Source organism: Enterobacter sp. MGH 16, assembly GCF_000493175.1.
GTDB lineage: Bacteria > Pseudomonadota > Gammaproteobacteria > Enterobacterales > Enterobacteriaceae > Enterobacter > Enterobacter roggenkampii.
On the sequence record NZ_KI535695.1, the window covers coordinates 4326856 to 4383926 of the forward strand.

At 56.2% G+C, this 57071-nt stretch carries 55 protein-coding genes and 1 tRNA gene (1 of these 56 running past the window's edge); 38 read left to right on the plus strand and 18 right to left on the minus strand.

Annotated features, from left to right (window positions below; translation table 11 throughout):
* The first annotated feature begins 5 nt into the window (after positions 1 to 5).
* Positions 6 to 81: transfer RNA gene (locus L362_RS02700), tRNA-Gly, on the plus strand.
* Positions 82 to 351: 270 nt separating this feature from the next.
* Here the strand turns inward: L362_RS02700 and queG are convergent.
* Complete coding sequence (gene queG, locus L362_RS02695; protein ID WP_023345299.1) at positions 352 to 1491, minus strand: tRNA epoxyqueuosine(34) reductase QueG; 1140 nt, start codon at positions 1489 to 1491, stop codon at positions 352 to 354.
* Here queG and nnr point away from each other — a divergent pair.
* The 14 genes from nnr to rlmB all read left to right on the plus strand — a co-directional run bounded on the left by nnr (position 1490) and on the right by rlmB (position 17264).
* Positions 1490 to 3013, plus strand: a complete 1524-nt coding sequence (gene nnr / locus L362_RS02690; RefSeq protein ID WP_032637935.1) for a bifunctional ADP-dependent NAD(P)H-hydrate dehydratase/NAD(P)H-hydrate epimerase — start codon at positions 1490 to 1492, stop codon at positions 3011 to 3013. The two genes, queG and nnr, sit on opposite strands and share 2 nt — an antisense overlap.
* Positions 3006 to 3467 (plus strand): tRNA (adenosine(37)-N6)-threonylcarbamoyltransferase complex ATPase subunit type 1 TsaE, encoded by a 462-nt coding sequence (gene tsaE, locus L362_RS02685; RefSeq protein ID WP_013095283.1) that lies wholly within the window; start codon positions 3006 to 3008, stop codon positions 3465 to 3467. The genes nnr and tsaE overlap by 8 nt, the downstream gene beginning before the upstream one ends.
* Positions 3468 to 3483: 16 nt before the next feature.
* Positions 3484 to 4824 carry an N-acetylmuramoyl-L-alanine amidase AmiB gene (gene amiB / locus L362_RS02680; RefSeq protein ID WP_021240715.1) on the plus strand — a complete coding sequence of 447 codons (1341 nt, stop codon included), beginning with the start codon at positions 3484 to 3486 and terminating at the stop codon, positions 4822 to 4824.
* Positions 4825 to 4833: 9 nt separating this feature from the next.
* Positions 4834 to 6678, plus strand: coding sequence for a DNA mismatch repair endonuclease MutL (gene mutL, locus L362_RS02675; protein ID WP_023345301.1), 1845 nt, complete (start codon positions 4834 to 4836; stop codon positions 6676 to 6678).
* Positions 6671 to 7621, plus strand: coding sequence for a tRNA (adenosine(37)-N6)-dimethylallyltransferase MiaA (gene miaA, locus L362_RS02670; protein WP_008502920.1), 951 nt, complete (start codon positions 6671 to 6673; stop codon positions 7619 to 7621). The genes mutL and miaA overlap by 8 nt, the downstream gene beginning before the upstream one ends.
* Before the next feature lie 85 nt (positions 7622 to 7706).
* Positions 7707 to 8018 carry an RNA chaperone Hfq gene (gene hfq / locus L362_RS02665; protein WP_008502919.1) on the plus strand — a complete coding sequence of 104 codons (312 nt, stop codon included), beginning with the start codon at positions 7707 to 7709 and terminating at the stop codon, positions 8016 to 8018.
* Between the two features lie 74 nt (positions 8019 to 8092).
* Positions 8093 to 9373 (plus strand): ribosome rescue GTPase HflX, encoded by a 1281-nt coding sequence (gene hflX, locus L362_RS02660; RefSeq protein ID WP_008502918.1) that lies wholly within the window; start codon positions 8093 to 8095, stop codon positions 9371 to 9373.
* Positions 9374 to 9429: 56 nt separating this feature from the next.
* Entirely contained in the window at positions 9430 to 10689 is a 1260-nt protein-coding gene (gene hflK, locus L362_RS02655) for an FtsH protease activity modulator HflK (protein ID WP_008502917.1), read from the plus strand.
* Positions 10690 to 10691: 2 nt separating this feature from the next.
* Positions 10692 to 11696, plus strand: coding sequence for a protease modulator HflC (gene hflC / locus L362_RS02650; RefSeq protein WP_008502916.1), 1005 nt, complete (start codon positions 10692 to 10694; stop codon positions 11694 to 11696).
* 71 nt (positions 11697 to 11767) lie between these two features.
* Positions 11768 to 11965, plus strand: a complete 198-nt coding sequence (locus tag L362_RS02645) for a DUF2065 domain-containing protein (protein WP_003855996.1) — start codon at positions 11768 to 11770, stop codon at positions 11963 to 11965.
* Between the two features lie 104 nt (positions 11966 to 12069).
* A complete protein-coding gene (locus L362_RS02640) occupies positions 12070 to 13368 on the plus strand; it encodes an adenylosuccinate synthase (RefSeq protein WP_006178975.1) in 1299 nt (432 codons plus the stop codon).
* A gap of 192 nt (positions 13369 to 13560) precedes the next feature.
* Entirely contained in the window at positions 13561 to 13986 is a 426-nt protein-coding gene (gene nsrR / locus L362_RS02635; protein ID WP_023293453.1) for a nitric oxide-sensing transcriptional repressor NsrR, read from the plus strand.
* 38 nt (positions 13987 to 14024) lie between these two features.
* On the plus strand, positions 14025 to 16466 hold the full coding sequence (gene rnr / locus L362_RS02630; protein ID WP_008502912.1) for a ribonuclease R: 2442 nt from the start codon (positions 14025 to 14027) through the stop codon (positions 16464 to 16466).
* 66 nt (positions 16467 to 16532) lie between these two features.
* Positions 16533 to 17264, plus strand: a complete 732-nt coding sequence (rlmB, locus tag L362_RS02625; RefSeq protein ID WP_023345302.1) for a 23S rRNA (guanosine(2251)-2'-O)-methyltransferase RlmB — start codon at positions 16533 to 16535, stop codon at positions 17262 to 17264.
* Between the two features lie 82 nt (positions 17265 to 17346).
* Here rlmB and L362_RS02620 read toward each other — a convergent pair whose 3' ends face one another.
* Positions 17347 to 18621, minus strand: coding sequence for an MFS transporter (locus tag L362_RS02620; RefSeq protein ID WP_023326551.1), 1275 nt, complete (start codon positions 18619 to 18621; stop codon positions 17347 to 17349).
* Between the two features lie 194 nt (positions 18622 to 18815).
* Between L362_RS02620 and L362_RS02615 the strand changes: the two genes are divergently transcribed.
* A complete protein-coding gene (locus tag L362_RS02615) occupies positions 18816 to 20438 on the plus strand; it encodes an isovaleryl-CoA dehydrogenase (RefSeq protein ID WP_023326552.1) in 1623 nt (540 codons plus the stop codon).
* On the opposite strand, the gene L362_RS02610 is transcribed toward L362_RS02615, so the two are convergent.
* The 3 genes from L362_RS02610 to bsmA form a co-directional block, all read right to left on the minus strand.
* A complete protein-coding gene (locus tag L362_RS02610; protein ID WP_023326553.1) occupies positions 20435 to 22366 on the minus strand; it encodes a methyl-accepting chemotaxis protein in 1932 nt (643 codons plus the stop codon). The two genes, L362_RS02615 and L362_RS02610, sit on opposite strands and share 4 nt — an antisense overlap.
* Positions 22367 to 22538: 172 nt before the next feature.
* Positions 22539 to 22826: a DUF1471 family protease activator YjfN gene (gene yjfN / locus L362_RS02605; protein ID WP_021240708.1), complete on the minus strand. Its 288-nt coding sequence runs from the start codon at positions 22824 to 22826 to the stop codon at positions 22539 to 22541.
* A 136-nt stretch (positions 22827 to 22962) separates the two neighbouring features.
* The gene (bsmA, locus tag L362_RS02600) at positions 22963 to 23292 is read right to left on the minus strand and encodes a biofilm peroxide resistance protein BsmA (RefSeq protein ID WP_023616161.1); all 330 of its coding nucleotides are present in this window, start codon (positions 23290 to 23292) and stop codon (positions 22963 to 22965) included.
* Positions 23293 to 23429: 137 nt separating this feature from the next.
* On the opposite strand from bsmA, the gene yjfP reads away from it, so the two are divergent.
* A complete protein-coding gene (yjfP, locus tag L362_RS02595) occupies positions 23430 to 24152 on the plus strand; it encodes an esterase (RefSeq protein WP_023345303.1) in 723 nt (240 codons plus the stop codon).
* Here yjfP and ulaR read toward each other — a convergent pair.
* Positions 24149 to 24904 carry an HTH-type transcriptional regulator UlaR gene (ulaR, locus tag L362_RS02590; protein ID WP_008502904.1) on the minus strand — a complete coding sequence of 252 codons (756 nt, stop codon included), beginning with the start codon at positions 24902 to 24904 and terminating at the stop codon, positions 24149 to 24151. The genes yjfP and ulaR overlap by 4 nt on opposite strands.
* Positions 24905 to 25013: 109 nt before the next feature.
* Positions 25014 to 26078, minus strand: a complete 1065-nt coding sequence (ulaG, locus tag L362_RS02585) for an L-ascorbate 6-phosphate lactonase (protein WP_006810379.1) — start codon at positions 26076 to 26078, stop codon at positions 25014 to 25016.
* A gap of 359 nt (positions 26079 to 26437) precedes the next feature.
* Here ulaG and ulaA point away from each other — a divergent pair, with 359 nt between their 5' ends.
* The 6 genes from ulaA to L362_RS02555 are packed head-to-tail and all read left to right on the plus strand — an operon-like array spanning position 26438 to position 30845.
* A complete protein-coding gene (gene ulaA / locus L362_RS02580; protein WP_021240705.1) occupies positions 26438 to 27838 on the plus strand; it encodes a PTS ascorbate transporter subunit IIC in 1401 nt (466 codons plus the stop codon).
* Between the two features lie 12 nt (positions 27839 to 27850).
* The gene (ulaB, locus tag L362_RS02575) at positions 27851 to 28156 is read left to right on the plus strand and encodes a PTS ascorbate transporter subunit IIB (protein ID WP_003856022.1); all 306 of its coding nucleotides are present in this window, start codon (positions 27851 to 27853) and stop codon (positions 28154 to 28156) included.
* A 9-nt stretch (positions 28157 to 28165) separates the two neighbouring features.
* Positions 28166 to 28633: a PTS ascorbate transporter subunit IIA gene (gene ulaC, locus L362_RS02570; protein WP_003856024.1), complete on the plus strand. Its 468-nt coding sequence runs from the start codon at positions 28166 to 28168 to the stop codon at positions 28631 to 28633.
* Positions 28634 to 28645: 12 nt separating this feature from the next.
* Positions 28646 to 29296: a 3-keto-L-gulonate-6-phosphate decarboxylase UlaD gene (gene ulaD, locus L362_RS02565; protein ID WP_023345304.1), complete on the plus strand. Its 651-nt coding sequence runs from the start codon at positions 28646 to 28648 to the stop codon at positions 29294 to 29296.
* Positions 29297 to 29305: 9 nt separating this feature from the next.
* Positions 29306 to 30166 (plus strand): L-ribulose-5-phosphate 3-epimerase, encoded by an 861-nt coding sequence (locus L362_RS02560; RefSeq protein ID WP_008502900.1) that lies wholly within the window; start codon positions 29306 to 29308, stop codon positions 30164 to 30166.
* Positions 30159 to 30845: an L-ribulose-5-phosphate 4-epimerase gene (locus L362_RS02555; RefSeq protein ID WP_008502899.1), complete on the plus strand. Its 687-nt coding sequence runs from the start codon at positions 30159 to 30161 to the stop codon at positions 30843 to 30845. Before L362_RS02560 ends, L362_RS02555 begins: the two co-directional genes overlap by 8 nt.
* Positions 30846 to 30985: 140 nt before the next feature.
* On the opposite strand, the gene yjfY is transcribed toward L362_RS02555, so the two are convergent.
* Positions 30986 to 31261 (minus strand): DUF1471 family protein YjfY, encoded by a 276-nt coding sequence (yjfY, locus tag L362_RS02550; protein ID WP_008502898.1) that lies wholly within the window; start codon positions 31259 to 31261, stop codon positions 30986 to 30988.
* Positions 31262 to 31602: 341 nt separating this feature from the next.
* Between yjfY and rpsF the strand changes: the two genes are divergently transcribed.
* Genes rpsF through rplI form a run of 4 tightly spaced genes read left to right on the plus strand, consistent with a single transcriptional unit; the run spans position 31603 to position 33042 of the window.
* A complete protein-coding gene (rpsF, locus tag L362_RS02545) occupies positions 31603 to 31998 on the plus strand; it encodes a 30S ribosomal protein S6 (RefSeq protein WP_008502896.1) in 396 nt (131 codons plus the stop codon).
* 6 nt (positions 31999 to 32004) lie between these two features.
* Positions 32005 to 32319: a primosomal replication protein N gene (gene priB / locus L362_RS02540; protein ID WP_008502895.1), complete on the plus strand. Its 315-nt coding sequence runs from the start codon at positions 32005 to 32007 to the stop codon at positions 32317 to 32319.
* Between the two features lie 4 nt (positions 32320 to 32323).
* Entirely contained in the window at positions 32324 to 32551 is a 228-nt protein-coding gene (rpsR, locus tag L362_RS02535; RefSeq protein WP_000135199.1) for a 30S ribosomal protein S18, read from the plus strand.
* Positions 32552 to 32592: 41 nt separating this feature from the next.
* Entirely contained in the window at positions 32593 to 33042 is a 450-nt protein-coding gene (rplI, locus tag L362_RS02530; protein WP_008502894.1) for a 50S ribosomal protein L9, read from the plus strand.
* A gap of 68 nt (positions 33043 to 33110) precedes the next feature.
* Here the strand turns inward: rplI and L362_RS02525 are convergent, their stop codons facing one another.
* Positions 33111 to 33755 carry an OapA family protein gene (locus tag L362_RS02525; RefSeq protein ID WP_008502893.1) on the minus strand — a complete coding sequence of 215 codons (645 nt, stop codon included), beginning with the start codon at positions 33753 to 33755 and terminating at the stop codon, positions 33111 to 33113.
* Positions 33756 to 33988: 233 nt separating this feature from the next.
* Between L362_RS02525 and fklB the strand changes: the two genes are divergently transcribed.
* Together fklB and cycA are read left to right on the plus strand one after the other, a co-directional pair.
* On the plus strand, positions 33989 to 34609 hold the full coding sequence (gene fklB / locus L362_RS02520; protein ID WP_008502892.1) for an FKBP-type peptidyl-prolyl cis-trans isomerase: 621 nt from the start codon (positions 33989 to 33991) through the stop codon (positions 34607 to 34609).
* 312 nt (positions 34610 to 34921) lie between these two features.
* On the plus strand, positions 34922 to 36331 hold the full coding sequence (gene cycA, locus L362_RS02515) for a D-serine/D-alanine/glycine transporter (RefSeq protein ID WP_008502891.1): 1410 nt from the start codon (positions 34922 to 34924) through the stop codon (positions 36329 to 36331).
* Between the two features lie 86 nt (positions 36332 to 36417).
* On the opposite strand, the gene ytfE is transcribed toward cycA, so the two are convergent.
* Entirely contained in the window at positions 36418 to 37080 is a 663-nt protein-coding gene (ytfE, locus tag L362_RS02510) for an iron-sulfur cluster repair protein YtfE (RefSeq protein ID WP_023345305.1), read from the minus strand.
* Between the two features lie 244 nt (positions 37081 to 37324).
* Between ytfE and L362_RS02505 the strand changes: the two genes are divergently transcribed.
* Entirely contained in the window at positions 37325 to 38974 is a 1650-nt protein-coding gene (locus L362_RS02505; protein WP_008502889.1) for a methyl-accepting chemotaxis protein, read from the plus strand.
* Positions 38975 to 39061: 87 nt separating this feature from the next.
* On the opposite strand, the gene L362_RS02500 is transcribed toward L362_RS02505, so the two are convergent.
* The 3 genes from L362_RS02500 to L362_RS02490 form a co-directional block, all read right to left on the minus strand.
* The gene (locus L362_RS02500) at positions 39062 to 40027 is read right to left on the minus strand and encodes a DMT family transporter (protein WP_023345306.1); all 966 of its coding nucleotides are present in this window, start codon (positions 40025 to 40027) and stop codon (positions 39062 to 39064) included.
* A gap of 75 nt (positions 40028 to 40102) precedes the next feature.
* Complete coding sequence (locus L362_RS02495; protein WP_023345307.1) at positions 40103 to 40927, minus strand: AraC family transcriptional regulator; 825 nt, start codon at positions 40925 to 40927, stop codon at positions 40103 to 40105.
* An 81-nt stretch (positions 40928 to 41008) separates the two neighbouring features.
* On the minus strand, positions 41009 to 41857 hold the full coding sequence (locus L362_RS02490) for an SDR family oxidoreductase (protein ID WP_023345308.1): 849 nt from the start codon (positions 41855 to 41857) through the stop codon (positions 41009 to 41011).
* A gap of 84 nt (positions 41858 to 41941) precedes the next feature.
* Here L362_RS02490 and L362_RS02485 point away from each other — a divergent pair, with 84 nt between their 5' ends.
* The gene (locus tag L362_RS02485; protein WP_008502885.1) at positions 41942 to 42328 is read left to right on the plus strand and encodes a winged helix-turn-helix transcriptional regulator; all 387 of its coding nucleotides are present in this window, start codon (positions 41942 to 41944) and stop codon (positions 42326 to 42328) included.
* Between the two features lie 91 nt (positions 42329 to 42419).
* Here L362_RS02485 and L362_RS02480 read toward each other — a convergent pair whose 3' ends face one another.
* The gene (locus L362_RS02480; RefSeq protein ID WP_023345309.1) at positions 42420 to 44363 is read right to left on the minus strand and encodes a bifunctional 2',3'-cyclic-nucleotide 2'-phosphodiesterase/3'-nucleotidase; all 1944 of its coding nucleotides are present in this window, start codon (positions 44361 to 44363) and stop codon (positions 42420 to 42422) included.
* A gap of 190 nt (positions 44364 to 44553) precedes the next feature.
* Here L362_RS02480 and cysQ point away from each other — a divergent pair, with 190 nt between their 5' ends.
* Entirely contained in the window at positions 44554 to 45294 is a 741-nt protein-coding gene (cysQ, locus tag L362_RS02475) for a 3'(2'),5'-bisphosphate nucleotidase CysQ (protein WP_023345310.1), read from the plus strand.
* On the opposite strand, the gene L362_RS02470 is transcribed toward cysQ, so the two are convergent.
* Positions 45288 to 45845 (minus strand): YtfJ family protein, encoded by a 558-nt coding sequence (locus L362_RS02470; protein ID WP_008501431.1) that lies wholly within the window; start codon positions 45843 to 45845, stop codon positions 45288 to 45290. The genes cysQ and L362_RS02470 overlap by 7 nt on opposite strands.
* Before the next feature lie 324 nt (positions 45846 to 46169).
* On the opposite strand from L362_RS02470, the gene L362_RS02465 reads away from it, so the two are divergent.
* Entirely contained in the window at positions 46170 to 46376 is a 207-nt protein-coding gene (locus tag L362_RS02465; protein WP_008501430.1) for a DUF1107 domain-containing protein, read from the plus strand.
* Positions 46377 to 46447: 71 nt separating this feature from the next.
* Here L362_RS02465 and L362_RS02460 read toward each other — a convergent pair whose 3' ends face one another.
* Together L362_RS02460 and msrA are read right to left on the minus strand one after the other, a co-directional pair.
* Positions 46448 to 47785 carry a polyamine export protein PaeA gene (locus L362_RS02460; RefSeq protein WP_008501429.1) on the minus strand — a complete coding sequence of 446 codons (1338 nt, stop codon included), beginning with the start codon at positions 47783 to 47785 and terminating at the stop codon, positions 46448 to 46450.
* A 211-nt stretch (positions 47786 to 47996) separates the two neighbouring features.
* Positions 47997 to 48638, minus strand: coding sequence for a peptide-methionine (S)-S-oxide reductase MsrA (msrA, locus tag L362_RS02455; RefSeq protein WP_008501428.1), 642 nt, complete (start codon positions 48636 to 48638; stop codon positions 47997 to 47999).
* A 224-nt stretch (positions 48639 to 48862) separates the two neighbouring features.
* Here msrA and tamA point away from each other — a divergent pair, with 224 nt between their 5' ends.
* The 3 genes from tamA to L362_RS02440 are packed head-to-tail and all read left to right on the plus strand — an operon-like array spanning position 48863 to position 54716.
* Positions 48863 to 50596, plus strand: a complete 1734-nt coding sequence (tamA, locus tag L362_RS02450) for an autotransporter assembly complex protein TamA (protein ID WP_008501426.1) — start codon at positions 48863 to 48865, stop codon at positions 50594 to 50596.
* Positions 50593 to 54369, plus strand: coding sequence for an autotransporter assembly complex protein TamB (tamB, locus tag L362_RS02445; protein WP_023345311.1), 3777 nt, complete (start codon positions 50593 to 50595; stop codon positions 54367 to 54369). Before tamA ends, tamB begins: the two co-directional genes overlap by 4 nt.
* A 2-nt stretch (positions 54370 to 54371) precedes the next feature.
* Positions 54372 to 54716: a gamma-glutamylcyclotransferase family protein gene (locus L362_RS02440; protein WP_008501424.1), complete on the plus strand. Its 345-nt coding sequence runs from the start codon at positions 54372 to 54374 to the stop codon at positions 54714 to 54716.
* 54 nt (positions 54717 to 54770) lie between these two features.
* Here the strand turns inward: L362_RS02440 and ppa are convergent, their stop codons facing one another.
* Positions 54771 to 55301: an inorganic diphosphatase gene (ppa, locus tag L362_RS02435; RefSeq protein WP_008501423.1), complete on the minus strand. Its 531-nt coding sequence runs from the start codon at positions 55299 to 55301 to the stop codon at positions 54771 to 54773.
* A gap of 309 nt (positions 55302 to 55610) precedes the next feature.
* Between ppa and ytfQ the strand changes: the two genes are divergently transcribed.
* Together ytfQ and ytfR are read left to right on the plus strand one after the other, a co-directional pair.
* On the plus strand, positions 55611 to 56567 hold the full coding sequence (ytfQ, locus tag L362_RS02430; RefSeq protein WP_021240696.1) for a galactofuranose ABC transporter substrate-binding protein YtfQ: 957 nt from the start codon (positions 55611 to 55613) through the stop codon (positions 56565 to 56567).
* A 105-nt stretch (positions 56568 to 56672) separates the two neighbouring features.
* A protein-coding gene (gene ytfR / locus L362_RS02425) for a galactofuranose ABC transporter, ATP-binding protein YtfR (RefSeq protein ID WP_008501421.1) crosses the window boundary here: on the plus strand, positions 56673 to 57071 show its beginning. Its footprint extends 1104 nt past the window's final position; only the first 399 of its 1503 coding nucleotides appear in the window; it begins with the start codon at positions 56673 to 56675; its stop codon lies beyond the right edge, outside the window.

Here is a 57071-nt window from a genome sequence, read left to right on the forward strand (position 1 = left end):
CCCAAGCGGGAATAGCTCAGTTGGTAGAGCACGACCTTGCCAAGGTCGGGGTCGCGAGTTCGAGTCTCGTTTCCCGCTCCAAATTCTTCTTCATCTCTAAAATATCCACAGCGAAAAGAATCGCTGGGGACGTTTTCTGTTTTCTCTGAAATACTCTTGTGAACAGAGTTATCCACAGAAACTGCGCTTAACCGAAACAGGGTTAAAACTTAGCAGGGTGAATAATATCTTCATAAGATACTGTATTTAATTAATAAAATTTGATTTCAAAATGTTATTGAGATCACTTGAACTCTTCTCCAGCCCTGATGGCGCTTGAGTTTGTAATTTTATTCACAGGCTGTGAATAGTTCAGGCATCCCGCGGAAGCCCTTTTTCAATCACCCTCACCAGACGCTGTTTCTTCGGTAGCTGCACCTCGACCACGCAGGCATTACGTTTCTCAACTTGCTGCGCAATCGCCCATTCTATGTGTTCATCAAGAAGTGGGTGCTCACCTCTACGGCTTTCAAGCGCCCGAATATTCGCTTCATCCCACGGGGCATTCCCCAGCGCGACGGCCACATTTCGCAGCCAGCGCAGATGGCCGATACGGCGGATGGCCGAACCCTCCGTCACTTTCAGGAACCAGGCTTCGGTCCAGGCGAACAGTTCAGCGAGCGGCGGGGCATGGAGCGCCTTGCGCGGGCTGAAATCCTCTTCGTCGGTGAGCTGTGAATAGCGGTTCCACGGGCAGATGAGCTGGCAATCGTCGCAGCCGTAGATGCGGTTGCCGATAAGCGGTCGGAACTCCTCCGGAATGGCGCCTTCCAGTTCGATCGTGAGGTAGGAGATACAGCGGCGCGCATCAACGGTGTAAGGCTCAACGATGGCGCCGGTGGGGCAGATGGTCATACAGGCCACGCAGCGGCCACAGCCTTCCTCTACCGGGCCGTCTACCGGCAGCGGTAAATCAATCAGCAGTTCACCGAGGAAGAAGAACGATCCGGCGTCGCGGCTAAGAATAAGTGAGTGCTTACCTGTCCAGCCAAGCCCGGCTTTTTCGGCGATCGGACGCTCAAGAATAGGCGCGGAATCGACAAAGGGTCTAAAATTCAGCGAAACACAGTGCTGCTGAATAGTTTCCCCGAGTTTTTTTAAACGGTTACGCAGAAGCTTATGGTAATCACGACCGAGGGCGTACCGGCTAACGTAACCCAGCGAGGGGTCTTTGAGCGTGCGCGCAAAGGCCGCGTTGGCGGGCAGGTAGTTCATGCGCACGCTGATGACGCGTAATGTGCCCGGCAAAAGCTCGTGTGGACGGGCGCGCATCATGCCATGACGTGCCATCCACTCCATTTCGCCGTGGTATTGTTTGTCCAGCCAGGCCTGCAGTTTGGGCTCGCTGGCGGAGAGGTCGGTATCGGTAATGCCTACCTTCTGGAAGCCAAGCTCAGCACCCCACTGTTTGATTTTTTGCGCTAATTCATTGAGATCGAGGGGCTGTGACATGACGGACCATACGGTGAAGAAAAACCCCGCAAGTATACCACATTCCATCTGGCATGCGGATGACCTCCGGCGCGCCGAAAAAGAGGCTGCAGACAGCCTCGGGATTACCCTGTATGAACTGATGCTCCGCGCGGGTGAGGCAGCGTTTGACGTTGCCCGTAGCGCCTGGCCGCAGGCCGCCCACTGGCTGATTCTATGCGGGCACGGCAACAACGGCGGTGACGGCTACGTCGTCGCCCGTCTCGCGGTGGCTGCGGGTATCCGCGTGACCTTGCTGGCTCTCGAAAGTGATAAACCGCTGCCGGAAGAGGCCAGCGCGGCGCGGGAGGCATGGCTGAACGCCGGCGGTGTGATTCATGCGCCTGATATCGTCTGGCCAGAGGATGTTGATCTGATTGTTGACGGGCTGCTGGGCACCGGGCTGCGCAGCGCGCCGCGCGAAAACGTTGCCGCACTCATTGAACGCGCTAACAGACATTCCGCGCCGGTAGTCGCCCTGGATATTCCCTCTGGCCTGATTGCACAAACCGGCGCGACGCCGGGGGCGGTGATTCAGGCGGCACATACGGTAACCTTTATCGCCCTGACGCCAGGATTACTGACCGGCAAAGCGCGGGATGTCGTTGGCGTGTTGCACCACAGTGCGCTGGGGCTGGAGAGCTGGCTGGCCGGGCAGGAAACGCACCTCATGCGTTATGATGCGTCGCAGCTTGCAGCGTGGCTCCCGCCGCGACGACCAACGTCACATAAGGGCGATCACGGCAGGCTGGTGATTGTGGGCGGTGACCACGGTACGGCGGGTGCGATTCGCATGACTGGTGAAGCGGCTCTGCGCAGCGGCGCCGGATTAGTGCGCGTGCTCACTCGCATTGAGAATATTGCGCCGATCGTCACGGCCCGACCGGAGCTGATGGTCCATGAGCTTACGCTCCAGACGCTGGAGGAAAGCCTCGAATGGGCGGATGTGGTGGTGATCGGTCCCGGGCTTGGGCAGCAGGCGTGGGGTAAACAGGCCCTGCAAAAGGTCGAGAATTTTCGCAAACCGATGCTGTGGGATGCCGACGCGCTTAACCTTCTGGCAATAAACCCGGATAAGCGTCACAATCGCATTCTGACGCCACACCCCGGCGAAGCCGCGCGGCTGCTTAACTGCAGCGTGGCAGAAATTGAAAGCGATCGCTTACTTTCTGCTCAGCGTCTGGTAAAACGTTACGGAGGTGTTGCCGTTTTAAAAGGGGCAGGAACCGTTGTTGCCAGTGACGAGACGCAGGGCGTTATTGATGCCGGAAATGCGGGCATGGCGAGCGGCGGCATGGGCGATGTGCTTTCCGGTATTATTGGCGCATTGCTTGGACAGAAACTTCCCCTTTATGATGCAGCCTGTGCGGGCTGCGTGGCCCACGGCGTTGCGGCAGATAAACTGGCTGCGCGTTACGGTACGCGCGGTATGCTGGCCACCGATCTCTTTTGCACGCTGCGGCGTGTAGTTAACCCGGATGTGATTGACGTAGAAAATGACTAATCGAGCGATTCCTTTACCTGATGAACAAGCCACTTTAGAACTCGGCAAGCGCGTGGCGCAGGCCTGTCAGGGGGCAACCGTCATTTATCTGTATGGTGATTTAGGGGCGGGTAAAACCACCTTCAGCCGGGGTTTTTTGCAGGCGTTAGGGCATAACGGGAATGTGAAAAGCCCAACCTACACGCTGGTAGAACCGTACACCCTTGAAAATCTCATGGTGTACCACTTCGATTTATACCGCCTTGCGGATCCTGAGGAGCTGGAATTTATGGGGATCCGTGATTATTTTGCCAACGACGCCATTTGCCTGGTGGAGTGGCCGCAACAAGGTGCGGGTGTGCTGCCTGACCCGGATGTCGAAATTCACTTAGATTACCAGGCTCAAGGGCGTGAGGCACGCATCAGTGCTGTTTCCTCATCAGGCAGTTCCTTACTGGCGCGTCTGGCCGGTTAAGCGTAGGGATGACGGGATGATAAATCGCGTTAAAGGTTGGTTGTTGGCTGCCACCGTGCTGCTGTGCGCGCAGGCCGGGGCGGCAAATCTTTCAGATATTCAGGTCTCGAACGGCGAAAGCCAGGCTCGAATCACGTTCAGCTTTATGGGCGATCCTGAGTATGCGTTTTCACAGCCAGACAGCCACAGCGTGGCGCTGGATATCAAACAGACAGGCGTGATCCAGGGATTACCGCTGCAGTTCAGCGGCAACAACCTGGTGAAAAGTATCCGTTCGGGTACGCCGCAGGATAGCCAGTCGTTACGCCTGGTGGTCGATCTGACCGAAAAGGGCAAAACGAAGGCGGTGAAGCAGCAAAACGGGGCGAACTATACGGTGGTCTTTACCATCAATGCCGATGTCCCGCCGCCGCCTCCACCGCCGCCTGTCGTTGCCAAACGCGTGGAAGAACCGGTGTATACGCCGCGTCCTGCTGAACCCGCGCGTAATCCGTTTAAATCGCAGAACGATCGCATCACTGCGGCAACCAGCAGCAATACGGTGACCCGTCCGGCGGTGAGTACGCGCCGTGCTGCGACCAGCGGTGACAAAGTGATTATCGCCATTGATGCCGGTCACGGTGGACAGGACCCGGGTGCGATTGGCCCGGGTGGGACGCAAGAGAAAAATGTCACCATCGCCATTGCCCGTAAATTGCGTGCACTGCTCAACGACGACCCTACGTTCAAAGGCGTGTTGACCCGCGACGGGGATTACTTCATTTCGGTAATGGGGCGTTCGGACGTCGCGCGCAAGCAGAATGCGAACTTCCTGGTCTCCATCCACGCGGATGCTGCGCCTAACCGTAACGCGACCGGTGCCTCGGTATGGGTACTCTCGAACCGTCGCGCCAACAGCGAAATGGCCAACTGGCTGGAAGAGCATGAGAAGCAGTCTGAACTGCTAGGCGGTGCGGGCGATGTGCTGGCAAACAGCCAGTCAGACCCGTATCTCAGCCAGGCGGTGCTGGATTTACAATTCGGTCATTCTCAGCGCGTCGGGTATGATGTGGCCACTAACGTATTGAACCAGTTGCAAAGCATTGGTGTGCTGCATAAGCGTCGTCCTGAACATGCCAGCCTCGGCGTTCTGCGCTCGCCAGATATCCCGTCCATCCTTGTAGAGACGGGCTTTATCAGTAACAACGGTGAAGAGCGTCTGCTGGGAAGCGACAGCTATCAGCAGCAAATTGCCGAAGCGATTTATAACGGTCTGCGTAAATACTTTGATGCCCATCCGCTGCAGTCTGCGCCACAGAGCGGCGCTGCCCAGACGGCCAGCGCAGCGCTACCGGGTGAGATGACCGCGACCAACTAAGGAGAATTCATGCCGATTCAGGTTCTGCCGCCGCAGCTTGCGAACCAAATCGCCGCCGGTGAGGTGGTGGAACGCCCTGCGTCGGTCGTGAAGGAGCTGGTGGAAAACAGCCTCGATGCGGGCGCGACCCGCATCGATATTGATATCGAGCGCGGTGGCGCGAAGCTTATCCGCATTCGCGACAACGGCTGCGGCATAAAAAAAGAGGAGCTGGCGCTGGCGCTGGCGCGTCACGCCACCAGTAAAATAGCTTCTCTGGATGACCTGGAAGCGATTATTAGCCTTGGCTTTCGTGGTGAGGCGCTGGCGAGCATCAGCTCGGTTTCGCGCTTAACGCTGACCTCCCGTACCGCCGAACAGCAGGAAGCCTGGCAGGCTTACGCCGAAGGGCGCGATATGGATGTGACGGTCAAACCCGCGGCGCACCCTGTCGGCACGACGCTTGAAGTATTAGATCTCTTCTACAACACTCCCGCCCGACGCAAGTTCATGCGTACCGAGAAGACCGAATTCGGACACATCGACGAGATCATCCGCCGTATCGCGCTGGCGCGTTTCGATGTCACCATCAACCTCAGCCACAACGGCAAGGTGATGCGCCAGTATCGCGCGGTGGCGGAAGGTGGGCAGAAAGAGCGTCGCCTGGGCGCCATTTGCGGGACCCCGTTTCTGGAACAGGCGCTGGCCATTGAGTGGCAGCACGGCGATCTGGCGCTGCGCGGCTGGGTAGCCGATCCGAACGCGAGCAGCGCTGCGTTTGCGGAGATCCAGTATTGCTACGTCAACGGCCGCATGATGCGCGACCGTCTCATCAATCACGCCATTCGCCAGGCCTGCGAAGACAAGCTCGGGGCCGAACAGCAGCCTGCTTTCGTGCTTTATCTGGAAATCGACCCGCATCAGGTGGATGTGAACGTCCATCCTGCCAAGCATGAAGTGCGGTTCCACCAGTCGCGACTGGTGCATGATTTTATCTATCAGGGCGTGCTGAGCGTGCTGCAGCAGCAGGGTGAAACGCCGTTGCCGCTGGAACACGCAGAACCTGCGCCACGCCCAATTCCTGAAAACCGTGTCGCTGCGGGCCGCAACCATTTTGCGGAGCCCGCCGTTGCGCGTGAACCGGAAGCGCCGCGCTTTTCCTCCGCAGGGGCCGCGCCGCGTCCAACGGGCGCCAACTACCCGAATGCCCAGCCTGGCTATCAAAAGCAGCAGGGCGCGTTGTACCGCAAACTGCTGGAGACGCCAGCCGTAGAGCGTAAAGAATCTATTCCGGCACCTAAGCCTTCTCTGGACGGCCATAGCCAGAGTTTTGGCCGGGTGCTGACGATTATCGCGCCGGATATGGCACTGCTGGAACGTGACGGCAAATTGATGCTTCTGGCTCTGCCGGTTGCCGAACGCTGGCTTAAACAGGTGCAGCTCACGCCGGGCGAAAATGCCGCCTGTGCGCAGCCGCTGTTAATTCCGGTTCGCCTGAAAATATCCCCTGATGAAACAAGGATATTGCAGCGTGCCGAAGCACAGCTGGCGCAAATGGGTATTGAAATTGTGCTCGAACCACAACATGTGACAATTCGTGCAGTGCCTTTACCCTTACGCCAACAAAATTTACAAAACTTGATTCCTGAACTGATAGGCTACCTGGCGCAGCAAACATCGTTTGATGCCGCTAACACCGCGCAGTGGATCGCCCGCCATCTGGCCAGCGAACACGCGCCGTGGAGCATGGCACAGGCCATCAGCGTGCTGGCGGAGGTTGAACGCCTCTGTCCGCATCTGGTGAAAGCGCCGCCGGGTGGGTTATTACAACCTGTTGATTTAAAAACGGCGATGAACGCCCTGAAACATGATTGACGTAAGTAAGGCGAGCCTGCCTAAGGCAATTTTTTTAATGGGCCCAACGGCCTCCGGCAAAACGGCGCTCGCCATTGAGTTGCGTAAAGTTTTGCCGGTAGAGTTGATTAGCGTCGACTCCGCCCTCATCTACCGAGGGATGGACATCGGCACGGCGAAGCCTGACGCAGAAGAACTGCGCGCGGCACCGCACCGTTTGCTGGATATCCTCGACCCGGCTCAGGCTTACTCCGCAGCGGATTTTCGCCGGGATGCCTTAGCCGAGATGGCCGAGATAACGGCGGCGGGGCGTATACCGCTGTTGGTTGGCGGAACCATGCTCTACTTCAAGGCGCTGCTGGAGGGGTTATCACCTCTGCCATCCGCGGACCCGGAAGTAAGAGCGAAAATTGAGCAGCAGGCGGCAGAGCAGGGGTGGGACGTTTTGCATCAGCAACTGGCGGAGATTGACCCGGTTGCCGCAGCGCGGATCCATCCAAATGATCCGCAAAGGCTTTCCCGGGCACTGGAAGTTTTTTTCATTTCGGGTAAAACTTTAACGGAACTGACGCAAACGTCAGGAGACGCTCTGCCGTATCAGGTGCATCAGTTCGCCATCGCCCCGGCGAGCCGTGAACTGCTCCATCAGCGAATTGAGCAGCGTTTTCATCAGATGTTAGCTTCAGATTTTGAAGCAGAAGTGCGGGCGCTATTTGCCCGTGGAGATTTGCATACGGACATGCCTTCCATTCGTTGTGTGGGATACCGCCAGATGTGGTCGTACCTTGAAGGTGAGATTTCATACGATGAAATGGTTTATCGAGGTGTTTGCGCCACGAGACAGTTAGCGAAGCGCCAGATCACCTGGTTGCGCGGTTGGGAAGGGGTTCACTGGTTAGACAGTGAAAAACCACAACAGGCGTTAAGCGACGTGATTGAGGTTGTTGGTGATATCGCTCACTGAATGTGTACAATTGAGGCGTATCGTGCGCAATTTTTCAGAATCGCAAGGTTCTAAGTACAAAACAAGCATATAAGGAAAAGATAGAATGGCTAAGGGGCAATCTTTACAAGATCCGTTCCTGAACGCATTGCGTCGGGAACGTGTTCCAGTTTCTATTTATTTGGTGAATGGTATTAAGCTGCAAGGTCAGATTGAGTCTTTCGATCAGTTCGTGATTCTGTTGAAAAACACGGTCAGTCAGATGGTCTATAAGCACGCTATTTCTACTGTTGTTCCGTCCCGTCCGGTATCTCATCACAGCAATAACGCTGGCGGCGGCACAGGTAGTAACTACCATCATGGCAGCAACGCGCAGGGTTCTTCAACGCCAGCGCAGGACAGCGACGAGACCGAATAAGGTTTCGCACTGTTATCCACACGGGGAGCCAGGGATCCTGCGTTCCCCGCTGATCTTTTTAGAGAGGTTTACGCTTGTTTGACCGTTATGATGCCGGTGAGCAGGCGGTGCTGGTACACATCTATTTTTCGCAAGACAAAGATATGGAAGACCTCCAGGAGTTTGAATCTCTGGTCTCTTCCGCCGGTGTCGAAGCAATGCAGGTGATTACCGGTAGCCGTAAAGCGCCGCACCCAAAGTATTTTGTTGGTGAAGGTAAAGCAGTCGAAATTGCGGATGCCGTAAAAGCAACCGGCGCGTCAGTCGTGTTGTTTGATCATGCGCTGTCTCCAGCCCAGGAGCGCAACCTGGAAGCTCTCTGCGAATGCCGTGTTATCGATCGCACGGGATTGATTTTAGACATTTTTGCTCAGCGTGCACGTACCCACGAAGGGAAACTGCAGGTTGAGCTGGCGCAGCTGCGTCATCTGGCAACGCGTCTGGTGCGTGGCTGGACCCACCTTGAAAGACAAAAAGGCGGGATTGGTTTGCGCGGCCCGGGTGAAACCCAGCTCGAAACCGACCGTCGTTTGCTGCGTGGCCGAATTACCCAGATCCTCTCACGTCTGGAAAGGGTTGAGAAACAGCGTGAGCAGGGGCGTCGGGCACGAACCAAAGCCGACATCCCGACGGTGTCGCTGGTGGGGTATACCAACGCCGGTAAATCCACCCTGTTTAACCAGATAACCGAGGCCCAGGTTTATGCCGCAGACCAGCTGTTTGCGACCCTGGACCCGACGCTGCGCCGTATTGACGTTGCAGACGTCGGTGAAACGGTGCTGGCGGATACCGTAGGGTTTATCCGTCACCTGCCGCATGACCTGGTGGCGGCGTTCAAGGCCACCTTGCAGGAGACGCGACAGGCGACCCTGCTGCTGCACGTGATTGATGCGGCAGACGTGCGCGTGCAGGAGAACATCGACGCGGTGAACGTGGTGCTCGAAGAGATCGACGCCCACGAAATCCCAACGCTGTTGGTGATGAACAAGATCGATATGCTGGACGATTTCGAACCGCGTATCGACAGAGATGAAGAGAACAAACCGATTCGGGTCTGGCTTTCTGCCCAGACCGGTCTTGGTGTGCCACTGCTTTTCCAGGCTTTGACAGAACGTCTTTCCGGTGAGGTAGCTCAGCACACGCTGCGACTGCCGCCACAGGAAGGCAGGCTGCGCAGCCGGTTTTATCAGCTTCAGGCGATAGAAAAAGAGTGGATGGAGGATGACGGCAGCGTGGGGATGCAGGTGCGTATGCCGATCGTTGACTGGCGTCGCCTCTGTAAACAAGAACCTGCGCTGGTCGACTATATCGTCTGATCAGAAAGGGGATGCCTGAATAATTCGCCCTTGCATAACAAATATGGAGCATATACATGGCGTGGAATCAGCCCGGTAATAACGGACAGGACCGCGACCCGTGGGGAAGCAGCAATAATCAAGGCGGCAACTCTGGGGGAAATGGCAACAAAGGTGGTCGCGAGCAGGGGCCGCCGGATCTGGATGATATCTTCCGCAAGCTGAGCAAGAAGCTTGGTGGTCTTGGCGGAGGTAAAGGTTCTGGCTCAGGTGGAAATTCCACCCAGGGGCCGCGCCCGCAAATGGGTGGCCGCGTAGTCGGTATTGTTGCCGCTGCAGTGGTAATCATCTGGGCTGCTACCGGGTTCTACACCATTAAAGAAGCGGAACGCGGTGTCGTTACGCGTTTTGGTAAGTTCAGCCATCTGGTTGAGCCGGGCCTGAACTGGAAACCGACCTTCATTGACGACGTGACCGCGGTCAACGTGGAATCGGTCCGTGAACTGGCGGCGTCTGGTGTGATGCTGACGTCTGATGAAAACGTGGTGCGCGTTGAGATGAACGTGCAGTACCGCGTGACCGATCCTGAGCGTTATCTGTTTAGCGTGACCAGCGCTGATGACAGCCTGCGTCAGGCGACCGACAGCGCCCTGCGCGGGGTGATCGGTAAATACACCATGGACCGTATCCTGACCGAAGGTCGTACCGTTATCCGTAGCGATACCCAGCGTGAGCTGGAAGAGACCATTCGTCCATACAACATGGGGATTACCCTGCTGGACGTCAACTTCCAGGCTGCACGTCCGCCGGAAGAGGTGAAAGCGGCCTTTGACGATGCGATTGCTGCACGTGAAAACGAACAGCAGTACATCCGTGAAGCAGAAGCCTACACCAACGAAGTTCAGCCGCGTGCTAACGGTCAGGCGCAGCGTATTCTGGAAGAAGCGCGTGCGTATAAGACGCAGACCATCCTGGAAGCACAGGGTGAGGTCGCTCGCTTCGCGAAGATCCTGCCGGAATATAAAGCGGCGCCGGAAATTACCCGTGAGCGTCTCTATATTGAGACCATGGAAAAAGTGCTGAGCCACACCCGCAAAGTGTTGGTTAACGACAGTAAAGGCGGAAACCTGATGGTGCTGCCGCTGGATCAGATGCTGAAAGGCGGTTCTGCACCGGCAGCAAAAGACAACAGCGGTGCGAACAACCTGCTGCGTCTGCCACCTGCGTCATCCGGTAGCACAAGCGCAACAACCACGTCTTCTTCGAGCGATGGTGACATTATGGACCAACGCCGTGCTAACGCGCAGCGTAACGACTACCAGCGTCAGGGGGAATAAGGATGCGTAAGTCAGTTATTGCGATCATCGTCATCGTACTGGTCGTGCTTTATACCTCGATCTTTGTGGTGAAAGAGGGCGAGCGTGGGATCAAGTTCCAGTTCAGCAGCGTCGTGCGTGATGGCGACAAACGCCCGGTGATCTACGAACCGGGTCTGCACTTCAAGGTGCCGTTCATTCAGTCAGTGAAAACGCTTGATGCGCGTATCCAGACCATGGATAACCAGGCCGACCGTTTCGTGACTAAAGAGAAGAAAGACCTGATCGTTGATTCCTATATCAAATGGCGCATCAGCGATTTCAGCCGTTACTTCCTGGCAACGGGCGGCGGTGACGTTTCTCAGGCAGAAGTGCTGCTGAAACGTAAGTTCTCTGACCGTCTGCGTTCTGAGATTGGTCGTCTGGATGTGAAAGACATCGTGACCGACTCCCGTGGCCGTCTGACCCTGGAAGTTCGCGATGCGCTGAACTCCGGCACAGCGGGCACGGAAGATGAAGTTTCAACGCCGGCAGCAGATGATGCGATTGCCAAAGCGGCTGAGCGCGTTCAGGCTGAAACCAACGGTAAAGTGCCGGTGATCAACCCGAACAGTATGGCTGCGCTGGGTATTGAAGTGGTAGACGTGCGTATCAAGCAGATCAACCTGCCGGTGGAAGTGTCCGAGGCGATTTACAACCGTATGCGCGCCGAGCGTGAAGCGGTCGCCCGTCGTCACCGTTCACAGGGCCAGGAAGAGGCGGAGAAGCTTCGTGCTGCTGCGGACTACGAAGTGGCCAAAACGCTGGCGGAATCTGAGCGTCAGGGCCGTATCCTGCGCGGTGAAGGTGATGCCGAGGCGGCGAAGCTGTTTGCCGATGCCTTCAGTCAGGATCCTGACTTCTATGCCTTTATCCGTAGCCTGCGTGCTTACGAGAATAGCTTCCAGAGCAACCAGGATGTGATGGTGCTCAGCCCGGACAGCGATTTCTTCCGTTATATGAAGACGCCGACTAACGCAACGCGATAAACTCAGACTCGTTTGAGTATTCAAACCACCGCTCCCCACGGAGCGGTGGTTTTCTTTTATAAGGAACAAAAATGAATTCAACGATCTGGCTCGCGCTGGCCCTGGTTCTGGTGCTGGAAGGTCTGGGACCGATGCTCTATCCACGCGCCTGGCGTCGAATGATCGCCACCATGAGCCAACTGCCGGATAATATTTTACGTCGTTTTGGCGGCGGTCTTGTGGTTGCGGGCATCGTGATCTACTACATGTTGAGGAAAACGATTGGCTGATCAAAAAGTGGTCGGATTTGGGATATTCTGAGGTCAAAAAGTGCTGTATATCTGAAAAAGCGATGGTAGAATCCATTTTTAAGCAAACGGTGATTTTGAAAAAAATGGGTAACAACGTCGTCGTACTGGGCACCCAATGGGGTGACGAAGGTAAAGGGAAGATTGTTGATCTTCTGACTGAACGGGCTAAATATGTTGTGCGCTACCAGGGCGGTCACAACGCAGGCCATACTCTCGTAATCAACGGTGAAAAAACCGTCCTCCATCTTATTCCATCAGGCATTCTTCGCGAAAACGTCACCAGCATCATCGGTAACGGCGTTGTGCTGTCTCCAGCGGCGCTGATGAAAGAGATGAAAGGTCTGGAAGACCGTGGTATCCCGGTTCGCGAGCGCCTGCTGCTCTCCGAAGCCTGCCCGCTGATCCTGGACTATCACGTGGCGCTGGACGTTGCGCGTGAAAAAGCGCGTGGCGCGAAAGCGATCGGCACCACCGGTCGTGGTATCGGCCCGGCTTACGAGGATAAAGTTGCACGTCGCGGTCTGCGCGTGGGTGACCTCTTCGACAAAGCAACCTTCGCTGAAAAACTGAAAGAAGTGATGGAATATCACAACTTCCAGCTGGTGAACTTCTACAAAGCTGACGCTGTTGACTACCAGAAAGTGCTGGATGACGTCATGGCGATTGCAGACATTCTGACCGGTATGGTTGTTGATGTGTCCGATCTGCTGGACCAGGCGCGCAAGCGTGGCGATTTCGTCATGTTCGAAGGTGCGCAGGGTACGCTGCTGGACATCGACCACGGTACCTATCCGTACGTAACCTCTTCCAACACCACCGCGGGTGGCGTGGCGACCGGCTCTGGCCTGGGTCCACGTTATGTGGATTACGTTCTGGGCATCATCAAAGCGTACTCCACTCGCGTGGGTGCAGGTCCATTCCCGACCGAACTGTTTGATGAAACCGGCGAGTTCCTGTGCAAGCAGGGTAACGAGTTTGGCGCGACCACCGGTCGTCGTCGTCGTACCGGCTGGCTGGATGCTGTTGCCGTGCGTCGTGCAGTGCAGATCAACTCCCTGTCTGGCTTCTGCCTGACCAAGCTGGACGTACTGGACGGCCTGAAAGAAGTGAAAATCTGCGTAGGCTACCGTATGCCTGATGGCCGCGAAGTGACCACCACGCCGCTGGCTGCTGACGACTGGGAAGGCATTGAGCCAATCTACGAAACCATGCCGGGCTGGTCTGAGACCACTTTCGGTGTGAAAGAGCGTAGCGGCCTGCCGCAGGCGGCGCTGGATTACATCAAGCGTATTGAAGAACTGACCGAAGTGCCGATCGATATTATTTCTACCGGCCCGGATCGTACTGAAACGATGATCCTGCGCGACCCGTTCGACGCATAATCTTCGTGACTGCTGGCCTGCGGGTCTCCCCGCAGGCCGGATAAGCGTAGCGCCATCCGGCGACCGCTCCTGGATCTCCGCTTTTTCGCCCCGTCTGTCAAATAAATTAGCCGCTAACTATCTGGCTGGTTTATCATCATTAATGAATATCTCTGCGGTTTGTCCGCGATTTCCCTTTTTCCTGAGGTTGATGTGCAGTTAACAAGTTTCACCGATTACGGCTTACGCGCGCTGATCTACATGGCGTCGTTACCCGATGGGAAAATGACCAGTATCTCTGAAGTCACAGAGGTCTACGGCGTATCCCGTAATCATATGGTCAAAATAATCAATCAACTTAGTCGTGCCGGATACGTTGCTGCCGTCCGCGGGAAGAATGGTGGGATCCGTCTCGGTAAACCGGCACAGAGTATTCGTGTTGGCGATGTGGTACGTGAACTGGAGCCGCTGTCTCTGGTGAACTGCAGCAGCGAGTTCTGCCACATCACGCCCGCTTGCCGCCTGAAAAAGGCGCTTTCTAAGGCCGTGCAAAGTTTTCTCAAGGAGCTGGATAACTACACGCTGGCCGATTTGGTTGAAGAGAATCAACCGCTTTATAAATTATTGCTGGTGGAATGAAGAAAATTTCCACCGGAGCTGACAACGGAGGAACCGACATGTCACACGATCCTTTCCAGGAACGCGAAGCCGAAAAATACGCGAATCCTATCCCCAGCCGCGAGTTCATCATTGAACACTTAACAAAACGCGAAAAACCCGCCAATCGTGAAGAACTTGCTGTTGAATTAAACATTGAAGGTGAAGAGCAAATTGAAGCCCTTCGCCGCCGCCTGCGCGCGATGGAGCGTGACGGGCAGCTGGTCTTTACCCGCCGCCAGTGCTACGCGCTGCCAGAACGCCTCGATCTGCTGAAAGGGACCGTCATTGGTCACCGCGATGGCTTCGGCTTCCTGCGCGTGGAAGGCCGTAAAGACGATCTGTATCTCTCATCTGAACAGATGAAAATGTGCATCCACGGCGACCAAATTCTGGCGCAGCCGCTGGGCGCTGACCGTAAAGGTCGCCGAGAAGCGCGTGTCGTGCGCGTCCTGGTGCCAAAAACCAGCCAGATTGTTGGCCGCTACTTTACCGACGCGGGCGTGGGCTTCGTGGTGCCGGACGACAGCCGTCTGAGCTTCGACATTCTGATCCCACCTGAAGAGGTGATGGGCGCCCGCATGGGCTTTGTGGTGGTGGTGGAACTCACCCAGCGCCCAACCCGTCGCACCAAAGCGGTAGGTAAAATCGTCGAAGTGCTGGGCGATAATATGGGCACCGGCATGGCCGTTGATATGGCGCTGCGCACCCACGAAATTCCATACATCTGGCCGAAAGCGGTTGAAGAGCAGATCGAAAGCCTGCGTGAAGAAGTGCCGGAAGAATCCAAAGTGGGCCGCGTGGATCTCCGCTCCCTGCCGCTGGTTACGATCGACGGTGAAGACGCCCGTGACTTCGATGATGCCGTCTACTGCGAGAAAAAACGCGGCGGCGGCTGGCGTCTGTGGGTAGCGATTGCAGACGTAAGCTACTACGTTCGTCCGCATACCCCGCTGGATAACGAAGCGCGCAGCCGTGGTACTTCGGTCTACTTCCCGTCGCAGGTCGTGCCGATGCTGCCGGAAGTGCTGTCTAACGGCCTGTGTTCCCTGAACCCGCAGGTTGACCGCCTCTGTATGGTTTGCGAGATGACCATCTCCAACAAAGGGCGCTTAACTGGCTATAAATTCTACGAAGCGGTGATGAGCTCGCACGCGCGTCTGACCTACACCAAGGTCTGGCATATGCTGCAGGGCGACCAGGATCTGCGCGAACAGTACGCGCCGCTGGTCAAACACATCGAAGAGCTGCATAACCTCTACAAAACGCTGGATCAGGCGCGCGAAGAGCGCGGCGGGATCTCCTTTGAGAGCGAAGAGGCGAAGTTTATCTTCAACGCCGAGCGCCGCATTGAGCGTATCGAACAGACTCAGCGTAACGATGCGCACAAGCTGATTGAAGAGTGTATGATCCTGGCGAACATCTCGGCGGCACGCTTCGTTGAGAAAGCCAAAGAGCCTGCGCTGTTCCGTATTCACGATAAACCGTCGACGGAAGCCATCACCGCGTTCCGCTCCGTGCTGGCTGAACTGGGCCTGGAGCTGCCGGGCGGCAATAAGCCAGAGCCGCGCGATTACGCCGAGCTGCTGGAATCCATTAGCGATCGTCCTGATGCAGAAATGCTGCAGACAATGCTGCTGCGCTCGATGAAGCAGGCGATTTACGATCCGGAAAACCGCGGTCACTTCGGCCTGGCGTTGCAGTCTTACGCCCACTTTACGTCGCCGATCCGTCGTTATCCTGACCTCTCTCTGCACCGTGCGATCAAGTATCTGCTGGCGCAGGAGCAGGGCCATAAAGGGAACACCACCGAAACCGGTGGCTATCACTATTCGATGGAAGAGATGCTGCAGCTGGGTCAGCACTGCTCCATGACCGAACGCCGTGCCGATGAAGCTACCCGCGACGTGGCGGACTGGCTGAAATGTGACTTTATGCTGGACCAGGTCGGTAACGTCTTCAAAGGCGTGATTGCCAGCGTGACCGGCTTTGGCTTCTTCGTTCGTCTGGACGAGCTGTTTATCGACGGTCTGGTGCACGTCTCCAGCCTGGATAACGATTACTACCGCTTCGACCAGGTCGGCCAGCGTCTGATCGGCGAATCTGGCGGCCAGACCTACCGCCTGGGTGACCGTGTGGAAGTAAAGGTTGAGGCCGTGAATATGGACGACCGTAAAATCGACTTCAGCCTGATCTCCAGCGAGCGCGCGCCGCGTAACGTCGGTAAAACCGAGCGCGAAAGAGCGAAAAAAGGCGGAAACGGCAAAACGAGCGGCAAGCGCCGTCAGGCCGGTAAGAAGGTGAACTTCGAGCCGGACAGCGCGTTCCGCGGCGAGAAGAAGCAGAAGCCGAAGGCGGCGAAGAAAGAAGCCCGTGCCGCGAAGAAACCTTCCGCGAAGACACAGAAAATAGCGGCCGCCACCAAAGCGAAGCGCGCGGCTAAGAAAAAGCAGGCGGAGTAAATTCTCCCCTCACCCTGACCCTCTCCCCAACCGGGAGAGGGGAAATACTTATTACGAGAACCATCAATGAGTGAAATGATTTACGGCATCCACGCGGTGCAGGCCCTTCTCGAGCGCGCACCGGAGCGTTTTCAGGAAGTGTTTATTCTGAAAGGGCGTGAAGACAAACGTCTGATGCCGCTGATCCACGCCCTGGAAGCGCAGGGCGTGGTGATCCAGCTGGCTAACCGCCAGTTCCTGGATGAAAAAAGTGACGGGGCGGTGCACCAGGGCATTATTGCCCGCGTGAAGCCGGGCCGTCAGTATCAGGAAAACGATCTGCCGGATCTGATCGCTGAGCTCGAGAATCCGTTCTTCCTGATCCTCGATGGCGTTACCGATCCGCACAACCTCGGCGCGTGTCTGCGCAGCGCGGATGCGGCGGGCGTGCATGCGGTGATCGTGCCGAAAGATCGCTCCGCGCAGCTGAACGCGACGGCGAAGAAAGTGGCCTGCGGCGCGGCGGAAAACGTTCCGCTGATCCGCGTGACCAACCTGGCGCGCACCATGCGTATGCTGCAGGAAGAGAACATCTGGATCGTCGGTACTGCTGGTGAAGCGGATCATACCCTGTATCAGAGCAAAATGACCGGCCGTCTGGCGCTGGTGATGGGGGCGGAAGGTGAAGGTATGCGTCGCCTGACGCGCGAGCACTGCGACGAGCTGATCAGCATCCCGATGGCGGGCAGCGTGTCCTCCCTGAACGTGTCTGTTGCGACGGGCATCTGCCTGTTTGAAGCGGTGCGTCAGCGCAACTGATTTTCGCCCGGTGGCGCTTCGCTTACCGGGCCTACGGTTTTGTAGGCCGGGTAAGGCGAAGCCGCCACCCGGCAAAACAACCTCACTCCTCTAACGACCGCAAATGGTCATCCTTCCTCAGCGTCATCAGCGCGAAAATACTCACTACTGCCGTCGCCATCACGTAGTACGCCGGAATATCCAGATTGCCCGTCTGCTTAATCAGCCCGGTTATGATTAACCCTGCGCATCCCGAGAAAATCGCGTTCGATAACGAGTAGGCCAGCCCCAGCCCCGTATAGCGCACGCGGGTCGGGAACATCTCAGAGAGCATCGCCGGGCCCGGCCCCGCCAGCATGCCCACCAGACCGCCCGCAATCAATACCACTATCGCTTTCACCGCCAGCGTGCTGGACTCCGCCTGCAGAAGTTTCAGCAGCGGCAGGGCGAGGATCAGCAGCAGCGCGGTGGCGATAATCATCACCGTGCGACGCCCGATCCGGTCGCTCAGGATCCCCGACGGAATGATCGTCAGCGCAAACCCAACGTTCGAAATCACTGCGATCAACAGCGCCTGATTAAACCCGGTGTGCAGCGCCGACTGCAGATAGGTCGGCATAATCACCAGGTAGGTGTACCCCGCCGCAGACCAGACCATCACGCGGCCAATCCCCATCACGATGGCCCGGAGCGTGGCGGCAATGTCCGCCTGAGCGACGGCCGGTTTGTCCTGCTGCTGCACAAAGCTGGGTGTCTCCTCCATGCTGACGCGAAGCCACAGCGCAACAGCGCCCATGGGCAGCGCCAGGAAGAAAGGAATGCGCCAGCCCCAGTCGTGCAGGGCTTCAGGCGTGAGGAGTGCGGAGAGCAGCGCCACGATGCCGGCGCCCGCTAACAGCCCCAGCGCCACGGTAAAGGACTGCCAGGCACCATAGAGCCCGCGCTTGCCTCGCGGGGCGAACTCCGTCATCAGCGAGACTGCACCGCCGTACTCGCCGCCCGCGAACAGCCCCTGCAGGATCCGAAGCAGCGTAACGATCAGCGGTGCGGCAATCCCGATGCTGGCGTAGACCGGCACAATGCCGATGGCGGCGGTAGCCAGCGTCATCAGCACCAGCACAATAATAAGCGTCGGCTTACGGCCAATTCGGTCACCGATGCGGCCAAACACCACCGCACCCAGCGGACGGAAGAAGAAGGCGATGGCAAATGAGGCGTAGGTGAGGATCAGGCTGGTAAGCCCCGCTTCCCCTTCAAGCTGAAAGAAGTTCTTCGCAATGACGGTCGCCAGAAAACCGTAGACCGCAAACTCATACCACTCGATAAAGTTACCAATGGAGCCGGCAATTAATGCTCGCTTGTGCGCATCCGGTTGCATAACTTTCCTCACTGAAAGGGGGTGAGAATAAATTATTCAACAAAAGCGAAGTCATGAAATAGTTTATTCTTATGTTCTGTGAGCTATTTCACGAATGATATCAGCGGGATCGTGAACGTGTGACTCCCCTCCCATGCAGCGTGTGCGCGGTCTGTCCATACTTATCGTCATTGCCACTGAAGGAGGGAGACAGTATGCACTGGCAGACTCATACCGTTTTCAATCAACCTGCACCACTCTCTAACAGCAACCTTTTTCTCTCGGACTGCGCGCTGCGTGACGCAGTCTCGCGTGAGGGTGCCGAGTGGGATATCGAACTGCTCGCCAGCATCGGGCAGCAGTTAGGTACCGCAGAGTCGCTGGAGCTGGGCAGGCTGGCGAACGTGAATCCGCCGGAGTTGCTTCGCTATGACGCCACCGGAGAGCGACTGGATGACGTTCGCTTTCACCCGGCATGGCACCTGCTTATGCAGGGGCTGTGTGCCAATCGGGTACATAACCTGGCATGGGAAGAGGAGGCGCGTAAAGGGGCGTTTGTCGCCCGGGCCGCACGCTTTGTGCTTCATGCTCAGGTTGAGGCAGGCACGCTTTGTCCCGTCACCATGACGTTTGCCGCGACACCGCTCCTGCAGCAGGCGCTCCCTAAACTATTTCACGACTGGCTGACGCCGCTGCTCAGCGATCGCTACGATCCTCATCTGGCGCCTGGCGCGCAAAAACGCGGCCTGCTGATCGGTATGGGGATGACGGAAAAACAGGGCGGCTCGGACGTGCTGAGCAACACCACCAAAGCGGAAAAATGCAGCGACGGCAGCTACCGGCTGGTGGGCCATAAATGGTTTTTCTCCGTCCCGCAAAGCGATGCGCATCTGGTGCTGGCACAGGCGAAGGGCGGGTTGTCCTGCTTTTTTGTGCCGCGCTTTTTACCTGACGGACAGCGCAACGCCGTCCGGCTGGAGCGCCTTAAGGACAAGCTCGGGAACCGCTCCAACGCCAGCAGCGAGGTAGAGTTTCTTGATGCCTCCGGCTGGCTGCTGGGGGAAGAGGGCGAAGGGGTACGGCAGATCCTCAAAATGGGCGGCCTGACGCGCTTTGACTGCGCGCTGGGCAGCCACGGACTCATGCGTCGGGCGCTGTCCGTGGCGCTGTACCACGCGCATCAGCGTCAGACCTTCGGCAAAAATCTTATCGATCAGCCGCTCATGCGTGAGGTGTTAAGCCGGATGGCGCTGGTGCTGGAGGGGCAAACGGCGCTGCTGTTCCGCCTGGCCCGGGCGTGGGATAAACGCGCGGATCCCCAGGAAGCGGCATGGGCGCGGCTGTTTACCCCGGCCGCGAAATTTAGCGTGTGCAAAGCGGGCATCCCGTTTGTGGCGGAAGCGATGGAGGTGCTGGGCGGAGTCGGGTACTGCGAGGAGAGCGAACTTCCCCGCCTGTATCGCGAGATGCCGGTGAACAGCATCTGGGAAGGGGCCGGCAATATCATGTGCCTGGACGTGCTGCGCGTGCTGGCGAAGCAGCCGGGTATTCACGATCTGCTTGCCGATGAGTTTGCACAGGTAAAAGGGCAGGACAGACACTTCGACCGCAGCTGGCGACAGCTTCAGCAAAAACTGCGTAAACCGCAGGAGGCGCAGGGGCGGGAAATTGCGCAGCAGCTTTTCCTGCTGGGTGCCGGAAGCGAAATGCTGCGGCACGCATCGCCCCCGGTGGCGCAGGCGTGGTGCCGCATGATGCTGGATACCCGTGGCGGTACGCTGATGAGCGAGCAGGTGCAAAATGACCTGCTGCTGCGTGCGACGGGCAGAGTCGGTTAGTCTTTTAGCTGGAACAGACTCACCAGTTGAGCCAGATGTGACCCCTTCTCGCGCAGCGTTTGAGCGGTTTGTTCGCTGCGTGATATACGATCCGCATTAATATGCGACGCTTCGCCAATGTGGGTCATGGCGAGATTCACCTGGCCAATCCCTGCGGACTGCTCGCGTGAGGCATGGTTAATCTCGGTGACCAGCTGGCTGATGTTATCGATATGAATGATGATGTCATCCATCGCCAGGCGCGTCTGTTCAGACAGCGCATGGCCTTCGCTCACTTTCCTGAGCGTATCGCCAATCAGCTGTTCAATCTCCTTCACCGCGTTGGCGCTGCGTCCGGCCAGGGCGCGAACTTCCTGCGCAACCACCGCAAACCCTTTCCCATGCTCGCCCGCGCGGGCCGCTTCCACTGCCGCATTCAGCGCCAGGATATTGGTCTGGAAAGCGATGGACTCAATCACGCGCGTGATGTCTTCGATGCGTTTTGACGCCTCGCGAATGTCGTCCATGGTCGACACGGCATGAGTGACCGTCTCACCGCCCTGATGGACCGCGAGGGAGGTTTCACCCACCAGCTGCTGCGTTTGCTCCATGTTGGCGGCATTTTGCTGTACGGTGGCGGCCAGCTGCTCCATGCTGGCGGAGGTCTCTTCCACGCTGCTGGCCTGCTTGTTGATCTGCTCAGAAATCTCGCCGGTATCGGACGCCAGCGCGTTAGTGCCCAAATGGATCTCGCCTGCGGCCTCGCGAACCTGCAGAACAATTTTTTGCAGGCCGCCGCCGATGCCGTTAATGGCGTCGATCAGCTGGCCGACCTCGTCCTGACGCGTCACGGGCAGGCTGGAACGGAGATCCCCTGCAGCATATTGCCGGGCAAGATGGATCACATTGCTCAGCGGCCGGGTCAGCACACGGCGAATAAGGACCACGAACAGACCAGCAAACAGGATAGATAAGACCACGCCGGCCAGCAGGAAGCGATCGCGCATGGCGTTAACGCTTGAGAGCAGCACCGATTTATCCACTTCGCCCACGATAGTCCAGTTCCAGCCTGGCAACGGGGTATAGGCCATTTTAAGCGTGCGGCCGTCGTCGCTTACGCGTTCCAGGGTGCCGGGCTTGTCACCCAGAAGCTGCTGCTGCGTCGCGTCGTCCCACTTCGGCAACTGCCCCTCTTCACCGGCATGGAACAGGTATTGCCCGCGCGTTTTGCCGTTGCTGCGATCCAGCACGAAGAAGTGACCGCTCTCGCCCAGGCGGCGGGTGAGGATTTTCTCGCGCATGACGTTCCAGGAGTGCGTAATGTCCACGCCAACAAAGACGATCGCAATGACCTGTCCTTCGGCGTTTTTAACCGGCTGATACTGGGTGATATAGCGTTTGCCAAACAGCAGCGCCAGTCCGCGGTAGACTTCCCCTCTGTTGACGGCGGCAAAGGCCGGGCTGGCGGTATCCAGCACGGTGCCCATCGCCCGCTCGCCATTCTCTTTGCGCAGGGAGGTGGCTACGCGAACAAAGTCATTACCGCTGCGTACAAACAGCGTCGAAATGGCTCCCGTACGGTTCAGGAACTCGTCAGACAGGGTGTTGTTTTGATGCAGTCCGGTGTCACCGCCTTTCAGAAGCGGGACGCTGAGTCCGTTAATCGTCTGAGCCTGGGAAGTATCAATATTCAGTGGCTGCGGTAAAAAGGTGGTAAACAGCCGGGTATAACTCTCAACCTCTTCACTCAGGCTGGTGTTAAACATCTGCACCATGTCGACCATGCCGGTGGACTGATTGTGCAGGTCTTCTACCGCAAGGGCTTCAAGCTGCTGGCTGGCTTTTTGACTGAGCAGAAAAGTGAAAAGCAGAAACAGCGTGGCGACACTGACGCCCGTAAGCAGCGACAGCTTCGCCCCCAGGCCTGCACGGCGAAAAACGTTGATCATAAATTGCTCATCATTGAATAGGTGTGGTTCTTCAACGGCAGAGCGGAGATTACGTTTACTGAATTAATGTAACAAAATGTTATTTTGTTGTTATTGATTGGTTTTTCATAAGATAAAAAATTTGCAAAAGCGAAAAGCCACTAAAAATAAGTGGCTTTTATCAGGAGGGAGTTTACACGTAGAGAATGGCCTGTACCCGCCAGTGGTCGATATGGTTATCTTCCTGCATCTGGATGATGCGATACCAGGAAGCACCCTGCTCATCGGCCTTTAATGCCACGACGCGTTCAACGTCTTGCGGGCTCCCCGAGATATTATTCACGGAGATCTGGCCAATTTCATTCAGGCCAGTTACACAGTCAGCACTGGCGAATTCTGCTGACTGCGCGGTGGTGCTCACCAGGCCTGCGGAGAGCAACAGAGAGGTCAAAGCAAGAGTTCGTTTCATCGTCAGCTCCATTTCACATATTTCCGGTATCCGCCGGGCAATCCTTCGCGAATAAACTCCCATCCCTTGTCGCTGGCATGGAGTTTATTGTGGACAGGAAAATGTCTATGGACGCAAAGCAGTGTAAATGTCGTTCAAAGGTAAACCATTATTTTCGGTACAAAATGGCCTGTGAATACCACTGCCCCGTTATGATGGTTTCGTCGATCATAATAATGACGTAATAATCTGCTTTGGCGGCGACGGCTTGTGCCTTTATTGCCTCTTCTGCGTCATCCGGCGAACCGCGAACCAGCGCGGAGACGGTGCCCATTCGCTGTAATCCTTCCGTCTGATTACGACGAATCTCCTGCGGATGATCGGCAACCGGGGGAGCGGGTTGCGGTGTTCCCTGCAGTGCGCTACAGCCGCTGAGCAGAAACACCAGCAATAAAGCAGCAAACCTGTGCATAACCATATCTCGTTTCCTGATAGCCATAGTGTAGTTGTCTGTGAATTTAGTTTTGGGGGAATGTTCCCGAAGTGTTAGCTGGGACGTAATTTTCGAATGAAAATAGCCTGAAACCGTAATCCAGTTCTCAACATTATGAATCATCCATTCGTGCAGGGTCGACAATGATTGAAATTGAAATACGCCATCTCGGCGACCATGAAATTTTACACGCTATGCCAGCGGGTAAACGTGATAAACCGCTGCCTGTTGTGGTTTTTTATCATGGATTTACCTCATCGAAGCTGGTTTACAGTTACTTTGCGGTCGCGCTGGCGCAGGCGGGTTTTCGCGTGGTGATGCCGGATGCGCCTGACCACGGCGCACGATTTATGGGTAATGTGCAGGCGCGCCTTGGGCAGTTCTGGCACATACTGCACGGGAGTCTGACCGAGTTTGCCGGGTTGCGCGATGCGCTTTATGAGGCAGGGCTGGTGGCCGAGAATCGTCTGGCCGTGGCCGGGGCGTCGATGGGCGGTATGACAGCCCTGGGGATCATGACGCACCATCCAGAAGTGAAGTCGGTCGCCTGTCTGATGGGCTCGGGTTATTTTACCTCGCTGGCGAAGACCCTTTTTCCCCCTCAGGATTTAGCGGAAATCACCGCGAGGCTGGAAGAGTGGGAAGTAACCCGGGCATTGCCTCGCCTCGCAGATCGCCCGCTTTTGCTGTGGCACGGTGACGCGGATGATGTGGTCCCGCCCGAGGGCACCTTCCGTCTGCAGCAGGCGTTAATGAATGAAGGGCTGGACGGTAATCTGACCTGTTTGTGGGAATCAGGCGTTCGCCACCGCATTACGCCAGCGGCGCTGGACGCCACGGTAGCGTTTTTCCGCCAGCACCTTTAAACGCGCAGCACTTTTACTCCCTGATCTTCCAGCTTCTGGAGGATCTCGGGGTTAGCCCCTTTGCCGGTGATCACCAGGTCGATCTGTTCTGCGCGGCTGAACAGCATGCCTGCGCGTTCACCGACTTTACTGCTGTCGACCAGCACCACGAGTTTGCCTACCACGTTGAGCATGTTTTGTTCCGCCATCGCGGTCAGCATATCGGTTTTATACAAACCTTCAGCGGTCAGGCCTTTGCCGCTGGTAAACATCCAGTGTCCGGCGTAGAGACTGTTTTCGCTGTCCTGTGGGCTAAGCGTAATCGACTGACTTTTATTGTACTGACCACCCATGATCACCACGCTCTCATGCTCCTGATCGATGAGATAGTTGGCGAGCGGTAAGTAGTTCGTGATGATTTGCACCGGCTTGCCGCACATCTCGCGGCCCAGCAAAAACGCCGTAGAGCCGCAGTTGATAACGACGCTCTCACCGGGATTCACCAGCTGCGACGCGGCTCTGGCGATCCGCACTTTTTCATCGTGATTCTGCGCCTGATGAATGTTCATCGGCGTCCAGCGGGGGCGCTGCTGGCTAATGGCTTCCGCACCGTTGCGAACTTTTTTCAGCTTGCCGCTTTCATCCAGCTTGTTAATGTCTCGCCGCGCGGTGGCAGGGGAAATCCCTAAACGTTCGATCACTTTCTCGACGGTGATAAACCCTGTTTGCGCCAGGAGTTCCAGTAAAATTTGATGCCGTTGCGCTTCCGTCATGAGCTATTCCGATAAGAATTGATTTGAAAAGATGATATTTGAAATAGCGTGAAATTACTAAAATAAATATGAAATCGCCAGACACAAGTCTGGCGATGTGGCCTCGGAATCAGAGGAAGGACTTAAACGGCAGGTCAGGCTCAATGGTGAAGCAATCATCGAAACCACGCGGGTAGTGGTACTCAAGATTGTCTTTGTCCAGCGGCCAGGTGAACTTGCCGCCTACCTGCCAGATAAATGGCTTGAAGCCGTACTTCAGGCGGTCTTTTTTCATCTCCCACAACACGCGAATTTCCTGCGGATCGGCCTGGAAGTTTGACCAGATATCGTGGTGGAACGGAATAACGACTTTGGTGTTCAGCGCTTCCGCCATGCGCAGCATGTCGGCGCTGGTCATTTTATCCGTAATACCGCGCGGGTTCTCGCCGTAGGAGCCCAGGGCCACGTCAATCTGATGCTCGTTACCGTGCTTAGCGTAGTAGTTGGAGTAGTGGGAGTCACCGCTGTGATACAGGGAGCCGCCCGGCGTTTTGAACAGGTAGTTCACCGCGCGCTCGTCCATGCCGTCTGGCAGTACACCTGCCGCTTTTTGATCGGCCGGCAGCGTAATCAGAGCGGTACGGTCAAAGGCATCCAGGGCATGGATTTCAATGTCTTTGATTTTCACCACATCGCCCGGTTTCATCACGATGCAGCGCTCTTTCGGCACACCCCAGCCAATCCAGAGATCCACGCAGGTCTGCGGCCCGATAAACGGCACATCGTCCGCGCAGTTTTGCATCACCGCTGCCGCCACGTTTACATCAATATGGTCGTTGTGATCGTGGGTAGAGAGCACGGCATCGATCTGGCGAATGGCAAAAGGATCAAGCACAAACGGTGTAGTACGCAGGTTCGGCTGGAGTTTTTCAACGCCGGCCATACGCTGCATCTGGTGGCCTTTTTTCATCAGCGGGTTACCGTGGCTCTGTTTGCCGGTGCCGCACCAGAAATCGACGCAGATATTGGCGCCACCTTCTGATTTCAGCCAGATCCCGGTGCAGCCCAGCCACCACATTGCAAACGTGCCAGGAGCAACCTGTTCCTGCTCGATTTCTTCGTTCAGCCAGCTACCCCACTCCGGAAAGGTGCTCAGAATCCATGATTCACGGGTGATGGTTTTCACTTTACTCATCGTTTTGACTCCTGGTTTTAATCAAAAGTAATCACATTGTGATTCGTTGTGATTAATGCTGGCACCATTTTACGCGCTTTTCAATAGCGAAAATGCGGAATTTTATCTGCTCAACGTCACAGACTCTCTGCTTGTTACTTGTTAGATTATCGCGTAACAAACATTAATTTCATGAATTATAAGGACTAATTTATTTCATTTGTGCGGTAGTGAAAATCATTACTAACTGAAGGGAAATAAATTGCGTGATGCGTCACAAATAATCAAATTTAATCTTGTGGTGATTATTTGTGATTAATAGAGTGATGGCACCAACCGCACAGGGATTGCCCCTCGTGTTCTCATTTCTGGAGAGAGTTATGGAGATCCTCTACAACGTCTTTACCGTTTTCTTTAATCAGGTAATGACCAACGCCCCGCTGTTGCTGGGTATCGTGACGTGCTTGGGATATATCCTGCTGCGTAAAAGCGTCAGCGTGATTATTAAAGGCACCATCAAAACCATTATCGGTTTCATGCTGTTGCAGGCGGGGTCGGGCATACTGACCAGCACGTTTAAGCCAGTCGTTGCCAAAATGTCGGAAGTGTATGGCATTAATGGGGCTATCTCTGATACCTACGCCTCAATGATGGCGACCATCGATCGTATGGGTGATGCCTATAGCTGGGTAGGTTACGCCGTTCTGCTCGCGCTGGCGCTGAACATTATCTATGTTCTGCTGCGCCGCATTACCGGTATTCGCACCATCATGCTCACCGGGCACATTATGTTCCAGCAGGCGGGGCTGATTGCGGTTTCTCTCTATATCTTCGGTTACCCAATGTGGACCACGATTATCTGCACCGCGGTGCTGGTCTCGCTCTACTGGGGTATCACCTCCAACATGATGTACAAGCCAACCCAGATAGTGACCGACGGTTGCGGTTTTTCCATCGGTCACCAGCAACAGTTTGCTGCCTGGATTGCTTACAAAGTTGCGCCGTACCTGGGTAAAAAAGAAGAGAGTGTTGAAGACCTTAAGCTGCCTGGCTGGCTGAATATCTTCCATGACAACATCGTGTCGACCGCGATTGTGATGACCCTCTTCTTCGGCGCCATTCTGCTCTCCTTCGGTATTGATGTGGTGCAGGCGATGGCGGGGAAAACCCACTGGACGGTTTACATCCTGCAGACCGGTTTCTCTTTCGCCGTGGCTATTTTCATCATTACTCAGGGCGTGCGTATGTTCGTCGCCGAACTGTCTGAAGCTTTCAACGGTATCTCTCAGCGCCTGATTCCTGGCGCGGTACTGGCCATCGACTGTGCCGCTATCTATAGCTTCGCGCCAAACGCGGTGGTCTGGGGATTTATGTGGGGCACCATCGGCCAGCTGATTGCGGTGGGTATCCTGGTCGGCTGCGGCTCCTCAATCCTGATTATTCCGGGCTTTATCCCGATGTTCTTCTCCAACGCCACCATCGGCGTATTCGCTAATCACTTCGGCGGCTGGCGCGCGGCGCTCAAGATCTGCCTGGTAATGGGCATGGTTGAAATCTTTGGCTGCGTGTGGGCGGTCAAGCTCACCGGTATGAGCGCCTGGATGGGCATGGCGGACTGGTCAATTCTGGCACCGCCGATGATGCAGGGTTTTGCCTCCATCGGACTGATCTTTATGGCCATCATCATCCTGATTGCTCTGGCTTATATGTTCTTCGCTGGCCGTTCGCTGCGAGCTGAAGAAGATGCGGAAAAACAAACAGCAGAAGTGTCTGCTCATTAAGGAGTTTCGATTATGACCGTACGTATCCTGGCTGTGTGTGGTAATGGGCAAGGCAGCTCCATGATCATGAAGATGAAAGTGGACCAGTTTTTAACCCAGTCCAACATCGACCACACGGTGAACAGCTGCGCAGTGGGTGAATACAAAAGTGAGCTGAACGGCGCGGACATCATCATCGCCTCTACTCATATCGCCGGCGAAATTAGTGTGTCGGGTAATAAATATGTGGTGGGCGTACGCAACATGCTGTCGCCTGCGGATTTCGGACCAAAACTGCTGGAAGTGATCAAAGAACACTTCCCACAAGACGTGAAGTAAGGACGCCATATGAAACTACGTGATTCGCTGGCAGAGAATAACTCCATCCTTTTACAGGCCGAAGCCAGTACCTGGCAGGAAGCGGTGAAGCTGAGTGTGGATCTGCTGGTTAAGGCTGACGTTGTCGAGCCGCGTTACTACCAGGCGATTCTGGATGGCGTAGCGCAGCATGGCCCTTACTTTGTGATTGCGCCAGGCCTGGCGATGCCGCATGGCCGCCCGGAAGAGGGCGTCAAGAAAACCGGCTTCGCGCTGGTGACGCTGAAAACGCCGCTGGTGTTTAACCACGAAGATAACGACCCGGTCGACATCCTTATCACTATGGCGGCTGTCGATGCCAATACCCACCAGGAGGTGGGCATCATGCAGATCGTCAATCTGTTTGATGACGAAGCCAATTTTGACCGTTTACGCGCCTGCCGCACCGCGCAGGACGTGCTGGATTTAATTGATAACGCCACTGCGGCGGCCGTTTAAGAGGAATTGAATATGTCATTACCCATGTTGCAAGTTGCGCTGGATAACCAAACGCTGTCTCACGCTTACGAAACCACCCGCCTGATTGCGGAAGAAGTGGACATCATCGAAGTGGGCACCATTCTGTGCGTGGGCGAAGGCGTTCGTGCGGTTCGTGACCTGAAAGCGCTCTATCCGCATAAAATCGTGCTGGCGGATGCCAAAATCGCCGACGCAGGCAAAATCCTCTCCCGCATGTGCTTCGAAGCCAACGCCGACTGGGTCACCGTGATCTGCTGTGCGGATATCAACACCGCCAAAGGCGCGCTGGACGTGGCAAAAGAGTTTAACGGCGACGTGCAGATTGAGCTGACCGGCTTCTGGACCTGGGAGCAGGCCCAGGAGTGGCGCGACGCGGGCATTCAGCAGGTGGTATATCACCGCAGCCGTGATGCCCAGGCCGCAGGTGTGGCGTGGGGCGACGCGGATATCAGCGCCATCAAACGTCTGGCCGATATGGGCTTCAAAGTGACCGTCACTGGCGGTCTGGCGCTGGAAGATCTGCCGCTGTTCAAGGGCATTCCTATTCACGTCTTTATTGCCGGTCGCAGCATTCGTGATGCGGCGTCCCCGGTGGAAGCCGCGCGTCAGTTCAAACGCTCAATCGCTCAGCTTTGGGGCTAAGGAGCGGGTATGTTGTCAAAACAGGTCCCGCTTGGCATCTATGAAAAGGCACTCCCTGCGGGGGAGTGCTGGCTGGAGCGGTTACAGCTGGCGAAGCAGCTGGGCTTCGATTTTGTCGAAATGTCGGTGGATGAGACGGACGAGCGTCTTGCTCGCCTCGACTGGAGCCGCGAACAGCGCCTGGCACTGGTAAGCGCCATCGCGGAAACGGGCGTGCGCGTGCCGTCCATGTGCCTGAGCGCTCATCGTCGTTTTCCGCTCGGCAGCGAAGATGATGCCGTGCGCGCGCAGGGGCTGGAGATCATGCGTAAAGCCATCCGCTTTGCGCAGGACGTGGGTATCCGCGTGATCCAGCTGGCGGGTTATGACGTTTACTATCAGGAAGCTAACGATGAAACGCGCCGTCGTTTCCGTGATGGCCTGAAAGAGAGCGTTGAGATGGCCAGCCGTGCGCAAGTCACGCTGGCAATGGAGATCATGGATTACCCGCTGATGAACTCCATCAGTAAGGCGCTGGGCTACGCGCACTATCTGAACAACCCGTGGTTCCAGCTTTATCCCGATATCGGCAACCTGTCGGCATGGGATAACGACGTGCAGATGGAGCTGCAGGCAGGCATAGGGCATATCGTGGCGGTGCACGTCAAAGATACCCGTCCAGGCGTGTTTAAAAACGTACCGTTCGGCACCGGGGTGGTGGATTTCGAACGGTGCTTCGAGACGCTCAAGCAGACAGGCTATTGCGGGCCTTACCTGATTGAGATGTGGAGCGAAACGTCGGACAACCCTGCTGCGGAAGTAGCAAAGGCGCGGGACTGGGTGCGCGAGCGTATGGCGCGCGCGGGATTACTGGAGGCTGAACATGCTTAAGCTTAAACAGCAGGTCTTTGAAGCCAACATGGATCTGCCCCGCTATGGCCTGGTCACCTTCACCTGGGGTAACGTCAGCGCTATCGATCGCGAGCAGGGGCTGATCGTGATTAAGCCGAGCGGTGTGGCGTATGACACCATGAAGGCTGACGATATGGTGGTGGTCGATCTTGAAGGAAACGTTGTTGACGGTAAATGGCGTCCTTCTTCGGACACGGCGACCCATCTGGCGCTGTATCGGCGTTATCCGTCTCTTGGCGGTGTGGTGCATACTCACTCCACGCACGCGACCGCCTGGGCACAGGCGGGGCTGGCGATTCCGGCGCTGGGCACGACACATGCGGACTACTTCTTTGGCGACATCCCCTGCACGCGCGCATTAACGCAGGATGAAGTGGAAGGAGAGTACGAGCTCAACACCGGAAAGGTGATTATCGACACGCTGGGAGAATGCGAGCCGCTGCATACGCCGGGGATTGTGGTGTATCAGCACGGCCCGTTCGCCTGGGGAAAAGATGCCCACGACGCCGTCCATAATGCGGTCGTCATGGAGGAAGTGGCACGTATGGCGTGGATTGCCCGCGGCATTAACCCCCGGCTTCAGGGCATTGATGATTACCTGATGAACAAGCATTTCATGCGCAAGCATGGCCCGAATGCCTATTACGGGCAGAAGTGAATAAGTGCTCTGGAATACCGAAAAACAGTTGTAACCGGTGGTATTCCGGAGCCATTCACAAAAAAAGCCCCCGGGCAGGGGGCAACGTCAACTATGGCTATGTTCTCGTTGTTGGCTTTCCTGGTGCTAGCGTTAAGGCGTTATCGGTAAATATCTGCACTGGCGTGCATATTGCCGTTGCTGCCGGGCTCACGGATTAACATCACGTGGTAATAAGTTGCGCCCTGGGCGTCGGTCTCTTCATTTAGTGCCTGATCTGCTTCGCTTTCGGTGGCGAAATTATGATTAATATAGATTACGCCTAAGCTGTGCACATCATCCATGTTTCTGGCCTGTCGGCTGTCTATCTTGATGGCTGCCATCGCGTTTGCACTGAGCAAAAGCGCCGCCATTATGGCTAATGCGATTTTTTTCATGATATGCGCTCCACGACTGCGTGCTGTGAGAGGGGGGATGCTCCTTCTTCTGTTTCGGTTATCTCTGATTAAAGTGTAATCATTCCTCCGGCGGGGATGCGTGACCATTTCTGATGCAGTTGTTCAAAAAAACACCGCTTACGGATGTGAGTAATTTTAAATCACCCACTTAGACCCGCTTCGCGCTTTGTGCGAATTATTTGTGCAATCAGCTTGAGTTTCCAGGGGCGCGCAAGTATTATGACGCGTCAATTTTTCAGCCGACCTTTAACACGTTCCTTGCCTCCCCGGGCCTCGGCTGACCCAGACAGGAGGCTGAATAATCCGTAAGGAGCAATTCGATGCGTCATTACGAAATCGTTTTTATGGTCCATCCTGACCAGAGCGAACAGGTTCCGGGTATGATCGAGCGCTACACTGGTGCAATCACTGCAGCAGCGGGCACGATCCACCGTCTGGAAGACTGGGGCCGCCGTCAGCTGGCTTATCCGATCAACAAACTGCACAAAGCACACTACGTTCTGATGAACGTTGAAGCGCCGCAGGAAGTGATCGATGAGCTGGAAACTAACTTCCGCTTCAACGATGCCGTTATCCGCAGCATGGTTATGCGTACCAAAAACGCAGTGACCGAAGCATCTCCGATGGTTAAAGCGAAAGACGAGCGCCGTGAGCGTCGCGATGATTTCGCAAACGAAACCGCAGATGATTCTGATGCTGGGGATTCTGAAGAGTAATTTCTGATGACCAACCGTCTGGCGTTGTCCGGCATCGTATGCAGGGCTCCCCTTCGAAAGGTCAGTCCATCAGGAATTCCGCATTGCCAGTTCGTGCTTGAGCATCGTTCTGTGCAAGAGGAAGCCGGGTTTCACCGGCAGGCGTGGTGCCAAATGCCCGTTATTATTAGCGGACACGAAAACCAGGCCATTACTCACAGTTTAACGGTCGGTAGTGCAGTAATCGTTCAGGGGTTCATCTCTTGCCACAAGGCAAAGAACGGTCTGAGCAAAATGGTTCTGCATGCCGAGCAGATTGATTTGATAGATTCTGGAGACTAGCCATATGGCACGTTATTTCCGTCGTCGCAAGTTCTGCCGTTTCACCGCGGAAGGCGTTCAAGAGATCGACTATAAAGATATCGCAACGCTGAAAAACTACATCACCGAAAGCGGTAAGATTGTCCCAAGCCGTATCACCGGTACTCGTGCAAAATATCAGCGTCAGCTGGCTCGCGCTATCAAACGCGCTCGCTACCTGTCCCTGCTGCCGTACACTGATCGTCATCAGTAATCGGGCACGGTCCATTAATACGACTTTAAGAGGATAAGGTAATGCAAGTTATTCTGCTTGATAAAGTAGCAAACCTGGGCAGCCTGGGTGATCAGGTAAACGTTAAAGCGGGTTACGCTCGTAACTTCCTGGTTCCACAGGGTAAAGCTGTTCCAGCTACCAAGAAAAACGTAGAGTTTTTCGAAGCACGTCGCGCTGAACTGGAAGCCAAACTGGCTGACGTTCTGGCGGCTGCTAACGCTCGCGCTGAAGCAATCAACGCACTGGGCACCGTTACCATCGCGTCCAAAGCTGGCGATGAAGGTAAACTGTTCGGTTCCATCGGTACCCGCGATATCGCTGATGCAGTTTCTGCAGCAGGCGTTAAAGTGGCTAAGAGCGAAGTTCGTCTGCCGAACGGCGTTCTGCGTACCACTGGTGAGCACGAAGTTGACTTCCAGGTTCACAGCGAAGTGTTCGCTAAACTGGTTGTTAACGTTGTAGCTGAGTAATTTTTTACTCTGCTCACGTTGAAACGCCGGCCTTGTGCCGGCGTTTTGCTTTTTACAGAACCCCGCCCTTAACGTACCCTGATAAAGCTGCCGTCTGTCTGGCGGGTAAACAGCACCTGTTGTCCATTTCCGGTATCAATCGTTAATCCTGTCACCACCCCGCTGGCATTCTGGCGAATTTGCACCATCTGGCCATTCTGCAGGTTACTGAGCGGTTTACCCGCGCCTTCCACCTTCGCCATGGCATACACGTCTGTCGGCGGCAGGTTGTGGTCACGGAACAGCTGCGCCAGCGTTTTACCCGGCTCTACGCGATAGGAACGCCACTGTTGCTCAATGCCGGTGGGCTGTTGGGTCTGAGGCTGAGACGGGGCGGCGGCCTGTTCCTGTGGCTGTTCGTCCTGAATCGGCTCTGGCTCAACCGGCGCGACCTGACCCGGATCGTTAGACGGGGTAACGAGCTGCGTCTGCATCGGCTGTGCGTCAGGCTGCGGTCGCGTTTGCGACTGAAGGTCCAGCTGAGCATTGCGGGTGACGGGGGCAGTATCAACATCATCGCCACCGGAAGGAAGCAGGAAGCCCACAATCACCATCAGCGCACCAATGATGATCCCTCTGCGATGCAGAGGAGGCAGCGGATCCATGATGCGAAAATTGTCCGGCGCCTGCCAGATTTTCGCCAGGGTAGGTTTCAGTTCAAATCGCCCGGGCATGGCACTCCTCCTGCTCCGCGTATTTTTTATCCTGTGCCCCGAAGTATAGTTTGCTAACTGCCTGAACGGCGTAGTAAACCCGACATCCGTGACATCAGTTCGGGATTAATCCTGGTTCTCTCTATTGTTTCTGTTTCGTCGCGGTTTGTCACCTTAACTTCAGACAAAGTTTTACCCATAAGGGCATGGCTGATATGCTGCCCGCTACTTTAAATGTGATGGAAGGAAAACCCATGACCACCCCGACTTTTGACACTATCGAAGCGCAGGCAAGTTACGGTATCGGCTTGCAGGTAGGACAGCAGCTGAGCGAATCCGGCCTGGAAGGTCTGTTACCTGAAGCGCTGGTGGCGGGTATCGCTGACGCGCTGGAAGGTAAACAGCCTGCCGTTCCGGTTGACGTTGTGCACCGTGCGCTGCGTGAAATCCACGAGCGTGCTGACGCCGTGCGTCGCGCGCGCTTTGAAGAGATGGCCGCCGAAGGTGTGAAATATCTGGAAGAGAACCGTGAGCGTGAAGGCGTGAACAGCACCGAGTCTGGTCTGCAGTTCCGCGTGATCAATCAGGGCGATGGCGCAATCCCGGCGCGTACCGACCACGTTCGCGTACACTACACCGGTAAGCTGATCGACGGTACCGTCTTCGACAGCTCCGTCGCGCGCGGCGAACCGGCTGAGTTCCCGGTGAATGGCGTTATCGCGGGCTGGATCGAAGCGCTGACCCTGATGCCAGTGGGTTCCAAATGGGAACTGACTATCCCGCATAACCTGGCTTACGGCGAGCGCGGCGCTGGCGCGTCCATCCCGCCATTCAGCACTCTGGTCTTTGAAGTCGAGCTGCTGGAAATTCTGTAATCGACTTTTCTTATTTCCTCTCCCCGGTTGGGGAGGGGAAAATAGCGTGAAAACCTATAGTTAAGACGGAATCAATATTTTATCTTGCAAACGAAACTGTTGCGTGTATTTTTGTGAGCTGTTTCGCGCTGCATGAGTGATATGACACTCACTTTCAACATATTATTAACATAATATCTAAATCATAGTATTCATCCCGCCGATTCTTACCTAATATCGATTAGCCCTAACAAGGGAACGTCATTTTTTTGACGTATTTAAAGGCCAGAAGAGCCTTAACAACACAGACAGGCATAAACAGGAAAATATCACATGGTAGATCAGGTCAAAGTCGTCGCCGACGAAGAGGCGTCGTCTGAACAGTCGCTACGGCGCAATCTCACAAACCGTCATATTCAGCTCATTGCTATTGGGGGTGCCATCGGTACCGGGCTGTTTATGGGGTCAGGCAAAACCATCAGTCTCGCCGGACCGTCAATCATATTCGTTTATATGATTATCGGTTTTATGCTGTTCTTCGTGATGCGTGCAATGGGTGAGCTGCTGCTCTCGAACCTCGAATACAAATCCTTCAGCGACTTCGCTTCAGACCTGCTCGGGCCATGGGCGGGCTATTTCACCGGCTGGACCTACTGGTTCTGCTGGGTCGTGACCGGTATGGCGGACGTCGTGGCGATAACCGCCTATGCGCAGTTCTGGTTCCCCGGGCTGTCGGACTGGGTGGCCTCGCTGGCGGTTATTGTTCTGCTGCTGAGCCTGAACCTCGCCACCGTTAAAATGTTCGGTGAGATGGAGTTCTGGTTCGCGATGATCAAAATCGTGGCCATCGTTGGGCTCATCGTAGTAGGCCTGGTGATGGTGCTCACCCACTTCCAGTCACCAACCGGCGTTCAGGCGTCGTTTACCCATCTGTGGAATGATGGAGGTTGGTTCCCGAAAGGCATTAGCGGCTTCTTTGCCGGCTTCCAGATTGCGGTGTTCGCGTTTGTAGGGATTGAGCTTGTCGGAACGACCGCTGCGGAAACCAAAGATCCGGAGAAATCTCTCCCGCGCGCCATCAACTCCATTCCGGTGCGTATCATCATGTTCTACGTCTTCGCGCTGATCATCATTATGTCCGTGACGCCGTGGAGCTCGGTGGTGCCAAGCAAGAGCCCGTTCGTTGAGCTGTTCGTGCTGGTGGGGCTGCCTGCGGCAGCGAGCCTGATTAACTTTGTGGTGCTGACCTCAGCGGCGTCTTCCGCGAACAGCGGCGTGTTCTCAACCAGCCGTATGCTGTTTGGTCTGGCGCAGGAAGGCGTGGCGCCGAGCGCGTTCGCCAAGCTGTCTAAGCGTGCGGTACCTGCGAAAGGGCTGACCTTCTCCTGCATGTGCCTGCTGGGCGGCGTGGTGATGCTCTACGTAAACCCAAGCGTGATTGGCGCGTTCACCATGATTACCACGGTCTCAGCGATCCTGTTTATGTTCGTCTGGACCATCATCCTCTGTTCCTATCTGGTGTACCGCAAACAGCGCCCACACCTGCATGAAAAATCGATCTACAAGATGCCGCTGGGCAAGCTGATGTGCTGGGTGTGCATGGCGTTCTTCGTCTTCGTGCTGGTTCTGCTGACGCTGGAAGATGATACCCGTCAGGCGCTGATCGTCACGCCGCTGTGGTTTATCGCGCTGGGGCTGGGCTGGATGTTTATCGGTAAGAAACGGATGGCTGGCATGCGTTAAGCATGTTGCCGGGTGGCGCTGACGCTTACCCGGCCTACGTTCGAGGACCTTGCAGGCCCGGTAAGCGCTAGCGCCACCGGGCTTTTTTATTCCCCCGCTAATGCCCGCAGGAACAGAACGTTGTTCTCAAGGCTGATGTGTTCCATCAGGTCGTCAATCATCTCGTTAATGCCGTTGTACATCGCTTTCCACGTTGTGCACGCTTCTGGCGGCGGCGTGACGTTGTGGGTGGTGTGTTTGATCACTTCCAGCAGTTCGCCCGCGTCATCATGCTCGCTTTCCATCACGCTGATGGGCCCCATCGCCTGGCTTCCCATTCCCTGTTTAATCATCGGGAAGAGGATCTGCTCTTCTTTCATCATGTGGCTGGAAAGCTCTTCGTGCAGCAGGGTCAGGTATTTCGCCAGACCGCGCGGTACGGAAGGTTTGTCGGCATGCACGCGCTCGACTTTGGTCGCCTGCAGGATCAACTCCGGCAGCTGTTCACGGTGACGGTCATGGTAACGCACGATGATGTGGTCGATGATTTCTGCGAGCGGAGCGGTTCGCCAGTCTTTGTCGACGGGCTGCTCGGCCAGCTTCGCCAGCTCGGCTTCAATCACCTCAACGTTCAGCTCTTTGCGTAAGGCCGCCCGTGCCAGGGTTTGCTTACCGCCGCAGCAGTAGTCCATATCGTATTTGCGAAACAGCGCAGAAGCGCGAGGGATGGAGAGCGCCAGCTCGCCCAGGGGTTGGTCGCGAAAGGCCATAGCAGTTACCTCATCATCAGTAATATAAAGTGCATATTAAATACATCTTTTAAGCGACGCTATAACCCTTTAGAGGAACGGGTAAAAATGAGATGCAGATCACAAAAAAATATCCGATTTAACTCTCTGAATGGGTTCAGGAAAGTGGTTTCGAAACTTTTTAAAGGTGGAGAAACAGTAAACAACCCGCTGCACCTGCCGATATATCCACGTCAGACAAACCTGCATATAACAAAGGCAACGCATGTTTAAACGTATAAAAGTCATTACCCTTCTGATTTCGGTGCTGCTTGTGCTCGGCATCATGCAAGTGATTTCCGCCGGTATCTTTATCAACGCCCTGAATAACGATAAAGACAACTTTACCGTGTCGCAGCTCTCCAGCAAGAACGTGGCGGAGTTTACCGATGCGTGGATCAGTCTGAACCAGGCGCGCGTCACCCTGAACCGCGGAATGCTGCGCCTGCAAAGCAGCATGGCCTCGCAAATTAACGGTGGTCAGCTGAATGAGCTGGTGACCACGGCGAAAAATCTGCTGACTGAAGCCCAGGTTCATTACGATAAATACTATGCCTTGCCGAATACGCCAGGCCTGGATGAGAACCTGACCAACCAACTCGAGGAGCAGTACCGCATTTACTCTGCAACGCTGACGCAAATGAATGTTCTGCTGAGCCAGGGCAATCTGGAAGATATGTTCAAGCAGAATGCTGAACAAAAACAGAATGCGATGCAGACGGTTTATCGTGAATGGCGTGAAGCGCAGGCCGCGCTCACGGATAAAGGCATTCAGGATAACGAAAGTGATTACAAACGCATCCTGTGGATCCTCTCTGCGGTCATGCTGCTGGTGATTGTGGTGATTATCTCCAGCTGGATTGCGATGCGCCGCGTGCTGCTGCTGCCTCTGGAAGAGGTGATTAACCATATTCGCGCCATTGCGGCAGGCGATCTCACCCAGCCGATTCAGGCCGACGGTAAAAATGAAATGGCCATCCTGGCGCGTAACGTGCAGGAGATGCAAACTTCGCTGGCGAACACCGTGGGCGTGGTGCGCGAAGGCGCAGATACGATTTACACCGGTGCAGGCGAAATCTCCGCAGGCAGTAACGATCTCTCTTCCCGTACCGAGCAGCAGGCCGCGTCTCTGGAAGAGACTGCTGCCAGCATGGAGCAGCTGACGGCAACCGTGAAGCAGAACGCCGATAACGCGCGTCAGGCTTCCCGTCTGGCGCTGGATGCCTCCTCCACGGCGAAGAAGGGCGGTAACGTGGTGGAAGGCGTCGTGCGGACGATGGACGAAATCGCCACCAGCTCCAGCAAAATCGCGCAAATTACCAACGTGATCGACGGGATTGCCTTCCAGACGAATATTCTGGCGCTGAACGCGGCGGTGGAAGCGGCCCGTGCAGGCGAGCAGGGCCGTGGCTTTGCGGTGGTGGCAGGGGAAGTGCGTACCCTTGCGCAGCGCAGCGCTCAGGCGGCGAAAGAGATCAAAGCGCTGATCGATGACTCCGGCGAACGCGTGAGCGCGGGCTCGCAGTTGGTTAACGAAGCCGGGGCCACGATGGCTGAGATCGTCAATGCGGTTACCCGCGTCACCGACATTATGGGCGAAATTGCTTCGGCCTCTGACGAGCAGAGCCGCGGTATCGACCAGGTGGGCCAGGCGGTAGCCGAGATGGACCGCGTGACCCAGCAGAACGCCTCGCTGGTGGAGGAGTCTGCGGCCGCGGCGGCGGCGCTGGAAGATCAGGCTGCACGCCTGAACGAAGCGGTGGCGGTGTTCAAAATTACCCGCAACCAGGCGGTCAAAGCGGCGCCGGTAAAAACCTATGTGCCAAAAGCGCAGCCTGTCGCGGCGGCGTCTGAAGCAAACTGGGAAACGTTTTAACATCATGCCGGGTGGCGCTGGCGCTTACCCGGCCTACGAAACGGCTCCTTGTAGGCCGGGTAAGGCGGAGCCGCCACCCGGCAAATATCACACCTCCGATGCCGGAACAACCCTCGGTTTTTCCGGCTTCGCTCTCACCGCCATCACCACCCCCACAACCAGCAGCACGATCCCGCAGGCCGTGAACAGCGGCGGCACGCTCTGGCGCATCAGGAAGGTATAAAGCAGTCCGGCCAGGGTTTCGAAGACAATCAGCGGCCCTAAGATCACCGTCGGCAGCTTCTGGCTGGCAATGTTCCAGCACAGCGCGCCCACCCATGAGCACAGCACCGCGATCGCAACCATCAGGCCAATGAACACCCAGGGTCTTGGCCCGAAGGGCTGGACGAAGTCCGGCTGCTGATGGCCCAGCCAGAGGCATGCGCCGAGATACCCCACGACGGATACGGGCAGCGTGACCAGCGCCTGCGCCGTCGCCCACATCATCGGGTGCTTGTCCGGGTTCTCACGCAGCCAGCGCGCGTTGCGCAGGGCATACCATGCCCAGCACGCCACGGAAATGAACGCCAGCAGAATGCCAGAACCGTACCGCCACAGGTCAACATCGCCCTGCCCATGGCGCAGCTCGGCAATATTAACGCATATTAGCCCCAGGGCGGTGCAGACCAGCGCCGGGGCCATTTTTGACCACGCCAGTTTGCCATCGCGGTGGCTGTAGAGCAGGTTAGCAAAGACGGGAATGACGACCGGCAGCGTGCCGATAATCATGGTCGATACCGGCGCACCGGTACGCTGAATGGCACTCGCGAGGCAAACGTAATAGATAAGATTGCCCATCATGGTCAGCGCCAGTGCGGTCCCCCAGTCCTGACGGCTGAGCTGGCGCAAGCGCGCGCGTCCCAGCCACGCCAGGGGCAGGGCAATCAGCCCCAGCGCCAGATAACGTCCGGTCGACTGCAATATTGCCGGATACTCGGGCACGATCAGCGGGCCGACAAAAATCAGTCCCCACATCATCCCGGCCAGCAGGGCATACAACACTCCACTAATCATTTTTCCATCCACAGGTATTTACGCTGTAGTCAGTGTAGGAGGGGCGAATGCGCGCGTATTGTATGAGATTGCGCATTAGCGCCGTGTAACCTGCTTCTGGTAGCGCACGGGCGTAATGCCGTAGCGGTGGGTAAACGCGCGGGTCAGATGTGACTGATCGGTCAGCCCGGTTGCGGCGGCAACCTCTGCGGCGGGCATGCCGTGGGTGAGAAACGCTTTGGCGCGCCAGAGTCGAATGGCCATCAGCATCTGATGCGGCGTCACGTGAAAATGGGCTTTGAACTGGCGCTGGAAATGATACGGGCTGAGCGAGACGACGCTGGCCAGCTCGTCCAGCGTCAGAGCGCGCATATAGTTGTCGTGCAGGTACTCGCGTACCCGTTCGAAGCGGTGCGCGCCTTCCTGAACCCTTTGCGCGTGGTGGGCAAACGGCTGGAAGGTCTCAATCAGATCCAGCAGTAATCCTTTTTGCGCAAGCGGATCGTCAGTGTGCCACAAGCCGTAAATGAGCCTGCCGATTTGCTGTGAGCGTAACGGATCATGACGGGTCACGTCGCTGAACCACCAGTGCCGGAGGCCGGTCACCTCTTCCAGCAGATCGGGTTCGATATAGACCATCCGGTAGCGCCAGCCGCCCTCGGTGGCGGATTCGCCGGTGTGGATCTCGTCCGGGTTCATGGTAACGACGGATTTCTCCGCCGCGAGATGCTGGCTGCCGCGATAGCGAAAGCGTTCGGCACCGGTTTCAATCGTGCCGATGCCGAAGGCTTCATGGGTGTGAGGCTCAAAGGCGTAGTCAGAAATATGCGCGTGATACAGTTCCAGGCCCGGCAGCTGCGCCAGATGGCGAAAGCGCGCGCTGTCTCTTTCATCATTAAACTGTTCCGGTACGCCTTGCACGGTGAGCCTCCTCGTGGGTCATCTTTTCATTATCAAAGATGACCCGAGGGGATGCCACAAAAAATAACCATCCCGTAACCATTACAGGATGGCTTTAATGCTCTCCGCCAGCGTAGTGGTTGGGCGCCCGATCAGTTTGCTCAGGGTGCGGCTGTCGTCGAAAAGGCCGCCTTTCGAGGCGCCCACGTCGGAGTCCGCCAGCATATCCGCCAGCCCGGCAGGCAGGCCGACGCTTTTCAGCGCGGCAGCAAACTCCGCTTCGCTGAGATTCTGGTAGGTGACCGGCTTTCCGCTCTGTTTGCTGAGTTCAGCCGCCAGTTCGCTCAGCGTCCAGCCGTGGTCGCCCGCCAGTTCATACACCTTGCCCGCATGGCCCTCTTCAGCAATCACTTTCGCTGCCGCCGCGGCATAGTCTGCGCGGGTGGCAGAGGCAATTTTGCCTTCGCCTGCCGCACCAATAAACACGCCGTGTTCCAGCGCAGGCGGCGCGCTCGCCAGATAGTTTTCGGTATACCAGCCGTTGCGCAGCAGGGCATAAGGAATGCCGGACGCCGCCAGCGCTTTTTCAGTGGCAACGTGTTCAACGTGCAGACCGAGCGGCGAGGTATCCGCATGCAGCAGGCTGGTGTAGGCGATAAATTTCACCCCTGCCGCTTTGGCGGCGTTAATCACGTTCTGGTGCTGGGTCGCGCGCTGGCCGACTTCGCTGGACGAGATCAGCAGCAGCTTATCCACGCCGTTCAGCGCGGCGGTGAATGCGGCTTCATCCGTGTAGTCCGCCTGACGAACCACAATTCCCTGCTGGCTTAAGGCTTCAGCTTTTGCCGGGTTACGTACGATAGCCACAATCTGGTTAGCCGGTACGGTTTTCAACAGCTGTTCGATAACGAGATGGCCAAGCTGGCCGGTGGCGCCGGTAATCGCGATCATGATGAATCTCCTTCGTGTTTGTCTGGTGTTGTGGCACACTAGCACCATAGCTAACTTTTAGTAAGTACGTACAAAAAGGTAAGTATGAAAACAACGATACCGACGCTCAGCGAACAATTGCGCGATGGCAATCTCTTCGCGGAACAGTGCCCTTCACGAGAGGTGCTCAAACACGTTACCAGCCGCTGGGGGGTACTGATTCTGCTGGCGCTGCGCCAGGGAACGCATCGCTTTAGCGATCTGCGCCGTAAAATGGGCGGGGTGAGCGAAAAGATGCTGTCCCAGTCGCTTCAGGCGCTGGAGCAGGACGGGTTTGTCGATCGCGTATCGTACCCGGTTGTGCCGCCGCACGTAGAGTATAGCCTGACCCCGATGGGGATCGAGGTCAGCGAGAAAGTCGCCGCGCTGGCGGACTGGATTGAGGTGAATACGCCGAAGGTGATGGCGAATCGGGACGATCGCGCGGCGTAAAAGCCGGGTGGCGGCTTCGCCTTACCCGGCCTACCCATAATCTTCCATCCCGTAGGCCGGGTAAGCGAAGCGCCACCCGGCACAATCGCCGCTACTTACTTAAATCCAGGTGATAAATCGCGAACCCAATATCATCCGTCGCGACCTGTTTCATCGGATACTGCGCCTTCTCCTTAATAAATGCCGCTGCCTTCTCGGACGGTGATGTTTCAAAGCGGATATCCAGCGGCGTATCGCTGTGGATCGGCGCCAGACGCCAGTTGTTATCCACCGCCGGATGAATTTCGCCGGCCTTTTTCGACTCCGCGCTGATCCACGCCGCCAGCACAGAGCGGTTCTCGTCCGGCGAGGCAAAGGCGATGTGGCTATCTCCCGTACCGGCAAACTTACCGCCGTAGGCACGGTAGTTATTGGTCACCACCAGGAAAGTGGCATTCGGGTCGATCGCCTTGCCGTTGAAGGTCAGGTTTTTAATGCGCTCCGCCTGCGGGTTGATCGCCTGACACTCGCCGTCATATTTCGCCGGCTGGGTGACGTCAATCTGGTAGTTCACGCCGTCGATCACGTCGAAGTTGTAGGTGCGGAAGCCGTCCCAGTTAATCAGCGACTGCGGCTTGCTGCTGTGTGGGTCAATCTGGTTAAACTGTCCGGCAGAACACTCCAGCCACTCTTTTACCTCTTTCCCGGTGGCTTTAACCACCACCAGCGTATTCGGGTAGAGATAGAGATCGGCGGCATTACGGAAGGTGAGCTGGCCCTTTTCGACCTCCACATAGCTTGCCGGGTCATTCTTACGCCCACCCACTTTGAATGGCGCAGCGGCGGAGAGCACCGGCAGTTTCGCCAGATCCGGATCGCCCTGCACAAAGTGTTCGGCATAGGCTTTCTGCGCCATGTTGACGACCTGAACGGTCGGATCGTCCTGCACCAGCGCCAGGAAGCTGTACATGCTGTCGGCGGATTTGCCGATCGGCTTGCTGACGAATTCGCGCGTGGCGTCGTGATCGTGCTTCAGCACGTCGACCAGTTTTTTATCTTCCGCCGCCAGCGATTTTTTCGCTGCCGCGTCGTAAATTGGGCGCGCTTCGGCTTTTGACTGCGTGACCTTCCAGCGGCCGCCGTCGTTATTCAGCACCAGATCCACCACGCCAAGATGGTCGCCCCACATGCCCGGCATCACCGACGGCACGCCGTTAAGCGTCCCTTTCTCAATATCCGCCCCTTTAATGCTGGCAAAGTCTTTGCCCGGGAAGACCGCGTGGGCGTGGCCGAACAGGATCGCATCGACGCCCGGGACCTCACTCAGGTAGTAAACGGAGTTTTCTGCCATGGCCTGGTATGGATCGGCGGAGAGGCCGGAATGGGCAACCACCACCACCAGATCGGCGCCTTTTTCGCGCATTTCCGGCACGTATTTACGCGCGGTTTCGGTGATGTCGTTAACGGTCACCTTACCGTCGAGGTTGGCCTTATCCCACGTCATGATCTGCGGCGGGACAAAACCGATGTAGCCGATTTTCAGCGTCTGTTTTTTCCCGTCCTGATCGACAACCTCAGTCTCTTTAATCAGGTAAGGCGTAAAAAGCGGCTTTTGGGTCTTAACGTCGATGATATTGGCGTTAACGTACGGGAATTTTGCGCCTGCCAGGGCATCATGCAGGTATGTCAGACCGTAGTTGAATTCATGGTTGCCGAGGTTACCGACGGTATAGTCCAGGGTGTTCATCGCTTTATAAACAGGATGGATCTCGCCTTTTTTCAGCCCCCTGGTCGCCATGTAGTCCCCGAGCGGACTGCCCTGAATGAGATCGCCGTTATCGACCAGCACGCTATTTTTCACTTCGCCGCGCGCCGCATTGATCAAACTCGCCGTGCGTACCAGCCCGAATTTTTCCGTCGGGGTATCTTTGTAGTAATCGAAATCCATCATGTTGCTGTGCAGATCGGTCGTTTCCAGAATACGTAAATCGACCGTCGCTGCCTGCACGCTCGCCGCAATCAGCGTCGCCAGGAGCGTTGCGCTAAACTTAATCATCAGAAGAGTCCTTTTTTCGATCCAGGCCACAAAAGAGTATGTATCTATAACGTGTTGCTTACATAAATGTGAATCCTGACAGAAAAAAGCAACCTGAAACCGGAATTGCTTCACAGATAGCGGAATTGTTCACATTACGATATAACTAAAACAAAGAGTTAACCTCACTGCGTTAACAAAGAGGTGGAAAATGCTAGATAAAATTTGTCAGCTCGCACGGGATGCGGGGGATGCCATCATGCAGGTGTATGACGGTAGTAAACCCATGGAGGTTGTCAGCAAAGCGGACGACTCTCCGGTCACGGCGGCAGATATCGCGGCGCATAAGGTGATCCTGAAAGGGTTACAGGCCATAACGCCGGACATCCCCGTCCTGTCAGAAGAAGCGCCGCAAAGCTGGGAAGAGCGCCAGCACTGGCAGCGCTACTGGCTGGTGGACCCCCTGGACGGGACAAAAGAGTTCATCAAGCGCAACGGTGAATTCACCGTCAATATCGCCCTGATTGAGAAGGGTAAAGCGGTGCTGGGCGTGGTCTACGCGCCGGTCATGAAGGTGATGTACAGTGCTGCAGAAGGGAAGGCGTGGAAGGAAGAGTGCGGCGTGCGCAAGCAGATCCAGGTGCGCGACGCGCGTCCGCCGCTGGTGGTGATTAGCCGCTCGCACAGCGACAGCGAGCTGCAGGAGTATCTGCAGCAGCTGGGTGAACACCAGACCACCTCGATTGGCTCATCGCTGAAATTCTGCCTGGTGGCGGAAGGACAGGCGCAGCTCTATCCCCGCTTTGGGCCGACGAACGTCTGGGATACCGCCGCCGGGCACGCCGTGGCTGCGGCCGCCGGGGCGCACGTTCATGACTGGCAGGGCAAGCCGCTGGACTACACCCCGCGCGAATCCTTCCTCAACCCCGGCTTCCGCGTCTCTCTTTATTGAGCCAGCAGCTTATGCAGCAGGTCGACAACCTGCTGCACTTCTTCCTGGGTTAGCGCCCCGTCTTTCACCCACTGTACGCGGCCGTTCTTATCCAGCACGACAATCGCAGAGCTCTCTTCCTCCAGCTGCCAGGCCTTACGGGTGACGCCGTTGCTGTCGACGATAAACTGCGACCATGGGTAGAGCTTTTTATTGCTCTCAAGGCTTGAACGCACAAACATCCCGGAGCCCGGAATGGCGTCATCGGTATTCACGATCGTGGTGGTCTGGTAACGATCGTGTGGGAATTTTGCCGCCTTGATCGCCTCCACCAGGTTGGCATTTTTCTCTTTTGCAGATGTACGACCGGCAATATGTTGTACAACTCTCACTTTGCCCGCGAGCTGCGCGCTATTCCAGGCTTTGTAGCTAAACTTATCATTGTCGAGAATCAATTCTCCCCGGTCAGCAATGCCGACTGGCGGTACACGTTGTCCTTTTTCAATGTTGTGAGCACTCGCCCACAGGGGCAGCAGCAGGCAGGCTGCTGCAAGGATATTACGTAGGGTCATGGCGTTTCCTTATTGTTTGCAGGTGATCCGACCACTTGGTCATGCACTTTTAATGATAAGTGCGATCAATGTGGTTTTCCCGCAATCCCGATGCCACTTTGCGGGTGAACGCACATATCCATGAAAAAACGACGGCTTATACTGCGCTCAGTCACGCTTTGCAAAGATTATTCTGAATAATTGTAATCAAACGGTAAATAAACTTATGCACACTGGGTAACACCGTAGTTCTGGTCTATAGTCATTGGGCATTAAAATTTGCGCTCAGGACAGTCGGGCCGATTGTGGCACCGCAAGAGCGTATGATTCGCAGGAGATACAAGAATGAAAATTTTCCAACGCTACAACCCGCTTCAGGTGGCGAAGTACGTGAAGATCCTGTTCCGTGGACGGTTGTATATCAAGGATGTTGGCGCTTTTGAGTTTGATAAGGGCAAAATCCTTGTCCCAAAAGTGAAGGACAAACAGCACCTGTCTGTGATGTCCGAAGTCAACCGTCAGGTTATGCGTCTGCAAACTGAGATGGCTTAACCAACGTGCTATGCAGTAGTTAAAAAAACGGCTCCCGATGGGAGCCGTTGATGTTTGTGGGGGCAGGAACCTTACGCCGACACCTTCTCTTCCGCATCCGGCAGCTTCGGCACCAGTACGGTCGGTTTGTTGTCGATGCGCGTCACCAGCAGCTGGTCGATGCGGTAGTTATCAATATCCACCACTTCAAACTTGTAGCCGGAGAACTTCACCGAGTCGGTACGTTTCGGGATCTTACGCAGCATAAACATCATAAAACCGCCGATGGTCTCGTAGTTTCCGGACTGCGGAAACTCGTCGATATCCAGCACGCGCATCACGTCTTCAATTGGCGTGCCGCCATCAATCAGCCATGAATTATCGTCACGCTGAACAATCTGCTCTTCCAGCCCCTGGCCTACCAGGTCGCCCATCAGCGTGGTCATGACGTCGTTGAGGGTGATAATACCCACCACCAGCGCGTATTCGTTCATGATCACCGCGAAGTCTTCCCCGGCGGTTTTGAAGCTTTCCAGCGCTTCTGAGAGCGTCAGGGTGTCCGGCACAATCAGGGTATTGCGGATCTGCACGCCGCTGTTCAGCGCCAGGCTCTGGTTCGCCAGCACGCGGTTCAGCAGGTCTTTGGAGTCGACGTAACCGATGATGTGGTCAATATCTTCATTACAGACCAGGAACTTGGAGTGCGGATGCTGCGCCACTTTGTTCTTCAGGCTCTGCTCATCTTCATGTAAATCGAACCAGATAATGCTTTCACGGCCCGTCATGGAAGAGGGCACGGTACGGGATTCCAGTTCGAATACGTTCTCAATCAGCTCGTGTTCCTGCTTGCGCAGTACCCCGGCCAGGGCACCGGCTTCCACGACCGCATAAATGTCGTCAGAGGTGATGTCATCTTTACGCACCATCGGCAGCTTAAAGATGCGGAAAATGACGTTTGCCAGGCCGTTGAAGAACCACACCAGCGGGCGGAACACAAACAGGCAGAAGCGCATCGGGTTGATGATACGCAAAGCCACGGCTTCTGGCGCAATCATACCGATGCGTTTCGGGGTCAGGTCGGCGAAGAGGATGAACAGCCCGGTCACCAGCGAGAAGGAGAGGATAAAGCTCAGCTGTTCGGCCAGTTCGGCGGACATGTACTGCGCAAAGAGGCTATAAAACGCCGGGGAAAATGCCGCATCGCCCACGATACCGCCCAGGATAGCCACCGCGTTCAGACCAATTTGCACCACGGTAAAGAACGTACCGGGGTTTTCCTGCATTTTGAGAATGCGAGAGGCGTTGATGTTGCCCTCGTCGGCGAGCAGCTTCAGTTTGATTTTACGGGACGCGGCCAGCGAGATCTCGGATATCGAGAAAAATGCACTGACGGCAATCAGACAAAGTATTACTAAAATACTGTTTAACATAGTTTATCCGGCTTCTCGCCAGATCCTCAGAAGGGGAGTTGATACCATTTGTGTGGAAACACATTGAACATCAGCTCGTAGCGTTGAGCCGATTATTTCAGCGGCTAGTATAGCGTAAAGAGATGTAAATCTGCCAGAGGTCACATTTTTACATAAAACAGACCGGACAGCGGGTGCTGCCCGGTACGGGCGACGATCTAACGGCTGATAATCAGGCCAGCTGTGGCGGCAGGCAGACGCCGATACCTCCGATTCCGCAGTAGCCGTACGGGTTTTTATGCAGATACTGCTGGTGATCGTCCTCGGCGTAGTAGAACGGTTTCGCGGTGGTGATTTCCGTGGTCACCTCGCGCGTATCGCCCGCTTCACGCATGGCCTGCTGGAAACGCTCAAGGCTGGCGCGCGCGGCGGCATCCTGCTCAGGGGTGAGCGGATAGATAGCCGAGCGGTACTGCGTGCCGTGGTCGTTGCCCTGACGCATGCCCTGCGCCGGGTCGTGGTTTTCCCAGAAGACCTGCAGGAGCTGTTCGTAGCTGATTACCGTCGGGTCGTACACTACGCGTACCGCTTCCGCATGGCCGGTTTCGCCGGAGCAGACTTCGCGGTAGGTTGGATTCGGCGTGTAACCGCCCGTGTAGCCAGCTGCCGTGCTGTAAACGCCAGGCAGCTGCCAGAAGAGGCGCTCAACGCCCCAGAAGCAGCCCATAGCGAACAGGGCGATTTCCATGCCATCAGGAACGTTAGTCATGGAATGGCCATTGACGGCGTGTAAAGTTGCCACAGGCATAGGGGTGTTGCGTCCCGGTAATGCATCAGCTTGTGAAACCAGATGCTTTTTGTCGAATAAACTCACGGTGGGGCCTCCCGGGGTGCGATGTTTCGGTTAAGGTTGTCACGGCGCGTTTAATTGAACACAATAAATGCGCTGAATGAGTCTAGATTTAATCATAAGAAATATTTGGGTGTTACACCCATTTTCAACCCGAGATTCGGGTTTTTGGCCAACAGGCCGTATTTTGCCGCGGAGCGGCACTTCATTTGCTTCCAGGGTGGAAACAGGGATATTCAGGAGAAAACGTGACAAAAATCCGCCAGTTATGTTTAGTCAGTCTGTTGCTGACAAGCGGGATTGCCAGCGCGGCGAATGTCCGTTTGCAGGTTGAGGGGTTATCCGGGGCGCTACAAAAAAACGTGCGTGCGCAGCTATCGACCATCCAGAGTGATGAGGTGACGCCGGACCGGCGTTTCCGCGCGCGCGTCGATGATGCCATCCGTGAAGGACTAAAAGCGCTGGGGTATTACGAACCCACCATTGATTTCGATCTCCGCCCGCCGCCAAAGAAGGGGCGCCAGGTGCTTATTGCCCGCGTTTCGCCGGGCGAGCCGGTGCTGATTGGCGGCACCAACGTCATCCTGCGCGGCGGGGCGCGTACCGACCGGGATTACCTCGACTTGCTCAGCACGCGGCCGAAAATCGGCACCGTGCTCAACCACGGTGACTACGACCACTTCAAAAAAGAGCTGACCAGCGTTTCCCTGCGTAAGGGCTACTTTGACAGCCAGTTCAATAAAAGCCAGCTGGGCATTGCGCTGGCGCGACGTCAGGCCTTCTGGGATATCGACTACGACAGCGGAGAACGCTACCGCTTTGGCGACGTGACGTTCGAAGGGTCGCAAATTCGTGAAGAGTACCTGCAAAACCTCGTGCCCTTTAAAAAAGGGGATTACTACCAGTCGAGCGACCTGGGAGAGCTGAACCGACGGCTCTCAGCCACCGGCTGGTTTAACTCCGTGGTTGTCGCCCCTGAATTTGATAAGTCTCGCAAAACCAAGGTGTTGCCGCTGCACGGCGTTGTTTCGCCGCGCACCGAGAACACCATTGAAACCGGTGTGGGCTATTCGACGGACGTTGGCCCGCGCGTGAAGGCCACCTGGAAAAAGCCGTGGATGAACTCCTACGGCCATAGCCTGACCACCAGCGCCAGCATTTCCGCCCCGGAACAGCAGCTCGATTTCAGCTATAAAATGCCGCTGCTGAAAAATCCGCTTGAGCAATATTACCTGGTTCAGGGGGGCTTTAAGCGCACCGACCTGAACGATACCGAGTCCGATTCCACCACGCTTGCCGTGTCGCGTTACTGGGATCTCTCCAGCGGCTGGCAGCGCGCCATCAACCTGCGCTGGAGCCTGGATCACTTTACCCAGGCCAACGTCACCAACACCACCATGCTGCTCTATCCTGGGGTGATGATCAGCCGCACCCGCTCACGCGGCGGCCTGATGCCGACCTGGGGCGATTCCCAGCGTTACTCTATCGATTACTCCAACACCATGTGGGGTTCCGACGTGGATTTCTCGGTGATTCAGGCGCAGAACGTCTGGATCCGCACGCTGTATGACAAACACCGCTTTGTGGTGCGCGGCAACCTCGGCTGGATTGAAACCGGCGACTTCGACAAGGTCCCGCCGGACCTGCGCTTCTTCGCCGGGGGCGATCGCAGCATCCGTGGCTATAAATACAAATCCATCGCGCCTAAGGACGATGACGGCAAGCTGATCGGTGCCTCTAAGCTGGCTACCGGCTCGCTGGAGTACCAGTACAACGTCAGCGGAAAATGGTGGGGCGCCATGTTCGTCGACGGCGGCGAAGCGGTGAGCGATATCCGCCGCAGCGATTTTAAAACCGGCGCGGGCGTCGGCGTACGCTGGCAGTCACCCGTCGGGCCCATTAAGCTCGATTTCGCCGTGCCGGTGGGCGACAAAGAAGAACACGGATTACAGTTTTACATCGGTCTGGGGCCTGAATTATGAGTTTATGGAAGAAGATAAGCCTCGGGGTGCTGATTTTTATCGTGCTGCTGCTCGGTACGGTGGCGTTTCTGGTAGGAACGACGACCGGGCTGCATCTGCTGTTTAACGCCGCGAACCGCTGGGTGCCGGGGCTGGAGATTGGCCAGGTGACGGGCGGCTGGCGCGACCTGCGCCTGAAGAACATCCGCTATGAGCAGCCGGGCGTGGCGGTGAACGCCGGGGAGTTTCACCTGGCGGTGAAGCTGGGCTGTCTGCGTGACAGCAAGCTCTGCGTCAACGATTTGTCGCTAAAAGACGTCAACGTGGCGATAGATTCGAAGAAAATGCCGAAGTCTGCGCCGGTAGAGGAAGAGGACAGCGGTCCGCTGAATCTCTCCACGCCGTACCCTATCGCGCTTTATCGGGTGGCGCTTGATAACGTCAATGTCAAAATCGACGACACCACCGTGTCCGTGATGGATTTCAGCTCCGGCCTGCGCTGGCAGGAGAAAAACCTCACCCTGACGCCAACCTCCCTGCAGGGCTTGCTGATCGCGCTGCCGAAAGTGGCCGACGTGGCGCAGGAAGAGATCGTCGAGCCGAAGATCCAGAACCCGCAGCCGGAAGAGAAGCCGCTGGGCGAAACGCTGAAAGACCTCTTCTCGAAGCCTGTCCTGCCGGAAATGACCGATGTGCATCTGCCGCTGAACCTCAATATTGAAGAGTTCAAAGGCGAGCAGCTGCGCCTGACCGGCGATACTGACCTGACGGTCTATAACATGCTGCTGAAAGTCAGCAGCATTGACGGCAACATGAAGCTCGACGCGCTGGATATCGACACCAATCAGGGTTCGGTGAACGCGTCAGGCAACGCCCTGCTGCGCGACAACTGGCCGGTGGATATCACGCTGAATAGCGCCCTGAACATTGACCCGCTCAAAGGCGAGAAGGTGAAGGTCAAAGTGGGCGGGGCGCTGCGCGAGAAGCTGGATGTCGGGGTCAATCTCTCCGGCCCGGTAGACATGGTCCTGCGTGCGCAAACCCAGCTGGCGGAAGCCGGGCTGCCGCTCAATCTTGAGGTGGTCAGCAAGCAGCTTTACTGGCCATTCACCGGCGAAAAACAGTACCAGGCCGATGACCTGAAGCTGAAGCTGAGCGGCAAGATGACCGACTATACGCTCTCGTTCCGCACCGCAGTGAAGGGGCAGGGCGTGCCGCCCGCGAACATCACCCTGGATGCGAAGGGCAACGAACAGCAGGTTAACCTCGACAAGCTGACCGTCGCGGCGCTGGAAGGCAAAACCGAGCTGACCGCGCTGCTCGACTGGCAGCAGGCGATCAGCTGGCGCGGTGAGCTGAAGCTGACGGGCATTAACACCGCCAAAGAGGTGCCGGACTGGCCGTCGAAGCTGGATGGCCTGATCAAAACCCGCGGCAGCCTGTACGGCGGCACGTGGCAGATGGACGTGCCGGAGATCAAGCTCACCGGGAACGTGAAGCAGAACAAGGTAAACGTTGAAGGCTCGGTGAAAGGCAACAGCTACCTGCAGTGGGTTATCCCGGGTCTGCACGTGGCGCTGGGCCGCAACACGGCGGATATCAAAGGCGAGCTGGGGGTGAAAGATCTCAATCTGGACGCCACCATCGACGCGCCGAATCTGGATAACGCCCTGCCGGGCCTGGGCGGTACGGCGAAGGGGCTCCTGAAGGTGCGCGGCACGGTAGACGCGCCGCAGCTGCTGGCGGACATTACCGCCAATAACCTGCGCTGGCAGGCGCTGAGCGTTGCCCGCGTTCGTGTGGAAGGGGATGTGAAATCCACTGACCAGATCGGCGGAAACCTGAACCTGCGCGTAGAGCGCATTTCTCAGCCGGGCGTCAACATCAGCCTGGTCACCCTGGACGCGAAAGGGAACGAGAAGCAGCACGACCTGCAGCTGCGCGTGCAGGGCGAGCCGGTCTCCGGCCAGCTTCACCTGACCGGCAGCTTCGACCGCAAAGAGGAGCGCTGGAAAGGGACGCTGGATAACACCCGTTTCAACACGCCGGTCGGGCCGCTGGCGCTGTCGCGCGCCATCGCGCTGGACTACCGCAACGCCGAGCAGAAGATCAGCATTGGGCCGCACTGCTGGACCAACCCGAATGCGGAACTGTGCGTGCCGCAGACCATCGACGCGGGCGCGGAAGGACGCGCGCAGATCAACCTCAACCGCTTCGATCTGGCGATGCTGAAACCGTTTATGCCGGATACTACCCAGGCCAGCGGCGTCTTCAGCGGAAAAGCCGATGTCGCCTGGGACACCACCAAAGAGGGGCTGCCGCAGGGTAGCGTCACGCTGTCCGGGCGTAACGTGAAGGTGACGCAGGAGGTGAATGACGCGCCGCTGCCGGTGGCCTTCGACACCCTGAACCTGAGCGCGGACCTGCATAACAACCGTGCGGAGCTGGGCTGGCTGATTCGTCTCACCAATAACGGTCAGTTTGACGGCAAGGTTCAAATTACCGACCCACAGGGACGGCGAAATCTGGGCGGCAACGTCACTATCCGCAACTTCAACCTGGCGATGGTGAACCCGATTTTCGCACGCGGGGAAAAAGCCGAGGGCATGGTAAATGCCAACCTGCGCCTGGCGGGCAATGCGCAAAGCCCTCAGCTGTTCGGCCAGCTGCGCCTCAGCGGCGTGGATATTGACGGCAACTTTATGCCGTTTGACATGCAGCCCAGCCAGATCGCGATGAACTTCAACGGCATGAGCTCGACGCTGAGCGGCTCGGTACTGACGCAGCAGGGGCAAATCAACCTGAGCGGCGACGCGGACTGGAGCCAGCTCGACAACTGGCGCGCCCGTATTGCCGCGAAAGGCAGCAAGGTGCGCATCACCGTACCGCCGATGGTACGCCTGGACGTCTCGCCTGATGTGGTCTTTGAAGCCACGCCAAGCCTCTTCACGCTTGACGGTCGCGTTGACGTGCCGTGGGCGCGCATCGTGGTTCACGACGTGCCGGAAAGTGCGGTCGGCGTCTCAAGTGATGAAGTTATGCTCAATGAAAATCTGAAACCGGTCGAACAGAAGAGCGCGGGCATACCGATTAATAGTAACCTTATCGTGCACGTGGGGAATAACGTGCGGTTGGATGCGTTTGGGCTGAAGGCGAGGCTTACGGGCGACCTGAAGGTGGCGCAGGATAAACAAGGGCTTGGCCTGAACGGGCAGATCAATATCCCTGAAGGGCGATTCCACGCCTATGGTCAGGATCTGATTGTCCGCAAAGGAGAGCTGCTGTTCTCCGGTCCACCGGATCAACCCTTGCTGAACATTGAAGCGATTCGTAACCCGGAAGCGACGGAAAACGACGTCATTGCCGGGGTCCGCGTCACCGGTTCCGCCGACGAACCGAAGGCGGAGATCTTCTCTGACCCGGCGATGTCCCAGCAGGAAGCCCTCTCTTACCTGCTGCGTGGTCAAGGTCTCGACAGCGGTCAGAGCGACAGCGCGGCGATGACTTCGATGTTAGTGGGGCTGGGGGTTGCACAAAGTGGGCAGGTTGTGGGTAAAATCGGCGAGACGTTCGGCGTAAGCAATCTGGCGCTGGACACCCAGGGCGTGGGTGACTCCTCGCAGGTGGTGGTCAGCGGCTATGTACTGCCGGGTCTGCAGGTAAAATATGGTGTGGGGATCTTTGACTCACTGGCAACACTCACGTTACGCTATCGCCTGATGCCTAAGCTATATCTGGAAGCAGTGTCCGGCGTAGACCAGGCACTTGATCTGCTCTATCAGTTTGAGTTTTAGCAATGCGAATATTTGTCTACGGCAGTTTACGAACCAGGCAAGGCAACAGTCACTGGATGACCAATGCCCAGCTACTGGGGAATTACAATATCGAGAACTACCAGTTGTACAGCCTGGGCCACTATCCAGGCGCGGTTCCGGGCGAAGGAACAGTACAGGGTGAAGTTTATCGTATTGATAACGCGACGCTTGCCGAACTTGATGCCTTGCGCACCAGGGGCGGTGAATACGCACGCCAGTTGATCCAGACGCCGTACGGAAGCGCGTGGATGTATGTCTACCAGCGTCCAGTCGACGGGTTAACGCGGATCGTAAGCGGTAACTGGTTAGACAGAGACCAGTACTGAAAAACGACAACGCCACCGTAAGGTGGCGTTGTTTTTTGTGTCTGGCAGTAAGAATTACTTCTTAGCAGCGCGTTCGAAAGAGGCGATGATTTCCGCTTTCGCTGCTTCTGCGTTGTCCCAGCCGTCAACTTTAACCCACTTGCCTTTTTCGAGGTCTTTGTAGTGCTCGAAGAAGTGAGTGATCTGCGCTTTCAGCAGCTCTGGCAGGTCGTTCACATCTTTGATGTGATCGTATTCTTTGCTCAGCTTGGTGTGCGGTACCGCAACCAGCTTCGCATCTTCACCGGATTCGTCGGTCATTTTCAGCACGCCAACTGGACGGCAGCGAATCACTGCGCCTGGCTGCAGTGGGTATGGCGTTGGGACCAGCACGTCAACCGGGTCACCGTCCAGAGACAGGGTGTGGTTGATGTAACCGTAGTTGCACGGATAGAACATCGCGGTAGACATGAAGCGGTCTACGAACAGGGCGCCGCTCTCTTTGTCCACTTCGTATTTGATCGGATCTGCGTTAGCCGGGATTTCGATAACTACGTAGATGTCTTCTGGCAGTTCTTTACCCGCTGGGACGTTGAGTAAGCTCATGTCGGTGTCCTTTAAAATGGATGGTAAACAAGTGGCAGGTATTATAGCCAACTCGCGCTGAATGTCTCCGCCTGTTTTCGCCTTCTCTCCACGTTCTTCCCACTTTTCAGACCGATTCCATGACAGAAAAATCCATAAACTCAGCCGCATTTTTCATGGAGAAATGAAAGCGATTACAAACTTGTGATTAACGTTTTATTCACTTTTCTGAAGTGTGATGTAACGCAATTCGTTACATATTTCATGGGCTATAGTCATTCCGCAGAACATCTTTTAACCAACAATAACTCACCCTACGAGGACGTTCATATGTGGAAGCGCTTACTCCTTGTCACAGCAGTTTCGGCAGCCATGTCGTCTATGGCGATGGCCGCTCCCTTAACCGTAGGTTTTTCGCAGGTCGGCTCTGAATCTGGCTGGCGAGCGGCAGAAACCAACGTGGCGAAAAGCGAAGCTCAGAAACGCGGCATTACCCTGAAAATCGCCGATGGTCAGCAAAAACAAGAGAATCAGATCAAAGCCGTGCGCTCCTTTATCGCCCAGGGCGTGGATGCCATCTTTATTGCACCCGTCGTGGCGACCGGCTGGGAACCCGTCCTGAAGGAAGCGAAAGACGCTGAAATCCCGGTCTTCCTGCTCGATCGTTCCATCGACGTCAAAGACAAATCTCTCTATATGACCACCGTGACGGCCAACAACGTGCTGGAAGGACAGTTAATTGGCGACTGGCTGATAAAACAGGTCGACGGCAAGCCGTGTAACGTTGTTGAACTGCAGGGCACCGTTGGGGCGAGCGTGGCCATCGACCGTAAAAAAGGCTTTGCTGAAGCCATCGCGAAAGCGCCAAACATCAAGATTATCCGCTCTCAGTCCGGCGACTTTACCCGCAGTAAAGGTAAAGAGGTGATGGAGAGCTTCATTAAGGCTGAAAACAACGGCAAGAACATCTGCATGGTTTACGCCCACAACGATGACATGGCGATCGGCGCGATTCAGGCAATTAAAGAAGCGGGCCTGAAGCCGGGCAAAGATATCCTCACCGGCTCTATCGACGGCGTGCCTGATATCTACAAAGCGATGATCGACGGCGAAGCCAACGCCAGCGTGGAGCTGACGCCAAACATGGCCGGCCCGGCATTCGACGCGCTGGAGAAATTCAAGAAAGACGGCACGATGCCGGAGAAAGTGACGGTCACCAAATCCACACTCTACCTGCCTGACACGGCGAAAGAAGAGTTAGAGAAGAAGAAAAATATGGGCTACTAAGCCTGTCTGAACATGCCGGGTGACGCTGCGCTTACCCGGCCTACGATACGCTCTTTTGTAGGCCGGATAAGCGTAGCGCCATCCGGCTTGATGCAGGGGGAAACCATGACCACTGAACAACACCAGGAAATCCTCCGCACAGAGGGCTTGAGTAAATTCTTCCCCGGCGTAAAGGCGCTGGATAACGTTGATTTCAGCCTGCGGCGCGGGGAGATCATGGCGCTGCTGGGGGAAAACGGCGCGGGAAAATCGACGCTGATTAAATCTCTGACCGGCGTTTATCACGCCGACCGCGGCACCATCTGGCTGGAAGGTAACGCCATTTCGCCAAAAAACACCGCCCATGCCCAGCAGTTGGGGATCGGGACGGTATACCAGGAAGTGAACCTGCTGCCGAATATGTCGGTGGCGGATAACCTGTTTATTGGCCGTGAGCCACGACGCTTTGGGCTGCTGCGCCGTAAAGAGATGGAGGCGCGGGCGACAAAGCTGATGGAATCCTAC

Coding starts and splice junctions, on each gene's coding strand:
- nnr (WP_032637935.1), top strand. CDS start 1,490: ATGACGGACCATACGGTGAAGAAAAACCCCGCAAGTATACCACATTCC.
- queG (WP_023345299.1), bottom strand. CDS start 1,491: ATGTCACAGCCCCTCGATCTCAATGAATTAGCGCAAAAAATCAAACAG.
- tsaE (WP_013095283.1), top strand. CDS start 3,006: ATGACTAATCGAGCGATTCCTTTACCTGATGAACAAGCCACTTTAGAA.
- amiB (WP_021240715.1), top strand. CDS start 3,484: ATGATAAATCGCGTTAAAGGTTGGTTGTTGGCTGCCACCGTGCTGCTG.
- mutL (WP_023345301.1), top strand. CDS start 4,834: ATGCCGATTCAGGTTCTGCCGCCGCAGCTTGCGAACCAAATCGCCGCC.
- miaA (WP_008502920.1), top strand. CDS start 6,671: ATGATTGACGTAAGTAAGGCGAGCCTGCCTAAGGCAATTTTTTTAATG.
- hfq (WP_008502919.1), top strand. CDS start 7,707: ATGGCTAAGGGGCAATCTTTACAAGATCCGTTCCTGAACGCATTGCGT.
- hflK (WP_008502917.1), top strand. CDS start 9,430: ATGGCGTGGAATCAGCCCGGTAATAACGGACAGGACCGCGACCCGTGG.
- hflC (WP_008502916.1), top strand. CDS start 10,692: ATGCGTAAGTCAGTTATTGCGATCATCGTCATCGTACTGGTCGTGCTT.
- L362_RS02645 (WP_003855996.1), top strand. CDS start 11,768: ATGAATTCAACGATCTGGCTCGCGCTGGCCCTGGTTCTGGTGCTGGAA.
- L362_RS02640 (WP_006178975.1), top strand. CDS start 12,070: ATGGGTAACAACGTCGTCGTACTGGGCACCCAATGGGGTGACGAAGGT.
- rnr (WP_008502912.1), top strand. CDS start 14,025: ATGTCACACGATCCTTTCCAGGAACGCGAAGCCGAAAAATACGCGAAT.
- rlmB (WP_023345302.1), top strand. CDS start 16,533: ATGAGTGAAATGATTTACGGCATCCACGCGGTGCAGGCCCTTCTCGAG.
- L362_RS02620 (WP_023326551.1), bottom strand. CDS start 18,621: ATGCAACCGGATGCGCACAAGCGAGCATTAATTGCCGGCTCCATTGGT.
- L362_RS02615 (WP_023326552.1), top strand. CDS start 18,816: ATGCACTGGCAGACTCATACCGTTTTCAATCAACCTGCACCACTCTCT.
- L362_RS02610 (WP_023326553.1), bottom strand. CDS start 22,366: ATGATCAACGTTTTTCGCCGTGCAGGCCTGGGGGCGAAGCTGTCGCTG.
- yjfN (WP_021240708.1), bottom strand. CDS start 22,826: ATGGAGCTGACGATGAAACGAACTCTTGCTTTGACCTCTCTGTTGCTC.
- bsmA (WP_023616161.1), bottom strand. CDS start 23,292: ATGGCTATCAGGAAACGAGATATGGTTATGCACAGGTTTGCTGCTTTA.
- yjfP (WP_023345303.1), top strand. CDS start 23,430: ATGATTGAAATTGAAATACGCCATCTCGGCGACCATGAAATTTTACAC.
- ulaR (WP_008502904.1), bottom strand. CDS start 24,904: ATGACGGAAGCGCAACGGCATCAAATTTTACTGGAACTCCTGGCGCAA.
- ulaG (WP_006810379.1), bottom strand. CDS start 26,078: ATGAGTAAAGTGAAAACCATCACCCGTGAATCATGGATTCTGAGCACC.
- ulaA (WP_021240705.1), top strand. CDS start 26,438: ATGGAGATCCTCTACAACGTCTTTACCGTTTTCTTTAATCAGGTAATG.
- ulaB (WP_003856022.1), top strand. CDS start 27,851: ATGACCGTACGTATCCTGGCTGTGTGTGGTAATGGGCAAGGCAGCTCC.
- ulaC (WP_003856024.1), top strand. CDS start 28,166: ATGAAACTACGTGATTCGCTGGCAGAGAATAACTCCATCCTTTTACAG.
- ulaD (WP_023345304.1), top strand. CDS start 28,646: ATGTCATTACCCATGTTGCAAGTTGCGCTGGATAACCAAACGCTGTCT.
- L362_RS02560 (WP_008502900.1), top strand. CDS start 29,306: ATGTTGTCAAAACAGGTCCCGCTTGGCATCTATGAAAAGGCACTCCCT.
- L362_RS02555 (WP_008502899.1), top strand. CDS start 30,159: ATGCTTAAGCTTAAACAGCAGGTCTTTGAAGCCAACATGGATCTGCCC.
- yjfY (WP_008502898.1), bottom strand. CDS start 31,261: ATGAAAAAAATCGCATTAGCCATAATGGCGGCGCTTTTGCTCAGTGCA.
- rpsF (WP_008502896.1), top strand. CDS start 31,603: ATGCGTCATTACGAAATCGTTTTTATGGTCCATCCTGACCAGAGCGAA.
- priB (WP_008502895.1), top strand. CDS start 32,005: ATGACCAACCGTCTGGCGTTGTCCGGCATCGTATGCAGGGCTCCCCTT.
- rpsR (WP_000135199.1), top strand. CDS start 32,324: ATGGCACGTTATTTCCGTCGTCGCAAGTTCTGCCGTTTCACCGCGGAA.
- rplI (WP_008502894.1), top strand. CDS start 32,593: ATGCAAGTTATTCTGCTTGATAAAGTAGCAAACCTGGGCAGCCTGGGT.
- L362_RS02525 (WP_008502893.1), bottom strand. CDS start 33,755: ATGCCCGGGCGATTTGAACTGAAACCTACCCTGGCGAAAATCTGGCAG.
- fklB (WP_008502892.1), top strand. CDS start 33,989: ATGACCACCCCGACTTTTGACACTATCGAAGCGCAGGCAAGTTACGGT.
- cycA (WP_008502891.1), top strand. CDS start 34,922: ATGGTAGATCAGGTCAAAGTCGTCGCCGACGAAGAGGCGTCGTCTGAA.
- ytfE (WP_023345305.1), bottom strand. CDS start 37,080: ATGGCCTTTCGCGACCAACCCCTGGGCGAGCTGGCGCTCTCCATCCCT.
- L362_RS02505 (WP_008502889.1), top strand. CDS start 37,325: ATGTTTAAACGTATAAAAGTCATTACCCTTCTGATTTCGGTGCTGCTT.
- L362_RS02500 (WP_023345306.1), bottom strand. CDS start 40,027: ATGATTAGTGGAGTGTTGTATGCCCTGCTGGCCGGGATGATGTGGGGA.
- L362_RS02490 (WP_023345308.1), bottom strand. CDS start 41,857: ATGATCGCGATTACCGGCGCCACCGGCCAGCTTGGCCATCTCGTTATC.
- L362_RS02485 (WP_008502885.1), top strand. CDS start 41,942: ATGAAAACAACGATACCGACGCTCAGCGAACAATTGCGCGATGGCAAT.
- L362_RS02480 (WP_023345309.1), bottom strand. CDS start 44,363: ATGATTAAGTTTAGCGCAACGCTCCTGGCGACGCTGATTGCGGCGAGC.
- cysQ (WP_023345310.1), top strand. CDS start 44,554: ATGCTAGATAAAATTTGTCAGCTCGCACGGGATGCGGGGGATGCCATC.
- L362_RS02470 (WP_008501431.1), bottom strand. CDS start 45,845: ATGACCCTACGTAATATCCTTGCAGCAGCCTGCCTGCTGCTGCCCCTG.
- L362_RS02465 (WP_008501430.1), top strand. CDS start 46,170: ATGAAAATTTTCCAACGCTACAACCCGCTTCAGGTGGCGAAGTACGTG.
- L362_RS02460 (WP_008501429.1), bottom strand. CDS start 47,785: ATGTTAAACAGTATTTTAGTAATACTTTGTCTGATTGCCGTCAGTGCA.
- tamB (WP_023345311.1), top strand. CDS start 50,593: ATGAGTTTATGGAAGAAGATAAGCCTCGGGGTGCTGATTTTTATCGTG.
- L362_RS02440 (WP_008501424.1), top strand. CDS start 54,372: ATGCGAATATTTGTCTACGGCAGTTTACGAACCAGGCAAGGCAACAGT.
- ppa (WP_008501423.1), bottom strand. CDS start 55,301: ATGAGCTTACTCAACGTCCCAGCGGGTAAAGAACTGCCAGAAGACATC.
- ytfQ (WP_021240696.1), top strand. CDS start 55,611: ATGTGGAAGCGCTTACTCCTTGTCACAGCAGTTTCGGCAGCCATGTCG.